This window comes from Aeromonas sp. QDB11, from assembly GCF_027705265.1.
Taxonomy (GTDB): domain Bacteria; phylum Pseudomonadota; class Gammaproteobacteria; order Enterobacterales; family Aeromonadaceae; genus Aeromonas; species Aeromonas allosaccharophila.
In genome coordinates this window covers 1-56,656 of the sequence record NZ_JAPDBM010000008.1, presented here as the reverse complement: position 1 = coordinate 56,656, position 56,656 = coordinate 1, and the positions used below count along the sequence as shown (strand labels likewise).

The 56,656-nt window shown below is 61.2% G+C and carries 51 protein-coding genes, 1 tRNA gene, 1 pseudogene and 1 riboswitch (1 of these 54 cut by a window edge); of the genes and pseudogenes, 27 read left to right on the top strand and 26 right to left on the bottom strand.

The features are described 5' to 3' along the window. The 3 genes in view from OKC40_RS04255 to OKC40_RS04245 are tightly spaced (at most 10 nt apart) and all read left to right on the top strand, a layout consistent with a single transcriptional unit that may run on beyond the window. Positions 1–277, top strand: the 3' end of a protein-coding gene (locus tag OKC40_RS04255) for a uroporphyrinogen-III synthase (RefSeq protein ID WP_182938411.1). 458 nt of this gene lie to the left of the window's left edge; only the last 277 of its 735 coding nucleotides appear in the window; its start codon lies off the left edge, out of view; the stop codon is at positions 275–277. Continuing rightward, on the top strand, positions 274–1,323 hold the full coding sequence (locus tag OKC40_RS04250; protein WP_111806393.1) for a uroporphyrinogen-III C-methyltransferase: 1,050 nt from the start codon (positions 274–276) through the stop codon (positions 1,321–1,323). Before OKC40_RS04255 ends, OKC40_RS04250 begins: the two co-directional genes overlap by 4 nt. Positions 1,324–1,333: 10 nt before the next feature. Next, positions 1,334–2,497, top strand: a complete 1,164-nt coding sequence (locus tag OKC40_RS04245) for a heme biosynthesis HemY N-terminal domain-containing protein (protein ID WP_182938412.1) — start codon at positions 1,334–1,336, stop codon at positions 2,495–2,497. 70 nt (positions 2,498–2,567) lie between these two features. On the opposite strand, the gene OKC40_RS04240 is transcribed toward OKC40_RS04245, so the two are convergent. Beyond that, complete coding sequence (locus OKC40_RS04240; protein WP_182938413.1) at positions 2,568–2,819, bottom strand: YkgJ family cysteine cluster protein; 252 nt, start codon at positions 2,817–2,819, stop codon at positions 2,568–2,570. Between the two features lie 346 nt (positions 2,820–3,165). Further along, positions 3,166–4,176, bottom strand: a complete 1,011-nt coding sequence (glpX, locus tag OKC40_RS04235; RefSeq protein ID WP_042061575.1) for a class II fructose-bisphosphatase — start codon at positions 4,174–4,176, stop codon at positions 3,166–3,168. A gap of 218 nt (positions 4,177–4,394) precedes the next feature. Between glpX and OKC40_RS04230 the strand changes: the two genes are divergently transcribed. The 8 genes from OKC40_RS04230 to OKC40_RS04195 all read left to right on the top strand — a co-directional run bounded on the left by OKC40_RS04230 (position 4,395) and on the right by OKC40_RS04195 (position 14,792). After that, entirely contained in the window at positions 4,395–5,450 is a 1,056-nt protein-coding gene (locus OKC40_RS04230) for a porin (RefSeq protein WP_234662667.1), read from the top strand. Between the two features lie 121 nt (positions 5,451–5,571). Next, the gene (locus OKC40_RS04225) at positions 5,572–6,495 is read left to right on the top strand and encodes an ABC transporter substrate-binding protein (RefSeq protein WP_270794226.1); all 924 of its coding nucleotides are present in this window, start codon (positions 5,572–5,574) and stop codon (positions 6,493–6,495) included. 33 nt (positions 6,496–6,528) lie between these two features. Further along, positions 6,529–7,407, top strand: coding sequence for a DMT family transporter (locus OKC40_RS04220; RefSeq protein ID WP_333563260.1), 879 nt, complete (start codon positions 6,529–6,531; stop codon positions 7,405–7,407). A 435-nt stretch (positions 7,408–7,842) separates the two neighbouring features. Continuing rightward, positions 7,843–9,309, top strand: coding sequence for a glutamate/gamma-aminobutyrate family transporter YjeM (yjeM, locus tag OKC40_RS04215; RefSeq protein WP_270794223.1), 1,467 nt, complete (start codon positions 7,843–7,845; stop codon positions 9,307–9,309). Positions 9,310–9,580: 271 nt separating this feature from the next. Beyond that, positions 9,581–10,492: a D-alanyl-D-alanine endopeptidase gene (pbpG, locus tag OKC40_RS04210; RefSeq protein WP_042061586.1), complete on the top strand. Its 912-nt coding sequence runs from the start codon at positions 9,581–9,583 to the stop codon at positions 10,490–10,492. A 225-nt stretch (positions 10,493–10,717) separates the two neighbouring features. Then, on the top strand, positions 10,718–11,755 hold the full coding sequence (locus tag OKC40_RS04205) for an acyltransferase (RefSeq protein WP_270794221.1): 1,038 nt from the start codon (positions 10,718–10,720) through the stop codon (positions 11,753–11,755). 307 nt (positions 11,756–12,062) lie between these two features. After that, positions 12,063–14,105: a TonB-dependent receptor gene (locus tag OKC40_RS04200; RefSeq protein WP_270794219.1), complete on the top strand. Its 2,043-nt coding sequence runs from the start codon at positions 12,063–12,065 to the stop codon at positions 14,103–14,105. Positions 14,106–14,126: 21 nt separating this feature from the next. Further along, a complete protein-coding gene (locus OKC40_RS04195) occupies positions 14,127–14,792 on the top strand; it encodes a PepSY-associated TM helix domain-containing protein (RefSeq protein ID WP_333563262.1) in 666 nt (221 codons plus the stop codon). A gap of 237 nt (positions 14,793–15,029) precedes the next feature. Here OKC40_RS04195 and OKC40_RS04190 read toward each other — a convergent pair. After that, a tRNA-Leu gene (locus OKC40_RS04190) sits at positions 15,030–15,115 on the bottom strand. A 143-nt stretch (positions 15,116–15,258) separates the two neighbouring features. On the opposite strand from OKC40_RS04190, the gene OKC40_RS04185 reads away from it, so the two are divergent. After that, on the top strand, positions 15,259–15,792 hold the full coding sequence (locus OKC40_RS04185; RefSeq protein WP_005336420.1) for an RDD family protein: 534 nt from the start codon (positions 15,259–15,261) through the stop codon (positions 15,790–15,792). Between the two features lie 74 nt (positions 15,793–15,866). Here OKC40_RS04185 and lptG read toward each other — a convergent pair whose 3' ends face one another. Both lptG and lptF read right to left on the bottom strand, forming a co-directional pair. Beyond that, positions 15,867–16,937 carry an LPS export ABC transporter permease LptG gene (gene lptG / locus OKC40_RS04180; RefSeq protein ID WP_021231808.1) on the bottom strand — a complete coding sequence of 357 codons (1,071 nt, stop codon included), beginning with the start codon at positions 16,935–16,937 and terminating at the stop codon, positions 15,867–15,869. Positions 16,938–16,962: 25 nt separating this feature from the next. Next, positions 16,963–18,075: an LPS export ABC transporter permease LptF gene (gene lptF, locus OKC40_RS04175; protein ID WP_075115806.1), complete on the bottom strand. Its 1,113-nt coding sequence runs from the start codon at positions 18,073–18,075 to the stop codon at positions 16,963–16,965. A 172-nt stretch (positions 18,076–18,247) separates the two neighbouring features. Between lptF and pepA the strand changes: the two genes are divergently transcribed. The 3 genes from pepA to OKC40_RS04160 all read left to right on the top strand — a co-directional run bounded on the left by pepA (position 18,248) and on the right by OKC40_RS04160 (position 23,315). Beyond that, positions 18,248–19,756, top strand: coding sequence for a leucyl aminopeptidase (gene pepA, locus OKC40_RS04170; protein ID WP_033138248.1), 1,509 nt, complete (start codon positions 18,248–18,250; stop codon positions 19,754–19,756). Between the two features lie 174 nt (positions 19,757–19,930). After that, positions 19,931–20,386, top strand: a complete 456-nt coding sequence (locus tag OKC40_RS04165) for a DNA polymerase III subunit chi (RefSeq protein ID WP_005336425.1) — start codon at positions 19,931–19,933, stop codon at positions 20,384–20,386. A gap of 64 nt (positions 20,387–20,450) precedes the next feature. Then, entirely contained in the window at positions 20,451–23,315 is a 2,865-nt protein-coding gene (locus OKC40_RS04160) for a valine--tRNA ligase (RefSeq protein ID WP_270794211.1), read from the top strand. A gap of 70 nt (positions 23,316–23,385) precedes the next feature. Here OKC40_RS04160 and OKC40_RS04155 read toward each other — a convergent pair whose 3' ends face one another. Next, a complete protein-coding gene (locus OKC40_RS04155) occupies positions 23,386–24,372 on the bottom strand; it encodes a sodium:calcium antiporter (protein WP_270794210.1) in 987 nt (328 codons plus the stop codon). Positions 24,373–24,459: 87 nt separating this feature from the next. After that, a riboswitch (yybP-ykoY riboswitch) is annotated at positions 24,460–24,567 on the bottom strand. Positions 24,568–24,739: 172 nt separating this feature from the next. Here OKC40_RS04155 and OKC40_RS04150 point away from each other — a divergent pair. Further along, the gene (locus OKC40_RS04150; RefSeq protein WP_042053457.1) at positions 24,740–25,327 is read left to right on the top strand and encodes a superinfection exclusion B family protein; all 588 of its coding nucleotides are present in this window, start codon (positions 24,740–24,742) and stop codon (positions 25,325–25,327) included. 97 nt (positions 25,328–25,424) lie between these two features. On the opposite strand, the gene OKC40_RS04145 is transcribed toward OKC40_RS04150, so the two are convergent. Together OKC40_RS04145 and OKC40_RS04140 are read right to left on the bottom strand one after the other, a co-directional pair. Continuing rightward, on the bottom strand, positions 25,425–26,285 hold the full coding sequence (locus OKC40_RS04145; protein WP_270794253.1) for an AraC family transcriptional regulator: 861 nt from the start codon (positions 26,283–26,285) through the stop codon (positions 25,425–25,427). A gap of 4 nt (positions 26,286–26,289) precedes the next feature. Continuing rightward, positions 26,290–26,787 (bottom strand): GNAT family N-acetyltransferase, encoded by a 498-nt coding sequence (locus OKC40_RS04140; protein WP_270794208.1) that lies wholly within the window; start codon positions 26,785–26,787, stop codon positions 26,290–26,292. A gap of 161 nt (positions 26,788–26,948) precedes the next feature. Here OKC40_RS04140 and OKC40_RS04135 point away from each other — a divergent pair, with 161 nt between their 5' ends. Then, entirely contained in the window at positions 26,949–28,397 is a 1,449-nt protein-coding gene (locus OKC40_RS04135; protein WP_270794207.1) for a catalase, read from the top strand. Between the two features lie 468 nt (positions 28,398–28,865). On the opposite strand, the gene OKC40_RS04130 is transcribed toward OKC40_RS04135, so the two are convergent. Beyond that, the gene (locus tag OKC40_RS04130; RefSeq protein WP_270794206.1) at positions 28,866–29,183 is read right to left on the bottom strand and encodes a DUF1496 domain-containing protein; all 318 of its coding nucleotides are present in this window, start codon (positions 29,181–29,183) and stop codon (positions 28,866–28,868) included. 223 nt (positions 29,184–29,406) lie between these two features. Here OKC40_RS04130 and OKC40_RS04125 point away from each other — a divergent pair, with 223 nt between their 5' ends. Continuing rightward, positions 29,407–30,639, top strand: coding sequence for a hypothetical protein (locus OKC40_RS04125; RefSeq protein WP_270794204.1), 1,233 nt, complete (start codon positions 29,407–29,409; stop codon positions 30,637–30,639). A 109-nt stretch (positions 30,640–30,748) separates the two neighbouring features. Beyond that, positions 30,749–31,525 (top strand): substrate-binding periplasmic protein, encoded by a 777-nt coding sequence (locus tag OKC40_RS04120; RefSeq protein ID WP_120416105.1) that lies wholly within the window; start codon positions 30,749–30,751, stop codon positions 31,523–31,525. Between the two features lie 12 nt (positions 31,526–31,537). Here the strand turns inward: OKC40_RS04120 and OKC40_RS04115 are convergent, their stop codons facing one another. Continuing rightward, on the bottom strand, positions 31,538–32,386 hold the full coding sequence (locus OKC40_RS04115) for a helix-turn-helix transcriptional regulator (protein ID WP_270794201.1): 849 nt from the start codon (positions 32,384–32,386) through the stop codon (positions 31,538–31,540). 146 nt (positions 32,387–32,532) lie between these two features. On the opposite strand from OKC40_RS04115, the gene tyrS reads away from it, so the two are divergent. The 3 genes from tyrS to OKC40_RS04100 all read left to right on the top strand — a co-directional run bounded on the left by tyrS (position 32,533) and on the right by OKC40_RS04100 (position 35,643). Further along, positions 32,533–33,798, top strand: coding sequence for a tyrosine--tRNA ligase (gene tyrS, locus OKC40_RS04110; protein WP_270794200.1), 1,266 nt, complete (start codon positions 32,533–32,535; stop codon positions 33,796–33,798). Between the two features lie 187 nt (positions 33,799–33,985). Beyond that, positions 33,986–34,897: a lipase family alpha/beta hydrolase gene (locus tag OKC40_RS04105; RefSeq protein ID WP_270794199.1), complete on the top strand. Its 912-nt coding sequence runs from the start codon at positions 33,986–33,988 to the stop codon at positions 34,895–34,897. Next, on the top strand, positions 34,894–35,643 hold the full coding sequence (locus tag OKC40_RS04100) for a lipase secretion chaperone (RefSeq protein ID WP_270794197.1): 750 nt from the start codon (positions 34,894–34,896) through the stop codon (positions 35,641–35,643). The genes OKC40_RS04105 and OKC40_RS04100 overlap by 4 nt, the downstream gene beginning before the upstream one ends. A gap of 36 nt (positions 35,644–35,679) precedes the next feature. On the opposite strand, the gene OKC40_RS04095 is transcribed toward OKC40_RS04100, so the two are convergent. From OKC40_RS04095 to sgrR, 4 genes are all read right to left on the bottom strand, one after another. Beyond that, the gene (locus OKC40_RS04095) at positions 35,680–36,381 is read right to left on the bottom strand and encodes a hypothetical protein (protein WP_270794252.1); all 702 of its coding nucleotides are present in this window, start codon (positions 36,379–36,381) and stop codon (positions 35,680–35,682) included. Between the two features lie 44 nt (positions 36,382–36,425). Then, positions 36,426–36,821, bottom strand: a complete 396-nt coding sequence (locus tag OKC40_RS04090; protein ID WP_040095454.1) for an acyl-CoA thioesterase — start codon at positions 36,819–36,821, stop codon at positions 36,426–36,428. A gap of 264 nt (positions 36,822–37,085) precedes the next feature. Beyond that, positions 37,086–39,263: a catalase/peroxidase HPI gene (katG, locus tag OKC40_RS04085; protein ID WP_270794196.1), complete on the bottom strand. Its 2,178-nt coding sequence runs from the start codon at positions 39,261–39,263 to the stop codon at positions 37,086–37,088. 145 nt (positions 39,264–39,408) lie between these two features. Continuing rightward, positions 39,409–41,112: an HTH-type transcriptional regulator SgrR gene (sgrR, locus tag OKC40_RS04080; RefSeq protein WP_270794195.1), complete on the bottom strand. Its 1,704-nt coding sequence runs from the start codon at positions 41,110–41,112 to the stop codon at positions 39,409–39,411. A gap of 100 nt (positions 41,113–41,212) precedes the next feature. On the opposite strand from sgrR, the gene OKC40_RS04075 reads away from it, so the two are divergent. From OKC40_RS04075 to OKC40_RS04065, 3 genes are all read left to right on the top strand, one after another. Next, a complete protein-coding gene (locus tag OKC40_RS04075) occupies positions 41,213–41,389 on the top strand; it encodes a hypothetical protein (RefSeq protein ID WP_270794193.1) in 177 nt (58 codons plus the stop codon). Between the two features lie 166 nt (positions 41,390–41,555). Continuing rightward, positions 41,556–42,824 carry an O-acetylhomoserine aminocarboxypropyltransferase/cysteine synthase family protein gene (locus OKC40_RS04070; protein WP_270794192.1) on the top strand — a complete coding sequence of 423 codons (1,269 nt, stop codon included), beginning with the start codon at positions 41,556–41,558 and terminating at the stop codon, positions 42,822–42,824. Positions 42,825–42,931: 107 nt separating this feature from the next. Then, positions 42,932–43,558, top strand: a complete 627-nt coding sequence (locus OKC40_RS04065) for a glutathione S-transferase family protein (RefSeq protein WP_270794190.1) — start codon at positions 42,932–42,934, stop codon at positions 43,556–43,558. A gap of 66 nt (positions 43,559–43,624) precedes the next feature. On the opposite strand, the gene OKC40_RS04060 is transcribed toward OKC40_RS04065, so the two are convergent. Continuing rightward, positions 43,625–44,524 (bottom strand): DMT family transporter, encoded by a 900-nt coding sequence (locus OKC40_RS04060; RefSeq protein ID WP_270794189.1) that lies wholly within the window; start codon positions 44,522–44,524, stop codon positions 43,625–43,627. Between the two features lie 72 nt (positions 44,525–44,596). Continuing rightward, positions 44,597–45,037 carry a DUF2214 family protein gene (locus OKC40_RS04055; RefSeq protein ID WP_270794187.1) on the bottom strand — a complete coding sequence of 147 codons (441 nt, stop codon included), beginning with the start codon at positions 45,035–45,037 and terminating at the stop codon, positions 44,597–44,599. An 83-nt stretch (positions 45,038–45,120) separates the two neighbouring features. Between OKC40_RS04055 and OKC40_RS04050 the strand changes: the two genes are divergently transcribed. Further along, positions 45,121–46,749 carry a sensor domain-containing diguanylate cyclase gene (locus OKC40_RS04050; RefSeq protein ID WP_270794185.1) on the top strand — a complete coding sequence of 543 codons (1,629 nt, stop codon included), beginning with the start codon at positions 45,121–45,123 and terminating at the stop codon, positions 46,747–46,749. 89 nt (positions 46,750–46,838) lie between these two features. Here the strand turns inward: OKC40_RS04050 and OKC40_RS04045 are convergent, their stop codons facing one another. Genes OKC40_RS04045 through OKC40_RS04020 form a run of 6 tightly spaced genes read right to left on the bottom strand, consistent with a single transcriptional unit; the run spans position 46,839 to position 52,104 of the window. Further along, complete coding sequence (locus OKC40_RS04045; protein ID WP_270794183.1) at positions 46,839–47,492, bottom strand: HAD family hydrolase; 654 nt, start codon at positions 47,490–47,492, stop codon at positions 46,839–46,841. Between the two features lie 39 nt (positions 47,493–47,531). Beyond that, on the bottom strand, positions 47,532–48,539 hold the full coding sequence (locus OKC40_RS04040; RefSeq protein WP_270794181.1) for an ABC transporter ATP-binding protein: 1,008 nt from the start codon (positions 48,537–48,539) through the stop codon (positions 47,532–47,534). A gap of 6 nt (positions 48,540–48,545) precedes the next feature. After that, complete coding sequence (locus OKC40_RS04035) at positions 48,546–49,322, bottom strand: ABC transporter permease (protein ID WP_042648076.1); 777 nt, start codon at positions 49,320–49,322, stop codon at positions 48,546–48,548. Further along, positions 49,315–50,214, bottom strand: a complete 900-nt coding sequence (locus OKC40_RS04030) for an ABC transporter permease (protein ID WP_270794177.1) — start codon at positions 50,212–50,214, stop codon at positions 49,315–49,317. The genes OKC40_RS04035 and OKC40_RS04030 overlap by 8 nt, the downstream gene beginning before the upstream one ends. Continuing rightward, a complete protein-coding gene (locus tag OKC40_RS04025; protein ID WP_270794176.1) occupies positions 50,214–51,047 on the bottom strand; it encodes an alkaline phosphatase family protein in 834 nt (277 codons plus the stop codon). Before OKC40_RS04025 ends, OKC40_RS04030 begins: the two co-directional genes overlap by 1 nt. Positions 51,048–51,057: 10 nt before the next feature. Next, a complete protein-coding gene (locus OKC40_RS04020) occupies positions 51,058–52,104 on the bottom strand; it encodes an ABC transporter substrate-binding protein (RefSeq protein ID WP_208738057.1) in 1,047 nt (348 codons plus the stop codon). A 212-nt stretch (positions 52,105–52,316) separates the two neighbouring features. Here OKC40_RS04020 and OKC40_RS04015 point away from each other — a divergent pair, with 212 nt between their 5' ends. After that, the gene (locus tag OKC40_RS04015) at positions 52,317–53,129 is read left to right on the top strand and encodes a UTRA domain-containing protein (protein ID WP_270794171.1); all 813 of its coding nucleotides are present in this window, start codon (positions 52,317–52,319) and stop codon (positions 53,127–53,129) included. 40 nt (positions 53,130–53,169) lie between these two features. Here OKC40_RS04015 and OKC40_RS04010 read toward each other — a convergent pair whose 3' ends face one another. The 4 genes and pseudogenes from OKC40_RS04010 to OKC40_RS03995 form a co-directional block, all read right to left on the bottom strand. Continuing rightward, entirely contained in the window at positions 53,170–53,934 is a 765-nt protein-coding gene (locus OKC40_RS04010) for a helix-turn-helix domain-containing protein (protein WP_005336490.1), read from the bottom strand. A 254-nt stretch (positions 53,935–54,188) separates the two neighbouring features. After that, positions 54,189–54,353 carry a hypothetical protein gene (locus OKC40_RS04005; RefSeq protein ID WP_270794170.1) on the bottom strand — a complete coding sequence of 55 codons (165 nt, stop codon included), beginning with the start codon at positions 54,351–54,353 and terminating at the stop codon, positions 54,189–54,191. 83 nt (positions 54,354–54,436) lie between these two features. Continuing rightward, on the bottom strand, positions 54,437–55,807 hold the full coding sequence (gene dcuC / locus OKC40_RS04000; protein WP_267528862.1) for a C4-dicarboxylate transporter DcuC: 1,371 nt from the start codon (positions 55,805–55,807) through the stop codon (positions 54,437–54,439). Between the two features lie 741 nt (positions 55,808–56,548). Then, positions 56,549–56,656: pseudogene (locus OKC40_RS03995) on the bottom strand (IS1595 family transposase); the annotation flags it as partial.

Below are 56,656 nucleotides of genomic sequence, written 5' to 3'. Positions count from 1 at the left end.
GCGCCACTACCCTGAGCTAGACGGGAACACATTGACCCACCACTGGCAGGCCGCGGGGCTGGACAGCCTGCTCATTACCAGTGGTGAACTGTTGCAACGGCTGCTGGAGCTGGTTCCCAACCACCAGCGGCCCTGGCTTTTTGACCGCCTGCTGGTGGTCCCCAGCCCGCGCGTGGCCGAGATGGCCAGCGCAGCGGGCTTTATCCATATCACGATTGCCCAAGGTGCATCCAACCAGGCCCTGACGGCCGCACTGGAACTGAGGAAGATGGAATGACAGAACAACAAGAATCCCAGGTCAAACCCCAGCCGACCGCTGTGGTCAATGGCAGCAAGAACCGCTCCGGTGCCGTACTGGGAGGGGTCGCCATCCTGCTGGCCCTTGGCCTGACCGGCGGTCTCTATCTGCACGGTCACAAGAATGCCGTTGCCCAGCAGGCCGAACTGGCCCAGCTCAAGCAGCAGCTGGCGAGCGCCCTGAGCAAGATCGACCAGACCAGCAGCAAGGATGCCGAGCAGCTGGCCGCACTGGATCAAACCCAGCAGCGGCTGCAAGGGGAGATGCAGGGGCTGCAGAATCGGGTACTGGATCTCAACGACAAGCGCCCCAACGACTGGATGCTGGCCGAATCCGAGTATCTGGTACGGATGGCGGGCCGCAAGCTGTGGCTGGAGCATGACCTCGTCTCCGCCATCACCTTGCTCGGCAACGCCGACGAGCGCATCGCCGCCCTCAACGACCCCAGCCTGATGCCGATCCGCAAGGCGCTGGCCGAAGATATCGCCAAGCTCAAAGGGATGCCGCGCATCGACCGCGAGGGGCTGACCCTCAAGCTGGCCGCGCTGTCCGACCAAATTGAGCTGCTGCCCCTCTCCACCGTCAGCATGCCGGAAGCCAAGGCCGAGCCGGATCAGGCGGTCAGCACCAATCCCGACGAATGGGAGAGCAACCTGAAGAAGAACTGGGTCAAGTTCACCGAGAACTTCGTCACCATCCGTCGCCGCGATGGCGCGGTCGAGGCGCTGCTCTCGCCGCAGCAGGAGATCTTCCTGCGTGAAAACCTCAAGACCAAGTTGTTGCAGGCCCAGCTCTCCGTCTATCGCGAGCAGCAGGCGCTCTACGAAGACAGCCTGGACAAGGCCCAGCGCTGGCTGACCCAATATTTTGACACCGACAACAGCGCCACCCGCTACATGCAGGGCGAGATCGACAAGCTCAAAGGTGAGCAGATCCAGATCGACTATCCGGCCCAGTTCAAGACCCAGGCGATGCTGGAGCAGGTGTTGACCGAACGCCTGCAACGCATTCTGGCCAGCAGCTGAGGAGGGCACCATGATCCGTATAATCATTCTGGTTGCCGTGATGGTCGCAGGGCTGATCTTTGGCCCGCAAGCCTCAGGCAACAAGGGCTATGTGCTGATTGCCCTTGGCAATTACACCATCGAATCGTCCGTCACCAGCGCGGTGATCCTGGCCGTGCTGTTCTACGGCGCTCTGCTGATCGTCGAGTGGCTGCTGGGCCGGGTATTCGGCCTGCGCCGCAAGACCCTCGGCTGGTATGGCTCGCGCCGCCGCCGCAAGGCCAATCAACAGACCGTTGCCGCCACCCTGGCGATGGCCGAAGGGCAATACAGTCAGGCTGAAAAGCTGCTGATCAAGGGGGCCAGCAACAGCGACACCCCGCTGCTCAACTACCTGAGTGCCGCCAAGGCCGCGCAGGCACGTGGTGACGACGCCCGCCGGGATCAATACCTGCAAAAAGCGCAGGAGGAGAACCCCAAGGCCGAGCTGGCGCTCACCCTGACCCAGACCCAACTGCAGATCGAGCAGGGTCAGTACGACACCGCACTGGCGATGCTGGAGTCGGTCTACGCCCTCAACCCGCGCCACCCCATGGTGCTGGATCAGCTGCGTCAGGTGCATCTGGCCCGTCAGGACTGGAGCGCCCTGTGCGACCTGATCCCGGCACTGCACAAGGTGGGCAAGCTGACCCCGAAACAGGAAGAAGATCTGCTGCAACAGGCCTGGTGTGGCCGCCTGCAACAGGCTGCCGGCAGTCTCGAAACCATCAAGGCGGTATGGCAGGATCTGCCGCGCAAGCTGCGCCTTGAGCCGGAACTGCTGGCCTGCTACGGGGATCTGCTGCGCCAGCTCGGTGCCGACAACGAGGCCGCCACCCTGTGGCAGGAGGCGCTGCGCAAACAGCCGATGCCGCAGCTGCTGGCTCGCCTGCCCAAGCTGAAACTCGACAGCTACCAGCCGCTGCTGGCACTGCTGCAAAAACAGCAGGGGCAACCGGAGGTAGACACCGCACTGGCCCAGCTCTATCTGCTGGCCGGTCAGCTGGACGATGCCCAGAAGCTGCTGGAGCAGGAAGTGGAGCGGGCGCCGAGCGCCGCCGCCTACCACGCCCTTGGCCAGCTGATGGACAAGCGCCGCCTCACCAACAAGGCCAACGAGTACTATCGTCAGGCTCTGGCGCTGGCGGGGATCTGATCCCCGGCAAACAGAAACGCGAGAGGCCGCATGATGCGGCCTCTTTTTTTATCTCTTCGCCCTGCCCTCGTCAGGTGGTGAGCCGCTCCAGCTCGCCGATCAGCCAGATGGCCTCGGCGCGGTGGCTACCGCACACATCCATCATGGGGCGAAAACCGCCACACACTGCCGGCCGTTCCGGTTGACCGAAGATCTTGCAGCCAAGGGCGCTATCGAGCTGGATACAGGGGATGCCAGCCGGTTTGCCATCTGGCATACCGGGAATGGCACTGCTGATACTGGGGGCGATGCAACAGGCAGCGCAGCCGCTACGACACTCCATACACTCCACTCCTTTGGGACGGTCTGAGCCACCATAGCCGAAGCGGCGGCACAAACGTAGCTGGCGTACAACAAAAAGCCCGACCGCACGGGCGATCGGGCTTCAGGCAACACAGCCGGTTCAGCGAGCCATCATCACAGGATGATATCGCGTACCACGCTGTCTTTGCGTTCCAGATAATGGATCGACTTGATACGGCGGCACTAGTACGGGACTTGCCGCCGACCAGTATTCACCACATCACAGAATAATGTCGCGCACTACGCTGTCTTTGCGTTCCAGGTAATGGATCGACTTGATGCGGCGGCACTAGTACGGGACTTGCCGCCGACCAGTATTCACCACATCACAGAATAATGTCGCGCACTACGCTGTCTTTGCGTTCCAGGTAATGGATCGACTTGATACGGCGAATGGTGCGCGACTTGCCACGGATCAACAGGGTCTCGGTGGTCGCCATCACGCCATCACTGGTGATACCGTCCAGCAGATCACCCTTGGTGATGCCGGTGGCGGAGAAGATGACGTTGTCATTCTTCGCCATGTCTTCCAGCTTGAGCACCTTGTTCACATCGATACCCAGCGCTTCGCAGCGGGCAATTTCCTGCTCGCCCAGTGCACGCACTTCCGGGCTGTCGCCCTTGACGCGGTGACGCGGCACCAGACGGGCCTGCATGTCGCCATCCAGCGCGCGGATCACCGCCGCGGAGATCACCCCTTCCGGTGCGCCACCGATGCCATACAGCATGTCGACTTCGCTGTCCGGCAGACAGGTGAGGATGGAGGCAGCAACGTCACCATCAGGAATGGCGAACACCCGCACGCCCAGACCCTGCATCTCCTTGATCGCCTTGTCATGACGCGGCTTGGCCAGCGTAATGACGGTCAGACGGGAGAGCGGCTTGCCCAGCGCCTTGGCCACGGACTTGAGGTTCAGCTCGAGAGCCTGATTCAGGTCGATGGCGCCTTTGGCCTTGGGCCCGACGATCAGCTTTTCCATGTACATGTCAGGTGCCTTCAGGAAGGAACCCTTGTCGCCCACCGCCAGCACAGCCAGCGCGTTGGCCTGACCCATGGCGGTCATGCGGGTACCCTCGATGGGATCGACCGCGATATCCACCGCGTCGCCGTGTCCGGTACCGACCTTCTCACCGATATAGAGCATCGGCGCTTCATCAATTTCACCTTCGCCGATAACAATCTCACCATCGATCTCGATCTGGTTGAGAATGTGGCGCATGGCCGCTACGGCCGCACCATCAGCGATATTCTTGTCACCACGTCCGAGCCACTTGTAGCCAGCCAGTGCAGCCGCTTCCGTCACTCGGGAAAACTCGATTGCCAGTTCACGTCTCATCGCATATCCAACCTATGGAGCTCGAAAACGGGCGGCATTCTACCACAAGGGCAAACCTTTGCGCACAAAAGTAGCCGTTGCGAGCAAGAATGTAGCCAATTCATCCAATTGCAACCCAATTGCCATCGACTCTTCACCCAACTGTCACCCCGCTGTCATCCCCGCTGCCTAGCATGGCCCCGTCTTCAAAACAAAAGCTTGCAACACAAGGGATTAAGATGAAAAAGCTGACTGTAGTGGCACTGGCTCTGACCGCAGCCTTCCAGGCTCAAGCCGTTGAAGTGTATAAAAATGACACCTCCATGCTGGATCTCTATGGCCGTATCTACGCTGGCCACTTCTTCGGTGACAAGAAGGAACTGGATGCCAGCGGCAAACCGAAAAGCGAGTACAGCGACAAACAGGGTGCCAACCAGTTTGTCCGCTTCGGCGCCAAGGCCGAGACCCAGATCCAGAGCGGTCTGAAAGCATTGGCCCAGTACGAAGTGCAGATGTACATCAACGACAGCGAGAAGACCATCACCGAAAACTCCGACAACCTGCGTACCCGTCTGGCCTTTGCCGGTGTGGGCGCTGACTGGGGCACCGTGACCTTCGGTCGCCAGAAAGGGGCCCCGGGCTTCCTGGCCGACTGGACTGATGTCTCCCTCTCCGACGGCTACGGCAACGAAGCACTGGGCGCCAAGACTGACACCTTCGCCACCAACCGTGCCGGTTCCGTACTGAAATACTCCGGCCTGTTCAATGGCTTCCAGCTCGACACCAGCTACAAGTTCGACGGTGGTGACACCGAAGAGACCACCAGCAAGGATAGCGACGCGGCCTACGGTGCTGCCGTGGCCTACACCTTCCCGTTCAACCTGTCACTGGGTACCGCCTACAACGTCGGCCTGCGCGACAAGAGCGGTGAAGAAGATGCCAAGCTGTGGCTGATCTCCGCCAAATTCGACAACAAGGCCGCCTACGCCGCCCTGAGCTATGCCGATGGCAGCGACTTCCTGGCGACCGGTACCGATCACACCGGTTGGGAAGCCGCGCTGGGCTACAACTTCGAGAACGGCTTCGGTCTGATGGCCCTGTGGAACAAGCAGGAGCAGGACAAGGCTGGTATCAAGAAAGACAACGTGGACTACTACACCCTGGGTGCCCAGTACAAGTTCAACAAGAACCTGCGGGTGATTGGCGAGTACCGCATCAACAACCTGGACAGCAAGGAGAGCGGCAAGCTCAACGTCAAGGATGACTTCCAGCTGGCTGCCCGCTACGACTTCTAATCGAAGTTTTGCGGATACCCAAAGCGCGATGGCTTGCCATCGCGCTTTTTGCTGGGCGTCGCTCACGACCGGAGAAAGTGGCCTAGGCTCATCAGACAAGGGTCTGCACGGGAGGTGAAAAATGAGGGGTCAACTGCTTGTCACACTGCTGTTGTTGCTGTCCCTGCCGGCTCACGCCCTCTCTATCGCCATGGTGCTGTGGCGAGGCGAAACCGCGGCCGAAGCGGGCTTTCGGGCAGAGCTGACCAGACTTGGCTATCAGGCCACCATCACCACCTATAACGCCGATCAGGATCGCACGGCGCTGGCGACCATGCTGCGCCAGCAGATGCTGCCGAAACTGGCAGAGTACGACTACATCTACACCTTTGGCACCACCGCCACCACCATGACCAAGAGTCTGCTGGCCAACCGCAAGCCACTGATCTTCAACGTGGTCTCCGATCCGGTCGGGGCAGACATCCTCTCGGAAGAAAAGGCCCAGAACAGCATGGTGGCCGGGGTCAGCAACATGGTGCCGATGGCGCTGCAACTGGCCAACGCCAGCGAGCATCTGGCCACCAGCAAACGGCTGCTACTGCCCTTCAACCCGCGGGAGCAGAACACCCTGCTGGTGGCCGATATGTTGCTCAACGAGGCGAAACGCTATCAGTGGCAGATGGTCACCTGGCGAATGGCCCCTGACCCACGGCGGCTGGATAACGAACTTAAGCGGCTGCAACAGGATGCCAAAAACGACATCGTCTTTCTGGCCGCAGACAGCTATCTGCTCTCCATCGCCCCCCGTTTGCTGAATGCACTGAACGAAGCCGCCATCCCTACCATCTGCAGTGCCGAACTGTTCGTCGAGCACGGCTGTAGCGTTGGCACCATCAGCAGCTACGAGGCGCTGGGCAAGATGGCCGCCGGGATCATCCATCGCCACCAGCAGGGAACACAGCTGCAGGATATACCGCTGCAGACCGACCCTCATCCCAAGCTGGTGCTGGGACAACTGGGCAACGCCACCACGCAGGAGGCGAGCCCCGAAAAGCCGAAGCCTTGATACAGATCTCGGCCAATCAGGCTCCGGGCGGGTATGCTGTTGGCTCCCATCGCCCGAGAGCCCGCCCCCATGAGCACCACCGTCTTTTTTGCCGTTCTGCTGGCCGCCCTGCTTCACGCCAGCTGGAATGCGCTGGTCAAAATAGGCGAAGAGCGGCTGGTGGGCGTGTCGCTGGTGGCGATCTTCTCCGGGCTTATCGCCACCGTGGCACTGCTGCCCATGGGGCTTCCCTCCGCAGCCGAGCTGCCCTGGCTCGGCCTCTCGATCCTGCTCCATACCGGTTACTGCCTGTTTCTCAGTCATGCCTACAATCAGGGCGATTTTGGCCAGATCTATCCGCTGGCCCGTGGCAGTGCCCCGCTGCTTGCCATGGTGTTAAGTGCCATGCTGCTGGGGGACTACCCCGGCTACGGCGGCATCATCGGCGCCTGCGTGCTGATCATGGGGGTCTTGCTGATGGCCTGGCGAGGCGGGCAACAGCGCCTTGGCAGCAAAGCGGTTCGGGCGGCACTGATCACTGCCATGTTCACGGCGACCTATACCCTCTCGGATGGGGCCGGCGCGCGCGCAGGGGGTGAACCGGTACGCTACACACTCTGGCTCTTTGCCTGTACCGGTCTGGCGATGCTGCTGGTGCTGATCGTCCACCAGAAACGCAACGCGTGGCGCCAGATCCGCCGCCATGCGCTGTCAGGCATGGCAGGAGGCGCCATGTCACTGCTCGCCTACGGGATTGTCATCTGGGCCATGACCCAAGCCCCCATTGGTGTGGTCGCGGCGCTGCGTGAAAGCAGTGTGCTGTTTGCCATGCTGCTCTCGGTCTGGTTGCTGAAAGAGCCGCTCGGGCGCGTGCGACTGACAGCAGCGGCCATCATCACTGGCGGCGTGCTGCTGACCCGTCTGGGAGGATGAAACCTGTCGCCATTGGCGCGGGTCTATCTGGCAGGATGGTTTAATTCACTCCGCTAATTATTCCGTACCCGAATAATGGAAATAAGTGTCGGCCCGGGCGTAAATGTTTACATCCGCAACGTATCAATTAACTGGCAGCTCTGTTTATTTTATCAGCGGCTTCATTCGGGGAGCTTACCTGCTGAACAGCATTAATGATAAAATCGTTCACAGTTAATTTTCGGCAACGCAGACCAATACCGCTCGTGGCTAAGGCCATGCAGCTCCGCCCATACATTCATTGACCGCCTGACGGGTAAGCCAGCCCGGTCAGCGCTGACCCGATCGTGCCAGCCACAACAGGATGACATGGCGCGATAGCGTTATTAATTGGCCCGGTTTCGTCTGTTTAATTTTTGATTACTTTAAATCCAGCACCATCAGGGAGTTTTAAATATGTCAGCAAAAAAGCTGAAGTTGGGTGCCTTTATATTGATGATATTAACATCGGTATTTGGCGTCACTAATATCGGGATCGGCTTCTATCGAATGGGATATGCCGCCATTCCGATGTTCGTGATCGGCGGTCTGTTCTTCTTCATTCCGTTCATCCTCATGATGATCGAGTTTGGCACCGGCTTTCGCAAGGAGGCGGGCGGCATCTTTACCTGGATGCGCCACTCGGTCTCGACCCGGTTCGCCTTTATCGGTCTGACCATGTGGTTCGCCTCCTACGTCATCTGGATGTTTGGCAAGGCGCTCTCCATGTGGGTGCCGCTCTCCTTCATGCTGTTTGGCCGCGACATCACCGTCATCCCGGTCACGCTGGGCACCGGCATCGACTTTGGCCCCTTTATTCTGGGGGTGGTCGCCATCGCGCTGGTTGCCACCGTCACCAAGCTCATCACCTTTGGTAGCGCCCGTTTCGCCAAGGTGGCGGCCATCGGCGGTCTCTCCGTGGTGGCGCTCAACGTGTTGCTGCTGGTCGGTGGCGTCTTCACCTTCGCGGTGAGCGGCATGACCCTGCAGGAGCCCCTCACCCAGGCATCACTGGCAGCCTCTCCCAATGCCGCGTTCAACGACATCATTCCCTTTCTCGGCTTCATGGTATTCGCCATCTTCGCCTACGGCGGGGTCGAGGCGATGGCCGGGGTGGCTGACGAGCTGGAAGATCCCGAGCGCGACCTCAAGCGTGGCATCTTCCTCTCCGGCGCCTTCATCGTGCTCTGCTACATCATCGGTTTTCTGGCGGTCGGCTCCATCATGCGCTGGAGCGACTTCCCGGCCGAGGGGATCACCTCACTCTCCGCCCTCTTCATCATCATGCTGGAGCTGGGGCGCCATCTCGGTGGCGAGTGGTTGGGGCAGGTGTTCATGCGCTTTGCCGGGCTGGGCATGTTCCTGAGCTACCTCGGCGCCTTTATTGCCCTCTCCTACGCGCCGCTGCGCCAGTTCATCACCGGCACCCCGAGCTACTTCTGGCCGGAGCGCTTCCAGCGCGAGAACGAGAATGGCGTGCGGATTGAAGCGCTCAAGGTGCAAGCCTGGGTGGTCTGTCTGTTCATTGCCGCCAAGTCCATCTTTACCCTGATCAACCCGGAAGGGGCCGCCGCCCTCTACGAGCTGATCATCACCATGACCAACGTCGGCATGACCCTGCCCTACATGTTCCTCATCTACGCCTGGTATCGCTATCGCAACAACCCGGCGCTGGGCAAAGATCTGATCTTCTTCAAGAGCGCGGGTTCCGTGCTGCTGGCCACCATCATCAGCCTGATCCTGGTCGCCTTCGGCAACGTCTTTACCGTGGTGGCCCCCTTTATCTCCGGCGATATCTCCACCGGCGTCTGGACCATCATTGGTCCGCTGCTGTTCGTGGTGATCGCCATGCGCTTCAGGATCAAGCAGGAAGATGCCCACTAAACGGTGAGCAATGACTCATGCCAATCGGGACCACTCTGGTCCCGATTTTTCCTACTCCGCGATGCCCATGCCCCGGCAAACCCCCGCCATGATGTCCTGCCGGCAGCCCCCATAAATAGACTCCAGAGAGGCCATTTTCACTCGAGTTTCGCTGCCAGAGCCTCTTTAACGCCGCAAATTATCAATATCAAGGTGAGAATGATTGTGAAGCGCCAGTTCACGACATATAACTTAGCCAGATATCCCTGTATTTCGTCCGGTAGAGCTGATCATGATGATGCGTTCCCTCCTTCCCCTGTTGCTTGGCGCAGTCATGCTGCCGGCCACTATGGACAGTGCCCATGCCAACCCCTTTTCCGCCAGCAGCAAGAGCAGCAGCGGCTTTCTCGAGCGGCGGGATGTGCCCAACCTCAGCTCGGCCGCCTTCGTGGTGGCCAACCACAGAACCGGCGAGGTGATCTCCGAGCGCAACGGCAACCGGGTGATGCCCATCGCCTCGCTCACCAAGCTGATGACGGCGCTGGTGGTGCTGGATGCCAACCTGCGGCTCAACGAAATGCTCACCGTGACCAATGCCGACATCGACCGCATCAAGGGGACCGGCTCGCGCCTGGCCATCGGCTCCAAACTCAGCCGCGCCGAGATGCTCCATATCGCCCTGATGTCCTCTGAAAACCGCGCCGCCTCGGCGCTGGCTCGCCACTATCCCGGTGGCCAGCGCGCCTTCGTCGAGGCGATGAATGCCAAGGCCCGCATGCTGGGGATGTGGAATACCCGCTATGCCGACAGCACCGGGCTCAACCCGCGCAATGTCTCCACCGCGCAGGATCTCGCCAAGCTCGCTGCCGCTGCCGCCTCCTATCCGTTGATCCGCCAGTACTCCACCGACCAGCAGAGCTATGTGCGCACCAACAAGCGCCAGCTGCACTACCTCAACTCCAACCGGCTGATCCGCGAGGGGCAGTGGGAGTTCACCCTCTCCAAGACCGGCTATATCCGCGAAGCGGGCCGCTGTCTGGTGCTGGGCACCAAGGTTAATCACGAACCGGTGATCATGGTGCTGCTCAATGCTGAAACTACCAACGATCGGGTCGCCGATGCCAAGCGGATCAAAACCTGGCTGGAGAGCTCGGGCAGAACCACCCTGGCCGCCAACCAGAGCAGCATGATGACCCACCAGTAAGCCCGAATCCGCCCTGTCGAAGCGAGGCGCCCGCCTCGCTTTTTTTATTTGCGTGGCTGTGACAAAAAAACGGGAGCCAGCTCCCGTTACAGGTAACACCTCCCGCCATCCCGTTACAAAACGTAACCACTCAACAACGTGACTCACACGAATAAAATCAATTGGTTGCAAGTTGACGGTGCGGGTTTTAGCGTGCCGTCACAACCCCTGTAACGACGAGCTACCATGCGTATTTCCAGTATCGAGTGCGGGCGGGTGCTGGCCATTCTGGCCGTGATGACCATTCACGTCTCCCCCTTTGCCAACCCGTTCAACCCCGCCCTGTGGGGAGGCGAATCCTGGCTCTGGCTGAGCAGCACCATCAACCAGCTATGCCGCTTTGCCGTACCGCTGTTTTTCCTCTGTGCCGGTTACTTTCTGCAGCCGAGGCTGACTCGCGAGGCGCCGTTGACCGTGGCCTGGCGCTACTGCAGCCCCTTGTTGCAGCTCTGGCTGGTATGGAGTCTGGTCTACCTGCTGGTGCCGTTCAATCCGCTGGATGCCGTGCAGCAGGGCTATCTGGCCTCCCTGCGCGGGCAGTGGCAATTCCAGCTCGCCGACCCCCTCAACAGCTGGCTGGTGGGCGGCATGATCCACCTCTGGTTCCTGCCAGCCCTGATCATGGCGGTGACTCTGCTGGCGCTCTGTTACCGGCTTGGCAGGCCAGTGCTTGCCCTCTGGCTGGGTCTTGGCCTCTACCTGCTGGCGCTGCTGGGGGGCTCCTATGCCAAACCGCTGCTGGGCGCCGAGTGGCCACTGCTCACCCGTAACGGCCCCTTCTTCTCCCTGCTGTTTGTCGCGCTGGGGGCCCTGCTGCGCCAGCGTCAGTGGCAGCCGGATGCCCGCACCGGCTGGCAACTGCTGCTGGGGGGGGTGGCGCTCTATGGATGTGAAGCTTGGGCGCTGCTGCACTTCGCCGCAGTGCCGCTTACCCGCCACGACTTCCTGCTCGGTTCCCTTCCCTGGGCTCTCGGTCTGTTTGGCCTGCTGCTGGCCAACCCCGAGTGGGGCAAAGGCAGCTGGCTGGAACGCCAGGCACCCAAAGTGCTCGGGATCTACTGCCTGCACATGATGCTGGTGGTCTGGCTCTTCATGTTCGGCCCGCAGGGTGCATCCATCCTGTGGGAGATTGCCAAGGTGCCGCTGCTGCTGGGAGCGTCTCTGCTGGCCTATCGCCTGCTGGCGGCCCTGCCCCTTACTCGCCGACTGCTGCGCACCCACTGAGTCCGAGATCCGGCCCGTCCTATCGGGCCGGATAGCTCTTCACGTTTCGTCTCTTTCTCTTCCGCTTCGCCCTTTTGCTCTCACTTCGTTTTCTCTGTTTGCTGTTTGCTGTTTGCTGCAGAGAATCTGCGTTTCAGCCTCGCTCTCCCAACCGCAACAAACCACCGCCACAGATACCACCATTTTCACCTTGCCAGATAAATGAAAATCAATATCATTGGCATCCCGCTTCGGTGGGTCAGGCTAATTATAATTAAATCAATATGTTCGAGCCGTCAGGTCGACATCCAAAGAGTCAATATTGAATATGCAGCACCCTCACTTTCGCAGAACGCTGGTCTCGCTGGCACTGCTGGGCACCGGCTTCACTGCCCAGGCCGCCGATGAAACCATGACTGTGGTTGGCAAACGCTCCCAACATCAGGAAGTCGCCACCGCTACCCGTACCAATACGCCAGCCAAGCTGGTTCCCCAGACCATCGACAGCGTCAAGGTCAGCGAGCTGACCGCCTTCGGCCAACCGACGCTGAGTGAAGCCCTGAGCGGCATTCCAGGGGTCAACGCCAGCGGTGACACCCGCTTCGACGGGGTCAATATCCGCGGCTTCAGCGCCAGCAACGACTTCTATCTCGACGGATTCCGCGACGACATGCAGTACACCCGGGATCTCGGCAACATCGAGCGGGTGGAAGTGCTCAAGGGCCCGGCAGCCGTGCTCTACGGCCGCGGCAGCACGGGGGGCATCGTCAACCGGGTCAGCAAGAAGCCACAGAAAGGACAGGAGTCCAGCGTCACCGCCCGGGTCGGCAGCTTTGACAGCCAGCGGCTGACCGCCGACCTCAATGGCGAGGCGAGTGAGCAGGTGCAACTGCGCCTCAACATGGCGCAAGAGGACAAAGATAGCTTCCGCAACGGCGTGAAGAGCAAGCGCACCCTGCTGGCCCCCTCCGCCAACTGGGAGATCAGCGACAACCTCAACTGGCTGGTGCAGTACGAGCGCAACGAACATGACCGCACCCCGGATCGCGGCATTCCCGGGGTCAATGGTCGTCCAGCCGATGTGCCGCGGGAGTATGTCTACAGCGACACCAGCCGCGATTTCATCGATGACGTGGCGCAATCCACCCGCTCCCGCCTCTCCTGGGATATCAACGATCAGTGGCAGCTGCGCCAGCAGCTCGGTTACTCCACCCTCGACAGCCAGTTTGACAACACCTATGTCACCAGCGTCAAAGGGGATCAGGTGACCCGCTCCCGCTGGCAGCAGGATCTGAAAGCGAAGAACCTGATTAGCAACACCGAGGCAGAAGGTCTGTTCCAGACCGGCCCGGTGGAACATCGCCTGCTGGTCGGCTTCGAGCAGAACTGGCAGGAGCGCACACCCAAGCTCTACCAGAACGCCACCGCCATCCCGTCTGGCAACCTCTACGACCCGGGCTCGCTGCCCACCTACAATGGCGCCATGAAGCTCTCCAGCGACGCCAAACACAAGGTGCGCGGCAATGGCCTCTATCTGCAGGATCAGCTCAGCCTGGGTGACTGGCATCTGGTGGGCGGGCTGCGCCGTGACGACTTCACCGTCACCAGTCGCCGCTACGACCTCAACAAGGAGGAGAGCGTCTCGGTCAACAGCCTGAGCCCGCGCCTCGGTCTGGTGTGGAATCCCCTCGAGGATCACGCCTTCTACACCTCCTACAGCAAGACCTTCACCCCGGTGGGCGGCGAGCTGATCGGCATCACCCCGGGCGACAAGAATAACGGGCTGGAACCCCAGCACACCCGCCTCTACGAAGGAGGTGTGAAGAGTGACTGGCTGAATGGCAAGCTGGCGACCACCCTCTCCCTCTATCGACTGGAGATGTACAACAAGCGCACCAAGGATCCGCTGGATCCCACCAAGGTGATCCTCACCGGCCTGCAGCGCACCGAGGGTGTCGAGCTGAGCGCCCGCGCCGAGCTGACCGACGAGCTCTACCTGCGTGGCGGCTTCGCCATTCAGGATGCGGAACAGGTCAAGGCGGATGCGGATCTGCAGGGCAAGCGCCCGATGAACGTCTCCCGCCAGAATGGCCAGTTCTATCTCGGCTACCAGAGTGGTGAGCAGGGCTGGTTCGGTGAAACCGGCGTAACGGCGGTGGGCGATCGCTTCGCCGACAACGCCAACACCACCACACTGCCCGGTTACGCCCGCTTCGATGCGCGCGCCGGTTATCGCTGGCAGCAGTGGGAAGCCCAGTTGAGCGCCGAGAACCTGACCGATCACGAGTACTTCGTCAGCGCCACCAGTGCCACCCAGATCATGCCGGGCACACCCCGTCAGCTGAGTCTGACTGGCACCTACCGCTTCTGATCCCAGTGACAACCACCCCGACTGGCCAGCCCTTGCTGGCCAGTTTTTTATGAAGCAACCACGATGAAACGCAGAAGAGTTCCCCTTCACAACAACAAATGGGTACGCCGCCTCCATGCCTGGGCCGGTTTTTTTACCCTCGCCCTGATGCTGATGTACGGCATCACCGGCCTCTGGCTGCAACACCGCGCCGTGTTGCCCATCCCCGGCCCCCACACCGACAAATCGAGTGAAGAGATAGTGCTGGAGGCGCCGCTCGCCAGCCCGGATCAGCTGACAAGCCTGCTGCAACAGCGTTATCCCGAGACCTTTGCCGACGGGCGAACCATGATCACCCCGGCCCAGACCCTGCCCACCCCGAACGGCCCGCTCATCCTGCCCGCCAAGTGGGAGATGCGCGGCGTCACCCTCAGCCAGAGCGTGGCCGCCAGCTATGTTGAGGGTACCCTGCTGGTACGTACCGACCTGCAGCAAGCCAACTTTGCCGCCAGCCTCAACCGGCTGCACCGCAGCATGGGCACCGGCCTCGGCTGGCAGCTGTTTGGCGATATCGCCGCCCTGGCCCTGCTGCTGCTCGCCCTCACCAGCCTGTTTATGTGGACCAAGCTGCACGGCACACCCAGAGCCATCATAGCGCTGACGCTCACAGGCACCCTCGGTACCCTGCTGTTTGCCCTGCTGGGATAACGCAGCAACTATGATCTGATGCAGCAAGGTTTGGAAAGAAAACCGCAATAGAAACAAGCCGCTGGCGGTGATGCCGGCGGCCACATCAAGAAAAGGAAATAACGGAGAGCGGGAAAAGAGAAGGGATACCAATAGGTAACGGGAAGTACTGTCTGCTCAACAGTAACGCCCCAAAAGCGCAGAAACACCAAAAAACAAAAGGCCATCATTGCTGATGGCCTTTTGTCATGAATTTGATGGTGCCCGGGGTCGGACTCGAACCGACACGGTTATTCACCGGCGGATTTTGAATCCGCTGCGTCTACCGATTTCGCCACCCGGGCAACTGCGAGGGATTATACGAATGGCGCGATGCCATGCAAGGTGTTTTTCGATTGAACACTCCCGTTTGTTCATTTATTCAACGCCTTGCCGATGCGGGGCCAGTTACATAGAATGCCGCCATCATCTTAATGGAATAAAAACGATGGCCAAGCCTAAAAAAGTCCAACAAAAATCCCCCTCTCCCGCCACTCAGCCATACCCGTCAGCGGGTCTGCTGCGTCGCCTCGGCGCCCTCATCTATGATGCGCTGGTGGTGACTTCGCTGCTGATCATCGCCGGCTTTATCGGCATGGGTGTCGCCAAGCTGTTGCTGGTCACCGGCATGGCCAGCGTACCGGCGGGTGAAGATACCGTCTGGTTGCTGACCCGCCACCACCTGAGCCTGATCTACACCCTGTGGCTCGCCTTCGTCATCTGTGGTTTCTACACCTGGTTCTGGACCCGTGCTGGCCAGACCGTCGGCATGCGCGCCTGGCGGCTGCGCATTCAGAACGAGGATGGCAGCCACATCCGCGTTACCCAGGCGTTGATCCGTCTCGCCACCGCCGCCTTTGGTCTGGGCAACCTGATGTGCCTGTTCAACCGCCAGCGTCCGCGGGCGTTTCAGGATATCTGGGCCGAGTGCGAAGTGATTGTGCTGAGCAAACAGGAAAATCTGGAATTGCTGAACAAGTAATACCGGTTTAATGCAGCAACGAAAGAGGGCACCAACCGGTGCCCTCTTTGCATTCCTTCATAGCCTAATGCGGATTACTGCTTGCGGCTAAGGATATAGAAGGAGATGCCACCAAACAGCAGGCTGGGCGCGATAGCCGCCAGAATCGGCGGTACCGCATAGACCAGACTGATGGGGCCAAACACCCGATCACTCACATAGACGGCAAAGCCGGTCATGATCCCCATCAGCATCCGTGCCCCCATGCTCACCGAGCGTAGCGGGCCGAAGATGAAGGAGGAGGCCAGCAGGATCATCGCCACCACCGAGAGCGGTGACAGCAGTTTGCGCCACATCTCCAGCTTGTAGCGACCGGCATCCTGCTTGTTGGCATCGAGATAGCCGATGTAATCGAGCAGACCGGAGACCGAGAGGTTCTCGGGGTCGATACTCACCACCCCCAGCTGTTTGGGCGTCAACTCCGAGCTCCACTCCATCTTGTCATGCTGCTCGCTGCGGATCTGCGCGGGATCGTCGAAGCGGGTAACCTGGGTCTGCTTGAGCAGCCAGTGGTGGCGCTCGAACACACCCTCCTGCGCCTGCACCACGTCGATCAGCTTGCGCTCGGGGGTGAAGCGATAGAGGGTGATGCCGGTGAGGGCGCCATCGTTACGCACCCCGTTGATATTGACGAAGTTGTTGCCATCGCGAGCCCACACCCCGTAGGCGGAAACCGTCAGACGACCTTCGGAGAGCGCGCCCGCCTTGATGTCATCTGCCATCCGCTTGGCGATGGGGGCCACATATTCCCCCATCAACCCCACCATGATCATCAGCGGGATCGCCGTCTTGAGCGCCGCCATCACGATACTGATCTTGGAGCGACCAGCCGCCTGCATCACCACCAGCTCGGAGCTGGTCGCCAGCTGACCCAGACCAATCAGGCCACCCAGCAGCGCGGCCAGCGGGAAGAAGAGCACCGCCTCCTTGGGCATGGAGAGCAGCACATAGTAGAGGGCGTTGATCATGTCGTAGTTGCCATCACCGACTGACTTGAGCTGCTCTACATACTTGATGAGCGCCGCCAGACCAACGAGCGTGATTTCACACAGCAGGATCGACATAAAGATGACCCGACCGATATACCTATCGAGAATGCCAAACATCAGCAGAAGTTCCTATGTTGCAGCATCATGCTGATTTTCTGTTGAAATAGCGCCCTTTCACCCCGTTCCACCAGCTGGTGCCCTGCAGATTGAGGGGCAGGCCGATAAACAGCAGGTAACCGAGCGGCACCAGGAACATCCCCGGCCAGTAGGGTAGCCGACCGCTGTCGATGGCCGAACGGGCGGCGCTGAGCAGCAGGAAGTAGGAGAGATAGAGCATGATGGCCGGCAGCAGCTTGGCGTAGCGCCCCTGACGGGGATTGACCCGCGCCAGCGGTACCACCAGCAGGGTCAGCACCGGAATGGAGAGGGGCAGCGAGATACGCCACTGCAATTCCGCCATCATGGCGTTGTCCTGGGTACCGAACAGTTCCATGGTCGGCTTGGCCGCTGCCTTGCGGTTGGAACGCTCCATCTCTTGCTGGCGGATCACCAGACCATATTCGCGAAAATCGGAGATCTGGAACTGCTTGCCGGAGAAGTTCCCCTCGTAGCGGGAGCCATCCATCAGGGTCAGCCACTGCAGGCCGTTCTCATCGACCGTCACCACCCCTTCGCTCGCCACCACCACCGAGGGAGGATTATTCCCCTCCGCCCGCTGCAACACGAAGATCTTTTGCAGTTTTGAGCCGTTGTCGTTCAAATCCTGGATATAGGCAACCAGGCGCCCTTTATCGAGCTCCATAAAGCGGCCCGCCTGCAGGAAGGAGATACCCGGATCCGACTTGAACTCGTCGATCACCTGATACTCGCGCTCCTTGGCCTGCGGGGCGATCCAGCCGGTGTTGAACGCCGCGACCACCGCCGTCAGCAAGGCCAGCAACATGGCGCTGCGCATCACGAAACGGTGGCTGAAGCCGACCGCATGCATCACCGTCATCTCGCTTTCGGCGTAGAGGCGACCATGGGCAAATAAAATGGCTAAAAAGAGACTGATAGGCAGCATCAACAACGCCATATTGGGCAAGTTGAGCAGCAGCAGGGTGGAGACCAGACGTGTCGGCACCTCGCCATCGGCGGCGTCACCGATGATCTTGATAAATTGTTGGCTGACAAAGATAAGCAGCAATACGAATAACACTGCCAGCTGGGTTTTCAGGGTTTCCCTGAACAAATATCGGAAAACGATCACAGTCATTCCCAAGTAAACTTGTGTTTTTAGTCGAATGCCTGAAAAATAGGGCCGTATATTGGATTTTTACCAGTTTGAACTGCGGAGCCTGTGGCTGTTCGCTCCGCCTCTGATACCCCAACAAGCACCGCATTATTCAATAAAAGGTGCCTTTTGTCTTTAGGATGTAGGAGATTCCATGGAGTTCAGTGTAAAGAGTGGCAGTCCAGAGAAGCAACGTAGCGCCTGCGTCGTAGTCGGCGTATTTGAGCCTCGTCGCCTCTCTCCGGTTGCCGAACAACTGGACAAGATCAGCGATGGCTATATCAGTTCGCTGCTGCGCCGTGGCGACCTGGAAGGGAAACCAGGCCAGATGCTGCTGCTGCATCAAGTACCGGGCGTGCTCAGCGAGCGCGTACTGCTGGTCGGATGCGGCAAGGAGCGGGAACTCGACGAACGCCAGTACAAGCAGATCATCAACAAGACCATCACCACCCTGAACGAAACCGGCTCCATGGAAGCGGTCTGCTTCCTGACCGAGCTGCACGTCAAGGGTCGGGATACCTATTGGAAGGTGCGCCAGGCGGTAGAAACCACCAAGGCGGGCCTCTACAGCTTTGATCAGTTCAAGACCAACAAGGCCGAACCACGTCGCCCGCTGCGCAAGCTGGTGTTCAACGTGCCGACGCGTCGGGAACTGACCATTGGTGAAAAAGCCATCGCTCACGGTCTGGCCGTGGCCAAGGGTGTGCGGGTCTGCCGCGACGTGGCGAACATGCCGCCCAACGTCTGCAACCCGGCCTATCTCGCCTCCCAGGCCCGTCGTCTGGCCGACGCCTTCGACAACATCACCACCAAGGTGGTGGGCGAGCAGGAGATGGCCGAACTCGGCATGAACTCCTATCTGGCCGTGGCTCGCGGCTCCGACAACGAAGCCATGATGGCCATCATCGAATACAAGGGTCATCCGGATGCCAAGCCCATCGTGCTGGTCGGCAAGGGTCTGACCTTTGACTCCGGCGGCATCTCCATCAAGCCGGCCGACGGCATGGACGAGATGAAGTACGACATGGGCGGCGCTGCCTCCGTGCTCGGTACCATGCATGCGCTGGCCCAGCTGCAACTGCCGATCAACGTCATCGGCGTGCTGGCAGGCTGCGAGAATATGCCGGGTGGCAACGCCTATCGCCCGGGTGACATCCTCACCTCCATGTCCGGCCAGACCATCGAAGTGCTCAACACCGATGCGGAAGGTCGTCTGGTGCTGTGTGATGCACTGACCTATGTGGACCGCTTCGATCCGGAAACCGTGATCGACGTGGCGACCCTGACCGGTGCCTGCGTCATCGCGCTGGGCCACCACACCTCGGGTCTGCTGGCCAACCACAACCCGCTGGCCCACGAGCTGCTCAACGCCTCCGAGCAGGCGGGTGATCGCGCTTGGCGTCTGCCGCTGTTTGACGAGTATCAGGAGCAGATCGACAGCCCGTTCGCCGACATGGCCAACATCGGCGGTCGTCCGGCCGGCACCATCACCGCGGCGGCCTTCCTGTCACGCTTCACCAAGAAGTACAACTGGGCACACCTGGATATCGCCGGGACTGCCTGGAAGAGTGGCAAGGACAAAGGCTCTACCGGTCGTCCGGTACCCCTGCTGACCCAGTTCCTGCTGAACCGGGCTGGCGTGGATATCGAAGAGAAAGAGTAACTCTCCGGCCCCTGCCGATGGCTGCATCGGAAGGGTTGGCGTTACCCTGAACCACAAGGAAGAGGCCCGCCTCTTCCTTGTTTCATTCTTGAATCAGTGAGCTGCGGACGGGAAACGCCCCGTCAGCCTCATGAGGCGGTCAATAGTCCGTCACCGCAAAACGGGATCAACCTGATGAGCCAAGTGACCTTTTACCTGATGAGCGAACAGGATGACGCGCAGGCTTCTGCGGTCGAGCGACTGGCCTGCACTCTTGCGGCCGAGTCGTGGGGCGCGGGCCATATCTACCTGTTTTGCGACGATGAGGCGCAGGCCCTGCGCCTCGACGAGCTGTTGTGGCAACTGCCGCCGGAGCGCTTCGTGCCGCACCAGCTGCAAGGGGAGAGCGGCATGGCCCCGGTGGAGATCGGCTATCAGCCGCCGAAACGGCGCTACGCCCGCCTCATCAATCTGGCCACTGCGACACCTTTGTTTGCAGGACACTTCGCTCAAGTGGTAGATTTTGTCCCCACTGATGAAACACAAAAGCAGCAAGCCCGCGAGCGCTACAAGCACTATCGCCAGGCAGGCCATACCCTCGAAATGAGGGATCAGCCCGTCCTTGCCGCACCGGATCCGGCGCAGCCCTGACTGCAACCAATTGATCCATAAAGAATCAACACCAGACTCCATCCATCCAGATTACGGCGAGACCATGGAAAAGACTTTTAATCACAACGCCATCGAACAGGCGCTCTATCAGCACTGGGAAGCCCAGGGTTACTTCAAGCCCCACGGCGACACCAGCAAAGACTCCTTCTGCATCATGATCCCGCCGCCGAACGTCACCGGCAGCCTGCACATGGGTCACGCCTTCCAGCAAACCCTGATGGATACCCTGATCCGCTACAACCGCATGCAGGGCAAAAACACCCTGTGGCAGGCAGGTACCGACCACGCCGGTATCGCCACCCAGATGGTGGTTGAGCGCAAGATCGCAGCAGAAGAGGGCAAGACTCGCCACGATTACGGCCGTGATGCCTTCATCGACAAGATTTGGCAGTGGAAGGAGGAGTCCGGTGGCACCATCACCCGCCAGATGCGCCGTCTGGGCGACTCCGTGGATTGGGAGCGCGAGCGCTTCACCATGGATGAGGGTCTCTCCGCCGCCGTGCAGGAAGTGTTCGTCCGTCTCTACGAAGATGGCCTGATGTACCGCGGCAAGCGTCTGGTGAACTGGGATCCGAAACTCAACACTGCCATTTCTGATCTGGAAGTGGAAAACCGCGAGATCAAGGGCCACATGTGGCACCTGCGCTATCCGCTGGCCAACGGCGCCAAGACCGCCGAAGGCAAGGATTACCTGATCGTCGCCACCACCCGTCCGGAGACCATGCTGGGCGATACCGCCGTGGCCGTGAACCCGGAAGACCCGCGCTACAAGGCGCTGATCGGCCAGCACATCCTGCTGCCGCTGGTGAACCGTCTGATCCCCATCGTCGCCGATGAACACGCCGACATGGAGAAGGGCACCGGTTGCGTGAAGATCACCCCGGCTCACGACTTCAACGATAACGAAGTGGGCAAGCGCCATAGCCTGCCGATGATCAACATCTTCACCCTGGACGCCCACGTGCGTGCCGAGGCCGAAGTGGTCGATACCAACGGCAACCCCTGCACCGCCTACGACGCCGCCCTGCCGGCCGAGTTCGCCGGTCTGGAGCGCTTCGCTGCCCGCAAGGCGATTCTGGCCAAGCTGGAAGAGCTGGGTCTGCTGGACGAGATCAAGGATCACGTGCTGCAACAGCCTTACGGCGATCGCGGTGGCGTGCCCATCGAGCCGATGCTGACCGACCAGTGGTACGTGCGCGTCGCCCCGATGGCCAAGACCGCCATCGAAGCGGTGGAAGATGGTCGCATCCAGTTCGTACCGAAACAGTACGAAAACATGTACTTCTCCTGGATGCGCGACATTCAGGACTGGTGCGTCTCCCGTCAGCTGTGGTGGGGTCACCGCATCCCGGCATGGTATGACGACGCCGGCAATGTCTACGTGGGCCGTGACGAGGCGGAAGTGCGTGCCAAGCACAGCATCCCGTCCGTGACCACCCTGCGTCAGGACGAAGACGTGCTCGACACCTGGTTCAGCTCCGCCCTGTGGACCTTCTCCACCCTGGGCTGGCCGAACAACACCGAGGCACTCAAGACCTTCCACCCGACCGACGTGCTGATGAGCGGCTTCGACATCATCTTCTTCTGGATTGCCCGGATGATCATGATGACCATGCACTTCATCAAGGACGAAAACGGCCAGCCGCAAGTCCCGTTCAAGACCGTCTACATCACTGGCCTGATCCGTGACGAAGAAGGCCAGAAGATGTCCAAGTCCAAGGGCAACGTGCTGGATCCCCTCGACATGATCGACGGCATCTCGCTGGAAGATCTGCTGGAGAAGCGCACCGGCAACATGATGCAGCCGCAGATGGCCGAGAAGATCGGCAAGCGTACCGCCAAGCAGTTCCCGGAAGGGATCGAGGCACACGGTACCGACGCCCTGCGCTTCACGCTGGCAGCGCTGGCCTCTACCGGTCGTGACATCAACTGGGACATGAAGCGCCTGGACGGCTACAACAACTTCTGCAACAAGTTGTGGAACGCCTCCCGCTATGTGCTGATGAACACCGAAGATCAGGATTGTGGCTTCTCTTCGCAAGGCAATGGCGGCGAGATGCAGTTCAGTCTGGCGGATCGCTGGATCCAGTCCCAGCTGCAAGTGGCCATTCGTGACTTCCGCACCGCGCTCGATACCTATCGCTTCGATATCGCGGCGGGCGTGCTGTACGAATTTATCTGGAACCAGTTCTGTGACTGGTATCTGGAGCTGACCAAGCCGGTACTGGGCAAGGGTTCCGAGGCCGAGCAGCGCGCTGCCCGTCACACGCTCGTCAGCGTCCTCGAGACCCTGCTGCGCCTGGCACACCCGATCATCCCGTTCATCACCGAGACCATCTGGAAATCGGTCGCCCCGCTGGCTGGCGTACACGCCGACACCATCATGATTCAGACCTTCCCGGAGTTCGACGCCGCCAAGGTGGACGAAGCCGCGATGGCGGATCAGGAGTGGGTGAAGGAGTTTATCGTCGGCATCCGCAACATCCGCGCCGAGATGAACGTGGCCCCGAGCGTGGCCCTGAACGTGCTGCTCAAGTGCGATGCCAAGGATGCCCAGCGCGCTGCTGACAACGAGGCCTTCCTCAAGTCGCTGGCCCGTCTGGAATCCATCCGCGTACTGGCAGACGGTGAAGTGGCTCCCCTGTCAGTGAAGAAGCTGATCGGCGCTACCGAGCTGATGATCCCGATGGCCGGTCTCATCGACAAGGACGCCGAGCTGGCCCGTCTGGCCAAAGAGGTTGCCCGTCTGGTGGGTGAGTGCGGTCGTATCGAAGGCAAACTCGGTAACGAAGCCTTCGTTGCCAAGGCGCCGGAAGCGGTCATCGCCAAAGAGCGCGAGAAGCTGGAAGATTACCGTCTCCAGCTGACCAAGCTGGAAGCCCAGCAGGCCGAGATCGCCGCGCTGTAAGCGCCGCGACCAACCGCGACAGCAAAGCCCCCTGACCCAAGGGGGCTTTTTCATATCCGCGCAGCCCGTTTCAGCTCACCAGCAGCCAGCCGCAGAAACCGAGATAGAGCAGGCTGACCAGCGCCAGCCGTCCGGCAGTCATCGCCCCCTTTCGGAACCCCCACCAGAGCAAACCGACCGCCAGCAGCGTCACCAGCGAGGAGGCCATCATGGCGCCATCCAGCAGCCATGGGGTAAACAGCAAACAGAACGCCTTGGGAATAGAGCCCTGGATCATCATGGCCCCGGAGATATTGGCAAGCGCCAGCCGGTTCTTGCCCTGCCGCACCCAGATCAGCACGTTCATCAGCTCCGGCATCTCGGTCGCCACCGGACTCAACAGCAGGGCCGCCAGCACCGGCGAGAGGCCAAACAGTTCGCCCACGCTCTCCAGCTGATGGACAAACAGCTGGGCCGCCAGCGCTACCACCACCAGCGCCACCAGCGTCTGCAACAGCACCTTGCCAAGAGGCGGGATCCCGGTATTTGGGGCCAGCTTGAGGGGCTCCGGCAATTCGACCTCGTGACTGTCACTCTGTTTCAGCTCGCGCCTTACATAGACGAGGTAGACCAGCAGGAAGAGCGGGGCCAGCCAGCTCTTGCCGGTAAAGGCGACCAGACCCAGCACGGTCGCCACCAGAAAGATCCCGATAAACCAGAGCTGATCCCGGCCAATCTCCCGTTGCACCTCACCATCGATGGCGCGCTCGGTACGCCCCATGCAAAGCAGCAGGGTAACACCGACCGCTGCATAGCCTATGGTAGCCAGCACCAGCGGCCCGCCAAGGGCGGCACCGATGCCGATCTCTTGCTGGGCGGTCGTGTTGCCCATCAGCAGGGCGGTGAGGGTAACGATGCATTCGGGCAGGGCCGTACCCAATGCTGCCAGCAGGGAACCGGTGGCGCTTTGGGAGAGTTTGAAGTGGTGGCCGGTCCACTCGATGCCGTTGACGAAGTATTCGCAGGCAAGGTAGATCGTGACCGCAGAGACGAGAAATAACAGCAGGGTAATCAACATAATAGATACCGCCAGGCGAGCAGAATAACCGATGGACCCGATATGGCTCGCCCGGCTGGCGTGCATATCGAGGCCAAAGGTCTTGCAGAGCGATAGTGCCTATCGCCGCCCATGCCATGGATACGAGGATCCAAGAGTGTTGACATGGGCCCGGCCCGGAATGCGGGCGGGTTGCTACTCCCCAATGACTGAGGGGACGTTTTAGCAACTCGACCGCCGCCTCACAAGGCAAATTAATGACAACTCATTCAATAAGTTGTAAGGGAATGTAACCTCGCCAGCCTCCCCTCCCCACCGCCATTGCGCTGTTGGCACACCGATTGCTGTAGGTAGTTCACTATCCACAACAGTTTGGGAAGGATGAACAATGAAACGGTGGATCCAACATTTCTATCAACTGAACCGCCTCAATTGGCTGATGGTCTGGTTGTTGCTCTGCTGCAGCATCATTCTGCTGTTTCCGGCCGGGCTGATGAAAGGGGCCGTCAGCCAGTGGGCTGCGGATCATGCTGCCTGGCTGGGAGTCGGCATGCTGATCGCCATCTCCTACTTCTGCAGTCAGGGCTTCCTGATTGCCTGGGAGTGGGCGTGCGAAGAGTGGCAGGCGCGCCGTCAGCAGGACCAGCTGGCCCAGATGATCGGCTTCCTCGACTTCAACGAGAAGGCGGTACTGCGCGAGTTCGTGCTGCAGCGTAAAAGCGTCATAAACTTGCCGATCACCGAGCCCGCCGTCAAAAACCTGATGGATGCCGGCGTCCTCACTTACGCCTACGGCAAACCGACGCGCGAGAAAGAGGACGAGAACCAGATCCGCGCCCTGATGATCGCCCTGCCCGCCCGACCGCTGCTCACCTACAAGGTGCTGGGACTGTCGCGCGGCAAGATGAGCGACGAGCAGGTGGAGCAGATCATGAATGCCAGACCCAAGTTCGCCCAGAAGGGGTTCCAGCGCTAACCGCCGCCCCATCCGCCAGATGCACAAGAGCCGGACACTGTCCGGCTCTCTCGTTTCTGCGCGACATGATGTACCGCTCAGCTTCCCCTTCTGCGCCCTACCCCTTGAGACTGGAGCAAAAGCTGACATCGTCCTGCACCGGATCATCGCTCATGCTGTGATAAAGCTCGAAGCAGGGACCATTGCCAAACTCCAGCCCGGCAGCAACGATGTCGCCGATATGCTCCTGCCAACGAGGGCCATACTGACTGCGGTCGGTAATAAGATAACGGGACTGGGCGTAACGACCGGCGGGAATAATCTGGATCTCGACCGCACCCATCCCCACCGTCCCCGCAGGCACCGTCACCCCGATGTCAGTGCGACACTGGGCTGGCGGAGTCACCTCGGGGTTATCGTGATAGATGAAGATCCACTCCCCACCTTCCAGACCGCGGGAGCTGGCCCACTGATGCAGCTGGCTGCAGACGGGGTCATACCCCTCGCCATAGGGGCCGGTGACACGCATATAGGCCAGAGTGCGGGCGTCCATCTCGGTGGTTTTCATGGTATTGCTCCTTGCTGATGAGTGACCCTCAGCATAAGGATTAGGCTGCACAAGTGCGTGTCCATCCTTGCTCATCAAGTGTCCATTCTTGCTCTTGTCGCGGCGAAACTCTCCCGGCGTGCAACCATAGTAACGGCGAAATACCTTGGCAAACGCCTGGGAGCTGGCGAGCCCCGCCCCCAACGCAATGGCCGTGACACTGGCATCTGTATAGCAGAGCTGCCAAGCAGCCCGCTGGATGCGCAGACGACGACACATCTCCCCGGGCGTCTCCCCCGCCACAGCCGTAAACACCCGGTGAAAATGGTAGAAAGACAAGCAGGCACTGCTTGCCAGCGTTTCGATGGAGAGATCGGGATTCTGCTCCAGCGCCCGGATCACCGGGCGCAATCTGGCCTGATAATCGACCATGCTGTTAGCGACTGGCGCCCCCCGCGACTCTGGCCATATAGAGCGCATCCACATAACGCCCCTGGCGGAAGGCATAGTCACGGGCTCGCCCCTCCTCGGTAAAACCGAACTTGCGATAAAGCGCCTGTGCGGCCTCATTGTCGGTATAGACGGTCAGCTCAATCCGGTGCAGGTTGAGCCAGTTATCGGCCAGATCCAGCGCCGCGGCCATCAGGGTAGAGCCAACCCCCTTGCCAGCCCAGTCATCCCTCACCCCCATGCCGATACCGGCCACATGCTTGCGTCTGGGATTGGGCTCAACCAGCAGCGAGAGCTGGCCTACCAGCAGCCCCTCTACTTCGGCCACCAATGCCACCACACCGCTCTGTTCCAGCCGCTGTTGCCACAGCCCCAAGGTCGGAAAAGGCAGTTGCAAGGTGCCCGCCTGGGCATTAGGCATGGCGTAAAGATCCTGCAAGGCGGCGGCATCGGCGGGTTCGGCATGACGGATAGTAATCTGCATATGAGGCTCCTTCTCGAAACCTCCATCATGCAATATCCGGCGCGGTTACACATCCCCCACCTGCACCCATTTGTCTTGCCTATCAAAGGGCGAGGCAAGGCCCATTGGCCGAGCACGGCGCAGATCCGTAGGCTGACCCCATATCAACAAGGAGAGAAGCCATGACTGACAAGACCCTGCACAGCGCCAACGGCGCCCCCGTCGTCGACAACAACAACAGCCTCACCGCCGGCCCGCGCGGCCCCATCCTGATGCAAGATATCTGGTTGATGGAGAAACTCGCCCACTTCGACCGCGAGCGCATTCCCGAGCGGGTGGTTCACGCTAAGGGCTCGGGCGCCTACGGCACCTTTACCGTGACCCACGACATCAGCCAGTTCAGCAAGGCCGATCTGTTCAGCGCCATCGGCAAGCAGACGCCTGTATTCCTGCGCTTCTCCACCGTGGCCGGTGAGAAGGGCGCCGCCGATGCCGAACGCGATGTGCGCGGCTTCGCCCTCAAGTTCTATACCGAACAGGGCAACTGGGATCTGGTGGGCAACAACACCCCGGTCTTTTTCATCCGCGATCCGCTGAAATTCCCTGACTTCATCCACACCCAGAAGCGGGATCCGCGCACCAACCTGCGCAGCGCCACCGCCGCCTGGGACTTCTGGTCACGCCATCCGGAATCCCTGCATCAGGTCACCATACTGTTCAGCGATCGCGGCATCCCCAAGAGCCTGCGGGAGATGAACGGCTACGGCAGCCACACCTTCAGCTTTATCAACGATGCCAATGAGCGCTTCTGGGTCAAGTTCCACTTCAAGACCGAGCAGGGCCACAGCTTCTACACCGATGAAGAGGCCGCCACCGCCGTCGGGCAGGATCGGGAGACCAGTCAGGCGGACCTGTTCAACGCCATCGAGCGGGGCAACTTCCCGCGCTGGAAGGTCTATGTGCAGGTGATGCCGGAGGCCGAAGCCCAGACTTACAACATCCACCCGTTCGACCTCACCAAGGTGTGGCCGCACAGCGACTACCCGCTAATCCCGGTGGGCGTGCTGGAGCTCAACCAGAACCCGGACAACTACTTCACCCATGTGGAGCAGGCCGCCTTTACCCCGGCCAACGTGGTGCCCGGGATCGGCTTCTCGCCGGATCGCATGTTGCAAGGGCGACTCTTCTCCTACGGCGACACCCAGCGCTATCGCCTCGGCGTCAACCACGGCCTGCTGCCGGTCAACGCCCCACGCTGCCCGTTCCATCACGGCGCCCATCGTGACGGTGCCATGCGGGCAGACAGCAATGGCGGCGCCAGCCCCAACTATCAGCCAAACCGTTTCGGTACCCAGCAGCCGAGCGAGCAACACGAACCAGCGCTGAGTCTGGAAGGGGCTGCCCTGCACTACGACTTCCGTGACTACGACAGCGACTACTACAGCCAGCCGGGCAACCTGTTCCGGATCATGGACGAGGGGCAGCGTTCACGGCTCGCCGCCAACCTGGCCCGCTCCCTCATCAATGTGGAGGATGACGCCATCGTCGCGGCCCAGCTCAAGCACTTCGAGCAAGCCGACCCCGATTACGCCAAACGGGTCGAACTGGCACTGGCCGCCTTGCAGCGCTAAGTCGCAAGCAGGCAACATCTGCAAACGCAAAACGGGGGCCTGATGGCCCCCGTTGTCATGATGCTAAGAGTAATAAACGCAAAAACGGAGCCCGAGGCTCCGTTTTTCAATGCAGTATCAATCTCTTACGGAACGTGCTTCACGTTCTTCCCGCTCCCTTGCCAACAAGGGTTTGAACCACCCGTTACAGCAACCAGGCTGTACATTGGAAGAGTACCGCCGAGCTGGTGATAAATACAAAACGGAGCCCGAGGCTCCGTCTTTTCAATACAGTATCAATCTCTTACGGAACGTGCTTCACGCTCTTCCCGCTCCCTTGCCAACAAGCGTTTGTACCACCAGCTACTGCGACGACGTTGTGCATTGGAAGAGCGACGAGCCATTTCTTAGGTTCCAGCCAAGAGAAGAAAGGAGCTGCATTATGCGACAGGGATCACGTCCATGTCTTTAGCTGGATCAAGAAAAGCCTCACTGACCCACGGAAATCGTCTTCTGATCTTTTGCACCCCGGGTGGCAGGCAACACCACCGCAGGAGAGCGCCATGCCAGCGGGCCATTGCTCTCGAGATCGTTGAGCGGGCCGCACTCCAGCCAGATATCACCCTGCAGAATGCGGGCCCCTTCGGAATATTTCTGATCCGCAAACCAGCAGACCCGCTCGGGCAGCGAACCCAGCGGCAGCACCAGCTCGGGACTGGCAGACTCGCCCACCACTGTGGTTTTGGACGCAGCCAGGGCGGGGGCAAGCCAGAGGGAGGCCTGCAGGCAGAGCAGTAAATTTCTCATGGGATGGATCCTGTTTCGATGCGGGGCACTCTCGAAGAATCGACCAGCGCCGGGGTTTACTTGACTGACAATCATACGGCCTGCTGGCATTGTGGAACCAATATGGTAGCCTGCCAGCGCCTGCGGGCAGTCTCTCGCTGCCACCCGCAAACTTCCGGTGAATTTGTCACGTCCTGACAAAATATAACCTTACTTATCAAATCGTTATTTGGATATTATCCCAATGCGTATCATGCCGTTGCTTCAGGCGGCCTGCCTGAGCCTGATGTTGTCCGCCTGCGTTGCCCCATTGCTGATGATGAGCCCCACCAGCCAGCTGATGTGGGCCCTGCTCAAGCCGCTGGTCGGCTTTGACCCGAATGAGGTCAATCTGTTCGAACAACCCCTGATCAAGGATCGGATGACCGCCATCCTTGGCCCCAACTACGACAGCACCATGCAGTTGCTCAAGACTGCCGACAAGTTACAGCAGGAGGGGCCGCTTTTCTATGTGGTCTCCGAGTATGCGCCGGTGCCGGATATCGCCAAGCAGGCGGGGATGGTGTGGAACTCGCAAACCAACCAGATGTCTGTATTGCTGCAAAAAGGGGATGGCACCACCCTGACCTTCGGCGAAAATCTGGCGGGCACGGCACCGACATGGCCAACCGCCATGCAGGGCTGGCAGACCCCCACCAGCCAGCTCACCTCGGCGGCCAATGCCCTGACAGGGGCGGCGACCAGTCAGAGTGGCGCCTCCCCCTTCTCCCTTGGCAGCGCGCTGGGCACAGTGACCAGCGGCGTCACCGGCTCGCTGACCAACAGCGCCAGCCAGGCCATCAGCGGCGCAGCCGCCAACGTCACAGGACAGGCAACTCAAGCGGTGAGCCAAAGCACGACCGCACTTACCCGCACTGCAACCACCGCAGTCACTGCCCCCGCCAAACAGGCGGTGAGCAGCACCACCGCCACCGTGACGCAAGAGGCCACCAAGGCCGTTACCGCTCCTGCCAAACAGGCTGTCAGCAGCGCCACTGCGACCGCGGCGCAAGAAGCTACCAAGGCCGTTGCCGCTCCCGCCAAACAGGCCGTCAGCAGCACTGCCGCCACCGTGACGCAAGAAGCGACCAAGGCCGTAGCCGCTCCAGCCAAGCAAGTCGTCAGTAGCGCCGCTGCGACCGCGACCCAAGAAGCCACCAAGGCCGTAGCCGCTCCAGCCAAGCAAGTCGTCAGCAGCGACGCTGCGACCGCGACGCAAGAAGCCACCAAAGCCGTTGCCGCGCCTGCCAAACAGGCCGTCAGTAGTGCCGCAGCGACCGCGACGCAAGAAGCCACCAAGGCTGTTGCCGTTCCTGCCAAACAGGCCGTCAGTGCCGTATCCCATACGGCCGGAGAGAGCGTCGCCGATGCCGCCAGAGCGGCGGAAGCCAAGGCTCGCGCCAAGGCAGAGGCGGAGATGGAAGCCCTGCTCAAATAAACCGACAGGCCACCGCAAGGTGGCCTGTTTTTTATCCCGCTACCGGATCATGACGTTATGGAAAAGGCCACATAGACTGTTAGGTAACTACCCGCACAAGGAGTGCATCATGCGTCGTCTGCTCCCTGCTCTCGCTTCTCTCGCCCTGTTTATCGCGCTCCCTGCTCCGGCACTTATCTACTATTCGGAGCAGAACATGCCACTCAATGGCCAGGATAAAAATGGTCAGCCTGTGGGGTTGGCGGTCGAGTTGCTGCGCCTGATGTGGCGCGAAATGGGGGAGCCGGAGCAACCCATCCACTTTCTGCCCTGGGCCCGCGGCTGGTATCTGCTGACCCAGCAGCAAGAGGCCGTGCTCTTTACCACGGCGCACACCAAGGAGCGGGATCCCCACTTCCTCTGGGTCTGCCCCATCAGCCACTCCAGGGTCGCGCTGGTCGGCCGCAAGCAGGATGCCCCCAAAGTGGCCAGCAAAGCGGATCTCGCCAAACTGCAGATCGGCGTGATGCAGGCGGATGTAGGGGAGCAGTTGCTGCTCAACCGCGGGATCAGCCCGGGCAATATGATGTCGGTGGAGCGCATGGAGCAGGTGGTGCGCCAGCTCATCATGGCACGCACCGATCTGGTGGCGGGCAACGAGGTGATGTTGCGCCATCAGGCCAAGGAGCTGGGTTTCCCCAGCGAGGATTTTGTCACCGTCGCGATTCTTGAAGAGCAGGACAACTGCTTCGCCTTCAACCTGAGGGCAGACAAACAACAGGTTACCCGCCTGCAACAGGCGCTGGACAAGGTCAGACAGGGGGATGAATACAAGCAGCTGGTGAAGCGCTACCAGTTGCTCAGTATCCTGCCCGAAACCAATCCCCCCATCCCGCGCCTCGAGTAACCCCAGCCCGCCCTATGGTGGGCTCGTTGTATCTCCCATCGATGAAACGGGGGATGCCTCCATCGGCGCCGTAATGAGGTGGTTCAGAAAGAGATTGAACAGCTCGGCCCGCGAGCCGAGCCGCAGCTTGCCATAGAGATGCTTGCGGTGATTCTTCACCGTACCGCTGCCAATCCCGAGTTCTGCAGCAATCGCCTCCGTATCCAGCCCCTGCAGCAACAACTCCGCCACCTGCCGCTCGCGCCGGGTGAGCCGATCCCCCCCCACACTCGCCATCGCCTGCTCCACCGCACTCCGGAGGCTGGCGCTGTCTGGCAGCGCAGTGCTCTGGGCCAACAGCGGCTGGCTCTGCCGCCACTGCTGACGACAGAGCGAATGTACCAGCGGGAACAGCTGCTCCAGCCTTACCAGCTCGTCACGGCTGAGGGTACTGCGCTTGTCGAGTCGCCCGAGAAACAGCATCAGCGTCAGTCCGTCCCGCACCGGCAGGATCAGCCCCACCTCCTCCTGCCAGCCGGTGGCCTGATAGAAGTGGTGGCGATATTCGGGATCGAGCCGCCCTTGGGAGACCTGCGCCAGCGTCCAGACGCCGGCAGGCAAGCCCTGCTCCAGCGCCTGCATAAAGGGATCCTGACTGAAGTGGCTGGTGAGGTAGCGATCAAAGAGCAGAGCCCGCTGATGATTGAGGTTGTCGTAGAGGTAGACGGGGCGCTGCCCCACCCCGAGCAGCAGGGCGCAATCAAATGCCACCTGTTGCTGGATCAGCCGCACCAGCGCCGCCGGAAAGGCGCTGCTGTGCAGGGCATCGACCACCCCGGTCATGCTGCGGGTCAAGGCATCTGTGGTGAATGGCTGGGTCATGGTGGCACGTTTCCGGTGACGGGGAGCGATTCCCCGCTATGGCTGAATGTTAGCACGAGAGTGGCAAAACTGTCCCTAAGGGGACATATCCGCCACCGGCCAGAACGGCGAGGATGACGGCTTTTCCCCCTGCTGTTGGAGCTCCCATGATCAACCCCCACCTGCTCGATGAGCTGACCGAGCGCGGCCTTGTGGCCCAGAATTCCGACCCGGCGGCCCTGGCCGATCATCTTGCCACCCCGCGCACCGTCTATTGCGGGTTCGATCCCACCGCTGGCAGCCTGCATATCGGTCATCTGGTGCCACTGTTGATGCTGCGCCGCTTCCAGCTGGCGGGCCACACCCCGGTGGCACTGGTGGGCGGGGCGACCGGTCTTATCGGCGATCCCAGCTTCAAGGCGACCGAGCGCAGCCTCAACAGTGCCGACACGGTACAGGGTTGGGTCGCCAGCCTGTCAGCCCAAATCAGGGCGCTGCTGCCCGCCGATGAGGGCCTGTCGGCCCCGCAACTGGTCAACAATGGCGACTGGATGGGTCAGATGTCCGCCCTCGACTTTCTGCGGGATATCGGCAAGCACTTCTCGGTCAATGCCATGCTGGCGCGGGAATCGGTGCGCCAGCGGCTGGCCCGTCCGGATCAGGGCATCTCGTTCACCGAGTTCTCCTACGCTCTGCTGCAATCCTACGATTTTGCAGTGCTGCACCAGCGGCTCGGCTGCACCCTGCAGATTGGCGGCAACGACCAGTGGGGCAATATCACCAGCGGCATGGATCTGACCCGTCGCCTCCATCAGGCGCAGGTACACGGCATGACCCTGCCCCTTATCACCAAGGCAGACGGCACCAAGTTCGGCAAGACCGAGGGGGGCGCGGTCTGGCTCGATCCGGCGCTCACCTCCCCTTACGCCTTCTACCAGTTCTGGCTCGGCACCGCGGATGAGGATGTCTACCGCTTCCTGCGCTACTACAGCTTTATGTCGCTAAGCGAGATTGATGCACTGGAGGCGGAGGATGCCGAGCGGCAGGGGCGCAAGCAGGCCCAGCTGGTGCTGGCCGACGAGCTGACCGAGCTGGTGCACGGCAAGGCGGCGCTGGCGGCGGTGCAGCGCATCAGCGAGTTGCTGTTTAGCGGCGACGTGACCCGCCTCGGCGAGAGCGATCTGGCCCAGCTGGCGCAGGACGGCATGCCGAGCAGTACCGTCAGTGGCGAGACTGATCTGGTCAGCCTGCTGGTCAGCTGCGGTCTGGCGAACTCCAGACGCATCGCCCGTGAACTGCTGGCGGCGGGAGCCATCAGCCTCAATGGCGCCATCAGGCAGGATGAGCAGCTGAGTGCCAATGATCGACTGTTTGGTCGCTACCTGTTGCTGCGCCGGGGCAAGAAGCAGTATCACTTGGTGGAGTGGCAATAAGCCGCTGGGCGGGGAGCTCAGCCTCCCCGCCCGCGCCCAGGCTAGGTCAGGCCAGCAACAATCTCTTTTGAATCCTGAGTTGCGATCCCCCTCACAACCTCTCCCGTCAGCAGCCACCATACTGGCACCGGCGAACATGGAGTACGCCACACAATCTGTTCCTCACGAATCAACAAGGATGCTGATGATGAAGAGATGGCTTCTGGTGCTGCTCTGCACCCTGCCCATGCTGGCACACGCCAGCGGATATACCCAGACCCGCTACCCCATAGTGCTGGTGCACGGCCTGTTCGGCTTCGACAAGCTGCTCGGGGTCGATTACTTCTACGGCATTCCACAAGCCCTGAGCCGGGATGGTGCCAACGTCTACGTGGCGCAGGTGTCGGCCACCGCCAGTTCGGAACAACGGGGGGAGCAACTGCTCGCCCAGGTCGAGCTGCTGCTGGCGGCCACCGGCGCCGAGAAGGTCAACCTGATCGGCCACTCCCACGGCGGCCCCACCATCCGCTATGTCGCCTCGGTCGCCCCCGATCTGGTCGCCTCCGCCACCAGCGTCGGCGGGGTCAACTACGGCTCCGAGATTGCCGATCTGGTGCGGGCCAATGCCGCCCCCGGCTCTGCCGCCGAGAAACTGGCTGCTGCCGCTGCCCACGCCCTCTCCGGCATGATTTCACTGCTCTCGGGCGGGAGCCCGCTGCCGCAAGATCCGATCGCCGCACTCGATGCCCTCACCAGCAAGGGTGCCAGCCAGTTCAACCAGCGCTATCCGGAAGGGCTGCCCAGCCAGTATTGCGGCGAGGGGCCGCTGCAGGCCAGCAACGGCGTCTACTACTTCTCCTGGAGCGGGCGCGGCAACCTGACCAATCTGCTGGATCCGGTGGATCCTGCGCTGGCGCTGACCGGCGCCTTCTTCAAGGAGCCCAATGACGGGCTGGTCGGGGTCTGCAGCAGCCACCTCGGCAAGGTGATCGGCACCGGCTACCGGATGAACCACCTGGACGAAGTGAACCAGTCGTTCGGCATCCACCATCTGTTCGAGACCGATCCGGTCACCCTCTATCGCCAGCACGCCAACCGCCTCAAGGAGTTGGGCCTATGAAGATAGCCACCCTGCTCGCCGTGCCCTGCGCCATCACCCTGCTGCTTGGCGGGGTGATGCTCTGGACCGCTGCACCGACGGCAGGCCCATCATCCGCTCAAGCCAACCAACATGCCCAAAGCCACCCGCACGATCCCGAGCAGGAGGCCGCCGATGAGCTGCAAGCGCGCTATCGCACCTTTGTCTCCGCCCAGAGCAGCCTGACGGTGCCCACCGAGATCTCCCTCACCAGCCTGCAGATCCTGTTTGACGAGCGGGAGCAGCTGCGCCAGCAGAGCTTTACCCCAGCCGAGCAGGCCCAGCTGTTTGGCGAGGATCGACTGATGGAGCAGCTGACCCTGCGCCGCAGGGCACTGGCAGAGGCGAGAGAGAGCGAGAAATTGCAGTTGGCCAGCGAGCTGGATCTCTGGCTGGCGGAACAGCCGGGCTGGTTTCGCGAGGCGGAGGCCAACAGTCGCCTGCTTGAGGAGTTGCAAGGGCTGGCGCAGATGGACCCGGCCAAACGGGATGCCCTGCTGCTGGAGACGGGAGGGCCGGAAGCGGTGGATCGGATGCGCCAGCTGGAGCAGAACCGGCAGGGATTCGACGAGCAGCTCAGCGGCTTTCTGGCCGAGCTCAGGCAACTGCCGAACGAGGCCCGGGCCGCACAGCATCAAGAGCTGCTGGCCCGCTGGTTCGAACCCGGACAGTGGCGCCGGGTCGAGGCGCTCACCCGGCTCAAACTGGGGGAGCCACCAGCCGAATGAGAAGGGGGCTCGCGATGGGCCCCCTTGCTGCTACGCTTATTGCGGCTTGTTGGCACCCGGCAGCGACGGCCAGGTGAGGCGGGTTACCTGAGTGCCCTGCACCTCGCACTTGAGGCTCAGCTCCTGCCACCCCTTATCCTGACGCAGGGAGACCTCCCCTTCTATCCCCTGCTCGCCAATCTTCAGCTTATCCTGCTCGAAGATCACCTTGTCGCCGTGGGCAAGCGCCATCAGTTTGCCGTTGCAGAGCCAGTGAGCGAGATCCGCCCCCTTCAGCTTGACGCCGCCCTTGGCCGCCTTCTGCTCGGCCGCGCTCACCACAAACAGCTTGCTCAGCTCGGCGGCCCGCTTGGTGAGCCACTCCTGACGCTGCTGCATGCTCATTTTGCTGACGAACTCGGCGGGCTGGCCCTTCTCGTCCAGCCATTGGGTCAGCTTGCCGCTGTCGTCAAAGGCGAACTGGGCGGCGGGCTCTTTGACCCCGAACAGCTTGCCGCCCTTGAAGTAGTAGCGGCTCTCCCCTTCCAGCTTGCCCAGCTCGTTCATGATGGGCACGGCGATGATGACGGGGGCGCCATCGATCCAGGCCTTGATATCGACGCCGTCATGGCTGAATTGACGGGTATCGAGGGCGCTCTCGGCCCCCTTCTCCATCAGGGTAAACTGCTCGGCGAGAGAAGCGGCCAGAGAAGGGAGGGAGCAGAATCCCAGGGTCAGCGCGATCGCTGTGTTGCGCATTGAGTTGTACATAGCACTCCTGTGATGGGCCATCCGGCCCGTGGTTAACTCTCTGTCAGCCAGGCCCGCAGCCCTTCCCGGTGAGCATCGCTCAGGGGCAGGGATTGGCGGGCCCGGTAGTCAAAATGGATCAGGGTCGTTTCGGCGGTGACGGCCAGTTCGCCGCCCTGCCAGGCCTCCTGCCAGACCGTAAAGGAGCTGGTGCCGATGCGGCGCACACCGGTCTTGATGGTGACCGGCTGGCCGTAAAACAGCTCCCGTTTGAACTGCACTGTGTAGCCCGCGATGATCAGATGCCAGTTATGCACATCCAGCTCGGGGGAGAAGATCCGGAACAGGGGATCCCGCGCCGATTCGAACCAGACCGCCGGCACCGTATTGTTGATATGGCCGAGGGCATCCGTCTCTTGAAAGCGGGGTTGGATCTGCATTTCCAGCATGGGTGACTCCTTGTCTCTTTGTTTCTGTCCTTGTGCTGTTCATTGCACATAAGCGGCCAATGGGTGGCCGCCGGGCATCATCAGCGGATCAGCATGTTACATGATACTGCTGGCCCAAGCACGGGGATGCCAGCGGCCCTGCGCGACCGGCCAGCGGGTGTCGCAGCGCGGCGGGTTGTGGTGTTATGCAAAAAAGCGGGCAGTAAAAAGCCCCGCACACCTTGGGTGTACGGGGCTGATGCAGCTAGCTAAACGGCTCGGGGACTAGCCCAACAGATCGAAGCGATCCGCATTCATCACCTTGTTCCAGGCGGTGATGAAGTCACAGACAAACTTCTCCCTGTTGTCATCCTGGGCATAGACCTCGGCATAGGCACGCAGCACCGAGTTGGAGCCGAACACCAGATCCACTCGGGTGGCCGTCCACTTCAGCGTGCCGCTGCGGCGATCGCGGATCTCGTAGAGATTGTTCGATTTCGGCAGCCACTGGTAACCCATGTCGGTCAGGTTGACGAAGAAGTCGTTGCTGAGCACCCCGACCCGATCGGTAGAGACTCCGTGCCCGGTACCGCCGTGGTTGGTGCCGAGCACCCGCATCCCGCCGACCAGCGCCGTCATCTCGCAGGCGGTGAGCCCCATCAGCTGGGCGCGATCCAGCAGCAGCTCCTCCGCCGTCACCACATAGTCCTGCTTGAGCCAGTTACGGAAGCCATCGGCCAACGGTTCCAGCACCTCGAACGAGGCCACATCGGTCTGGGCCTGAGTGGCATCGCCCCGGCCCGGCGCAAACGGCACACTCACCGTCACCCCGGCGGCCTGCGCAGCCTGCTCGATGGCGAGGTTGCCCCCCAGCACGATGAGATCCGCGACACTGACGCCACACTCGGCTGCCAGCTTGTCATAGACCGCCAGCACCTTCGCCAGCCGCGCCGGTTCGTTGCCCGGCCAATCCTTCTGTGGCGCCAGCCGGATGCGGGCGCCGTTGGCACCGCCCCGCTTGTCGGAGCCACGGAAGGTACGGGCGCTATCCCAGGCGGTAGTGACCCGCTCGCTGATGGAGAGGCCGCTGGCGGCAATCCTGGCCTTCACTGCCGCCACATCATAATCGGCACGTCCGGCAGGCACCGGATCCTGCCAGATCAGATCTTCGGTCGGCACATAGGGGCCAACATAGCGGCTCTTAGGCCCCATGTCTCTGTGGGTCAGCTTGAACCAGGCGCGGGCGAAGGCGTCGGAGAAGGCCGCCGGATCATCGCGGAAGCGCTCGGCAATCTTGCGATAGGCGGGGTCAAATTTGAGCGCCATATCGGCATCCGTCATCATGGGTTTGCAGCGGATCGACGGGTCCTCCACATCCACCGGCATATCCTCTTCGGCGATATTGATCGGTTGCCACTGATGGGCCCCCGCCGGTGATTTTTGCAACCACCAGTCGTACTTGAACAGCAGCTCGAAGTAGCCGTTGTCCCATTGGGTCGGGTGGGTGGTCCAGGCCCCTTCGATGCCGCTAGTCACTGTGTTGCGGCCGATGCCGCGGCTGTGGTGATTGATCCAGCCGAGCCCCTGCTCCTCGAGGCTGGCCCCTTCCGGCTCGGGGCCGAGCTGTTTGGCATCGCCGTTGCCGTGGGCCTTGCCGACGGTGTGGCCACCGGCGGTCAGCGCCACCGTCTCTTCGTCATCCATCGCCATGCGGGCGAAGGTGACCCGCATATCCTGCGCGGTTTTCAGCGGATCGGGCTGACCATCCACCCCTTCCGGGTTGACGTAGATAAGCCCCATCATCACCGCCGCCAGCGGGTTTTCCAGATCCCGCTCGCCGGAGTAGCGGCCACCCGGCTTGCCGCTGGGCGCCAGCCACTCCTGCTCCGAGCCCCAGTAGATATCCTTCTCCGGGTGCCAGATATCCTCGCGGCCAAAGGCGAAACCGAAGGTCTTGAGTCCCATGGACTCATAGGCCACGGTGCCCGCCAGAATGATCAGATCGGCCCAGCTGATCTTGTTGCCGTACTTCTTCTTGATGGGCCATAGCAGGCGACGGGCCTTGTCGAGGTTGGCGTTGTCCGGCCAGGAGTTGAGGGGGGCGAAACGCTGGTTGCCACTGCCACCACCCCCCCGGCCATCGGCGATGCGATAAGTCCCGGCCGAGTGCCAGGCCATACGGATCATCAGGCCACCGTAGTGACCCCAGTCGGCGGGCCACCAATCCTGACTGTCGGTCATCAGGGTGGTCACATCCTGCTTGAGGGCCACCATATCGAGCCCCTTCAAGGCTTCCCGATAATTGAAACCGGCCCCCAGCGGATTGGTCTTGGTATCGTGTTGGTGAAGAATGTCGAGGTTGAGGCTCTTCGGCCACCACGCCATTCTGGACGTCTCGACGGAGGTGGTTCCCCCGTGCATGACCGGGCATTTTCCTGCGGAACTGTCTGAATTGTTGCTCATCGTTTTCCTCATTTGCTCTGCTGTCCATAACCTGAAACAGCATGGCACAGAGGCGTGACACAAACTGTGCAACGGCAGCCGCTTTACGGATCTTTCACGCAAGCGGCCACGGAGCGCCCGTCAGCAGTGGCAGGAATGGGACGAACTATGGCGCCTCTGCGGGCTGATGGGTCGGCTCGGGCCGCAGCCAGGCGCTGCGAAAATCGAACCAGCCGAGCGCCGTCATCCGCACCCCGTGCACCCCGACACGGCTCTCCAGCTCCAGCCAGTGGTGAAACAGCGGCACAAACCAGCTCTGCTGCTGCACCGTTGCCAGCAGGGCGCGGGGGCCCGGCTCGGCACCGCTGGCCCGCCACTGCATCAGCCCTTGCCACAGCTCGTGCTGGCTGCCCCACACCTTGCGCAGCAGCGGGGTACCCTGCAACCAGACGTAGGGGGCAAAGGGACCGGCATGTTCGAGGTTGAGGGTGCCGAGCCAGAGATCCACGTCTTCATCCTCGCCACTCACCCAGCGGCCGTAATCCAGGGTGCGCACCTCGAGCCGGATCCCCTGTTCTGCCAGCAGGCTGCTCATGGCGTTGGCGCACTCGTTGAACTCCAGATGCTGGTTGAAGCAGGCGAGCACCAGTCTCCCCGGCAACTGCGCCGGTGTGGGCAACGGCGCGGGCAGCGCTTCGCGCCAGTGGGGCAGCAGGCCGAGGGCGCTGGTCCAGCCCCGCTGCAACTCGGGGGCGACCCGCCCCATCAGGGCCACCGGATTAAGCAGCTGACCGAGCCACTGCCGCAGGGCGGGATCCTGCAAGGATCCGGAGCGATCGTCCTGCAGCAGGAAGTAGCAGCCCGACTCCAGCTCCGACTCGCCGCGCATGGTGCCGAGCTCCGGGCGGTCGCGCCCAAGTTTCAGGTGGGTCTCCAGTCGCTCCGCCAGCTCTGGCAGCATCCAGATATCGATCTCGTCGAGCAGGGCCCGCAAACCGAAATAGTCATCGAACGCCGCAAGGCAAAGATGCAGCGGATCGTTGGCGGCGACCCGGTAGGGGCCGGTGCCCACCGGTTGCAGGGCAAAGCCCGCCTCCCCCTTGAGCTCTCGCGGCAAGATGGTGGCCACCGGCTCCGCCAGCAGGTGGGGCAGCCAGGGATCCGGACTGTCGAGATAGAGATCCAGGGTGCGCGGCCAGGGGCTCTCCAGCCGGTCCAGATGGGCAAACAGCGGGCGATCCCGCAGGGCCAGCAGACTTTCCATCACATCCTCCACCACCAGCTCGCGGCCGTGGTGAAAACGCACCGCCGGACGCAGGTAGAAGCGCCAGTGGCAGGGGCCCAGACACTCCCAGTGGTGGGCGAGATCCCCTTCGATTTCCCCATTTTCCTCATTTCGCCGGGTCAGGCCGTTGAAGATCTGGCGGCTCAGGTGAATTTCGGAGCGGCGCATCGGGCCGGTGGGCAGCAACTGCGGCAGCGGCCGGTAGTAGGGCACCCGCAGGATCTGGCGCCCCTCGCGGGTGGCCTGACCGAGCTGTTCGAGCAACAGCGGGGTGAGCAGATCGAGACGATCCTCGGCCAGCCGCACCGCCTGTGCCAGCTGGCCCTGACTGAGCAGATCCCGCAAGCGGCGCCGGGTCAAACTCTCCTGACTGTCGAGCAGAGTGAGCCGGGAGCGCCGTCCCCTGCCCGCTTCCGCCGTCCAGTTGAGCCAACCCTGATCCTGCATCCGCCGCAGCAGCAGACGTGCATTACGCGGGGTGCAGCAGAGCAGATCCGCCACCTCGGCAAGGCTGATCTCCCGCTCATCGCTGCCAAGCAGCTGGGCGAGTCGTTGAAATTGCTGGTAGAGGCGACCGGTCGGCATAAAAGAGGAAATCCTGTTGCTGTAAGTCATCAGTTTTTACTTCCGCATTTTAGCTCAATACTGCTGGCGAACGTGAGAACCACCGCACAGGAGCACCATCATGAGCCACGCCAACCCCCTCAAACCGAACCGGATCCAGCAGACTTTGCGCCGTTACTTCAAGCGGATCCTGCCGCGCCCGCTGGCGCTCATCAAGGATCCCATGCAGCAGCTCAACCGCCTGATGCAGTGGGATATGAACCAGATAGATGACAAGGAGTATCGCCGCCGCCTCTGAGTACGGCAGGCCTGCCCGCCACTCGGGACACGCATCCCCTGCGGGCGACATTGCTTTGCCGGATCTTGCTGTTTACATCGGCCACGGGCCTGATAGATTGGACGTCTATCCATCTATAAATGCCCAGCTATAACTGCGACAAGCAACATCCAACAAGGAGTGTGTGATGAAAGATGCGACCCTGGCCCTGCACCACGGCTTTTCCAGCGACCCCACCACCAAGGCGGTCGCCGTACCCATCTACCAGACGGTGGCCTACGAATTCGAGAGCGCCCAGCACGGGGCGGATCTGTTCAATCTGGCGGTGCCGGGCAACATCTACACCCGCATCATGAACCCCACCAACGATGTGCTGGAGCAGCGGATGGCCGCGCTGGAAGGGGGGATCGCCGCGCTGGTGGTCTCGGCAGGTTCCGCAGCCATCACCTACGCCATTCAGGCGCTGACCGCCGCCGGTGACAACATCGTCTCCACACCCCAGCTCTATGGCGGCACCTACACCCTGTTCGCCCACATGCTGCCGAGTTTCGGGGTCGAGGTGCGCTTCGCTAGGGATGACAGCGCCGAGGCCATCGCCGCCCTTATCGACGACAAGACCAAGGCTGTCTACTGCGAGAGCATCGGCAACCCGGCAGGCAATATCGTCGATCTGGCCGCACTGGCCAAGGCAGCCCACGCCCGCGGCGTGCCGCTCATCGTCGACAACACGGTCGCCACCCCGGTGCTGTGCAAGCCCATCGAACACGGTGCCGATATCGTGGTGCACAGCCTGACCAAATATGTCGGCGGCCACGGCAACTCGCTGGGCGGCGTGGTGGTCGACTCGGGCAAGTTCCCCTGGGCGGATCATGCCGAGCGCTTCCCGCAACTGACCAAACCCGAGCCCTCCTACCACGGAGTGGTCTATACCGAGGCCTTTGGCCCGGCCACCTTTATCGGGCGGGTACGCACCGTGCCGCTGCGCAATACCGGCGCAGCGCTGGCGCCGATGAACGCCTTCCTGCTGCTGCAGGGGCTGGAGACCCTGAGTCTGCGCATGGAGCGCCACGTTGACAACGCCCTGCGGGTCGCCCACCACCTCAAGCATCACCCGAAAGTAGCCTGGGTCAGCTACGCCGGTCTGCCGGGTCACCCGCACTATCTGCTGGCGGAGAAGTACATGTCCGGTCGCCCCTCGGCCATTCTCTCGTTCGGTCTGAAGGATGGCTATGAAGCGGGCGTGCGCTTCTACGATGCGCTGAAGATCTTCAAGCGGCTGGTCAACATCGGCGATGCCAAGTCGCTGGCCTGCCACCCGGCTTCTACCACCCATCGCCAGTTGAGCGAGGCCGAGCAGGCCAAGGCAGGAGTCAAACCGGAGATGATCCGGCTGTCGGTGGGGATCGAGGCGATCGAGGACATACTGGCGGATCTGGATCAGGCGCTGGAGGCCTGAGTCAATCAGCGGAGGAGCGGGCATCAAGCCCGCTCTTTTTTAGCCCGCGGTGAACCGCCCCCCTCGCCCATCCGTACACCCCATCCTGCCACCGAATCGAGGTCGTTATGATAGTCCTGCACCACCTGAACAAATCCCGCTCCCAACGCATCATCTGGCTGCTCGAAGAGCTGGGCCAACCCTATGAGATCAAGGCGTATCAGCGCGATGCCACCACCTTTCTGGCACCGCCCGAGCTCAAGGCCATTCACCCCCTCGGCAAGTCACCGGTCATCGAGTTCGACGGCCGGGTGCTGGCGGAATCGGGCGCCATCACCGAGTACCTGATTGCCCGCCACGCCCCGGAACGGCTGGCACCGGCCACCGACAGCCCGGAGTATCCCGAATATCTGCAGTGGCTTCACTTTGCCGAGAGCTCGGGCATTCTGCCGCTGCTGCTCGACATGTTCGTGCGCAAGGATGGCAGCCCGATGCGCTTCCTGCCGGACTACGCCAAGGCGGAGTGTGCCAAGGTGCTGGGCTACCTCAATGAGGTACTGGCGAATCGCCACTATCTGGTGGGGGATCGCCTCTCCGGCGCCGACATCATGAACTCCTTCCTGGTGGATCTGCTGGCGCAAAGCGGCCAGCTGGCCCACTTCCCGCATCTGCAAGCCTACCGGGAACGTCTCAATACCCATCCGGCCCGTCAGAAGGCGGTAGAGCTGGAGCGCGAGCTGGATCAGCGCCCCTGATCCGAGTCGCCATCATGCAAAACGCCCCGACAGTCGGGGCGTTTTTGTTATGCAGCGGGCTGCGGTTTACTTGGTCGCGGGCACCTTGTCCCGGCGCGACTTCCACCACCAGCGCAGCCGGATTTGAGAGATAAGCATCCCCGCCAGCATCAGGGCACAACCGGCAATGGCGCGCTCATCCAGCGTCTCCCCCAACAGCAACACGCCACCCACGGCGGCAAAGACGGTCTCCAGACTGAGAATGATGGCGGCATGGGCCGGATGGGCACCGCGCTGCCCCAGCACCTGCAGGGTATAACCAACCCCCACCGAAACCAGACCGGCGTAGAGCAGCGCCTGCCAACCGGCAACCGCCCCGGCCACCGTCGGCGTCTCGATAATGAAGGCGGTAACGAGGCTGAGCAGACCGCACACCACAAACTGCACGCAAGCCAGCTTGATGGGGGCCACCCGGTTGGAGTAGTGATCCACCAGCAGCAGGTGAATGGCCCAGAACAGGGCACCGACCACCTGCAACAGATCGCCAAAGCCGATGGTGAACTCGTCGGTGACGCTCAACACATAGAGACCGGCCAGCGCGATGATGGCGCCGATCCAGGTATTGAGGCCACTCTTGTGACGCAGCAGCAGCCCCAGCACGGGCACCAGAATGATGTAGAGCCCGGTGATGAAACCGGCCTTGGCGGCGGTGGTATAGAGCAGTCCCACCTGCTGCAGGGAGGCGGCGCAGAACAGCACCAGCCCGGCCAATACGCCACCGGTCAGCAGTTGGCGATGGTCACCCGCGACGGCAACAGGTTGTCGGGATTTGAGCCACCAGAGCAGCGGCAGCAGGGAGAGGGCACCGAGCAGAAAGCGCAGGCCATTGAAGGTATAGGGCCCCATGTGATCCATCCCGAGGCGCTGGGCGACAAAGCCCATACCCCAGATGGTGGCAGCCATCAGCAACATCAGATTGGAGCGCATGGCGATTCTTCCTTAAATCGGCGCGTGACGGGTTATTCGATCCAAGATACCCGTCTCTCTACCCTCTTGTCTTTAGAGCGACAGCTGTTTTGTCAGCACGGCCAGCAGGGCAACCAGTATCAGATTGCCTCGCAGGATCCAGACCACCCGGAAGTGCTGCTGAATGGAGATCATCGGCGCCTTGCCCAGACGCAAGGCGCGACGCCAGCGATAGAAGAGGCGACTGGGGTAATCGAGGGAGCCGACAATCAACAGAAACAGCCCCATTTTGATGCCGTGGGCAAGATGGGCAAAGAGCTGCGCCACCGAGCTGGCATGCTCGAGAGCCAGCAGACAACCGGTCGCAAAAATGGAGAAGAGCGCCAGCGCCGCCACCCCATCCGCCAGCAGCAGACGGCGCACCCGCAGCATGTTCAGGCCGCGCCGAAAGATCAGATACTCGACACAGAGGGCCAGGATCAGCACCGCTATGCTGCCGTAATGGGCCATTGAGAGCAGAGTGTGGTTCAGCATCGGAAAAATCTCATTTTCTGCCTTTAGACGAGCCGCACCGCATCATATATGCTGGTGTCACCCGAGCTGAAAAGGATCTGTTCATGTCCCCCGCCAAGCCCAAGAACACTTGGTCTTTAATCACCCGCATGCGGCTGGGCCTCCTCTTGCTCTTTATCCCCGTATTGCTGCTCGGCAGCATCTACTACCTGCATATGGAGCGCACACTGCGCCACGAGCAGCAACAGAACCTGATTGCTCGCAACACCCAGTATTTCCATACCCTGATCGAACCCTATCTGGCGACCCTCAAACGCCAGTTTACGCTCATTTATCAGCAGGTAAATTATCAGGATTTCAGCGGCCCGGAGATCCGCAACGGCGAGCGCTACCTGCAACAATGGCAGGCCTATCACAAGGTGATGGAGCTCGATTACGTCTACGTGGGCACCGAGCATCGCAAGATGCTGATCCACCCCTCCTGGCAGGCCGACGAGAAGTTCGATCCCAGAACCCGCCCCTGGTATCTGCTGGCATCCAGCCATCCCGGACAGATTGTCTTTACCGACCCCTACTACGACTACACGCTTGGCACCCTCACCATGGCCATTGCCAGGGAGATCCTCAATCCGGAAGGCAAGCGGGTTGGCGTACTCTCGCTGGATACCCAGCTCACCCCCCTCGCCAGCTGGCTAAACAGTCGGCATGATCAGAGTCACCATCTGGGCAATGGCTATCAAATCCTGCTCAACCATGACGGGCTGGTGCTGGCTCATCCGGATCGCGAACGGGTATTCAAACCCCTCGCCCACCCCGACTGGCTGGCCCGGATGCAACAGCCGCAGGGCTTTTTCCTCGATGATGCCAGCGGCCTGATGGTCTCCTACTACCGCATCCCCGAGCAGCGCTGGATCCTGCTCAGCGTCGAGCCGACTGCCAGCATGCAGCAGGTGATCGACAGTGTCTCCATCAACGTGCAGCTGATGATTGCCGTCGCCTGCATTCTCTATCTGCTGCTGGCCCTGCTCTGGTCCCGCTACTTCCGCCGGATGCTGGGGGAGATCACCCTGCTGATCCGCGCCAGCCGCTCCGGCGGCATCGCCTACAACGGTCGCCGCATGCTGGAGCTGGCCAAGGTCTATGAAGAGATGGATGCCGCCAGCCATGACTTTGCCCAGATCCGCCTGCAAGCCAATCAGGACAAGCTCACCGGCCTCTACAACCGCCGCTTCTTCGACGAGTGCCTGCAAAAGCAGCTCAACAGTGGCGCGCCGTTCGGGTTGGTGATGTTCGACCTGGATGATTTCAAGCGAGTTAACGATACCTACGGCCATCAGGCGGGAGATGTGGTGCTCAAGCGGGTGAGCAAACTGGGTATGAAACTCTTTGACCAGTGGGGCTGGTTCTGCCGCTACGGCGGCGAGGAGCTGGTGCTGATCTTCCGGCTGGAAACGCCAATGAGCGAGATAGCCTCCCTGCTGGAAGCGTTCCGGCTCGCAGTCGAAAAGCTTGAGTGGCGCGAACCCGGTCTCACCGTCACTATCAGCGGCGGGGCAGCCTTTAGCCACTCGGGCCTCTCGGCCAAAGAGCTGGTGGAGCTGGCCGACAAGGGGGTTTATCAGGCCAAGCGGGAGGGGAAAAACCGCATCTGCTTCCCCCAGTGTCGTGTCAGTGACCTGATGGACGAAGATCCCCCTCCTCACCTCGATCAGACTCGACGGCGTGCCCATTAAGTGGAAGGGTGATCGCCAGTCGCGCACGAAAAAAAAAGAGAGAGGCGATCGTCTCTCTCTTTTTTTATCTCGTTTTAACCCACGATAACTCAGCGCTGCCACTCCCACACCGGCCAGCCCAGCTCCTCGGCCTGCTGGCGCAGCGCGGGGGCCGGATTGACCGCATGGGGATGGCTCACCGCCCGCAACATGGGCAGGTCGTTGTGGGAGTCGCTGTAGCCGAAACTCCCCTGCCAGAGGTTATCCCTTCCGGCAAACAGCTGGTTGATGCGGGCCACCTTGCCTTCGCGAAAGCTGAGGGTGCCGCGGGTCTGACCGGTCAGCATCCCCTCCTCCTCATCGAGCAGGATGGCGACGCAGTGATCCATCCCCAGCATCTGCGCCATAGGTGCCACCAGATGTTCGCCGGAGGCGGAGATGAGCACCAGCTCGTCGCCCTGCTCCCGATGCCATTCGATACGCGCCAGCCCCTCGGGGTAGAGGCGCTCGCGCAGCACCTGCTCGGCAAAGTGGTGGCACTGCTGGCTGAGCCACTGGCGCGACTTGCCCGCCAGCGGCTGCAGGGTGAAGGCCATGTACTGGTGCATATCCATCTTGCCCTGATGGTAGAGGGACATCATCCCCTGCTCCTCGGCCACCATGCCCGCCGGGGCCAGCTCCTCGGCCACCATGTACTCCAGCCAGAGGCTGGCGGAATCCCCCGCGATCAGGGTCTCGTCCAGATCAAACAGTGCCAGTGCCATGAGGGCTCCTTGCGGTAACAACGAAAATGAAATGAGGCGTCATGCTACCTCACAGAGTTGATCCCGGGCCACCGCCAGGGTCACGGCACTGCCGGTGGCCAGCAGATCGCCAGCCGAACGGTTGAGGCAATCCACCGTCAACAGCCCCGCCTCGCACTCCACCTGATAGCGGATGACGTTGCCGAGCAGCTGTTGCTGACGAACGATGCCGGGCAGGCTGGGTTCGCTGCTGCTCGCCCCGGCGGGCAGCAGGGTAATGGACTCCGGCCGCAGCGCCAGCTTGCCCTGAAAACGGGGGCCGAATAGCGACTTGCCCTGCTCGGCGCCAAGCAGGTTGTAGTTGCCGATAAAGCTCGCCACGAACTCGCTGGCGGGGCGGGTATAGATCTGCTCCGGCGTGCCGCTCTGGACGATGGATCCCTTGTTCATCAGGAAGATCCGATCCGACAGGGTGAGCGCCTCCTCCTGATCGTGGGTCACGAAGATGGTGGTGAGTTCGAGGCGCTGCTGGATCTCGCGGATCTGCTGGCGCAGGCTGCGGCGGATGCGGGCATCCAGCGCCGAGAGCGGCTCGTCCAGCAGCAGGATCCGTGGCCGCACCACCAGCGCCCGGGCCAGCGCCACTCGCTGGCGCTGGCCGCCGGAGAGCTCGGCCGGATAGCGGCGCTCGAAGCCGGTCAGCTCCACCAGTTCCAGCGCCTCCTGCACGCTGGCGGCCAGCTCCCGCCCCGGCTGGGGCTTCATCTTGAGGCCGAAGGCGACATTGTCCCACACCGTCATGTTGGGGAACAGCGCATAGCTCTGGAACACCATGCCGATGCCCCGCTTCTGGGGCACCTGCCAGGTGATATCTTCACCGGCCACCCGCACCTGACCGCCATCCACCGGAGTGAGCCCGGCCAGCGCCCGCAGCAGGGTCGATTTGCCGCAGCCAGAGGGGCCTAGCAGGGTCACCAGCTCCCCCTTGCGAATGCCGAATTCGATCCCCTCGAACACCGGCGTATCGCCGTAGGATTTGTGCAACTGATTGACTTCTAAATGAAACATCTTGGATCACCGATGAAATCTGTTGGCCGCCCAGGTGAGCAGCAGGGTCAGCAGGAAGTAGCTCATCACCAGCGCACTGGTGAAGTGGCCAGAAGTGGCGCGCATGTTGTAGAGGTAGACCTGCAGGGTCTCGTAACGGGTGCCCACCAGCATGTTGGCAAACACGAACTCGCCGAGCAGGAAGGAGAGGGAGAGAAACAGCGCCGCCAGCAATCCCTTGCGCAGGCAGGGGATCACCACCAGCAGAAAGGCGCGCCGACTGCTCGCCCCCAGCAGGTGGGCGGCATCCATCAGATCTTTCAGCGGCACCCCTTGCAGGCTGTTGGCCAGCGCCCGGTACATGAAGGGGAGCACCACGGTGAACCAGGTACCGATCAGGATCCACGGCGTGCCGATGATGGGCAGAACGCCGTCGGCATAGATCTGCAGCAGCCCGACGGAGGAGACCACTGGTGGCACCGCGAAGGGGAGCAGGATCAGCAGGTTCATCCAGGGATCCAGCTTGGGGAAGTAGTAGGCCACCACCAGCACGGTCGGCACCAGCACCAGGGTCCCCAGCAGCAGGGTCGCGAAGCAGACCAGGAGGCTGCGGCCAAACGCCGCCAGAAAGCGCGGGTCGCCCCACAGCTTGAGATACCAGTCGAGGGTGAAGCCGTCCGGCAGCAAGGTCGCCCCCCAGCGGGTGGAGATGGAGTAGAGAAACGTGGCCAGCAGCGGCAGCAGCAGGGTGGCGACCAGCCCACCCAGCACCCACTTGGGCCAGCGCGGCGTCAAATCATGCATGGGATTGCCCCTTGTTCACATAGCTCTTTTTCAGCAGCCACTGGTTGGCGGCCGTCACCACCCCCAGCAGCACCATCAGGATCACCGCCAGCGCCGCCGCCATATTGGGCTCGAGGAAGATGTCGCCGGAGACCAGACTGGCCACCCGGATGGTCACCAGATTGAAGTTGCCGGTGGTGAGGGCGTAGGCAGAGGCATAGGCCCCCACCGCGTTGGCAAACAGAATGATCAGGGTGCCGAGCAGCGCAGGCGTCAGCACCGGCAGTGCCACGTGCCACACATACTGCCCCTTGCTCGCCCCCAGCAGCGCGGCAGCCTGCGGCCACTCATCCTGCAGCGCATCGAACGCCGGGTAGAGCAGCAGCAGGGCGAGCGGGATCTGGAAGTAGGTGTAGATGAGAATAAGGCCCGACCCCGAGTAGAGGTTGAAGCCGTCGATCAATCCCCAGGATTTCAGCAGCAGGGTCACCGCGCCATTGATGCCGAGAATGATGATGAAGGCGAATGCCAGCGGCACACCGCTGAAGTTGCCGGTCATGGTGACAAAGGCCAGCAGCACCCGCTTGACCCGCTCGCCGCTGTGGCGCAGCGCGGCTGCCCCGAGGGTGCCGATGGCAAGCCCCGCCAGACTGGCGATACCGGCAATGCGCAACGAGTTGCCGAACGATTGCAGGTAGAAGGGGGAGCTCAAAATCTCCCGGTAGTAGTCGATGCCCCAGCCATCCGGGGTCTGAAAGCTGCCCACCAGCACCCACACCATGGGGGCGAGCTGGAACAGGATCATCAAGAGAATAAACGGCAGCAGCACCAGCGCGGGCAGCCAGTGGCGGCGCACCTTGCGCTTGGTGGCCACGGGTCGATCCGCGAGGATCTCGGTGGTGGCAGGCATCATCAGTGCACCTCGCGCATAAAGGCGGCCTTAAGCAGCGGTGGCGCTGCCGGCTTGTCGTGGGGAATGCCCAGCAGATCGGCCATCAGGGCGCAGAGCTGGGTCTGGGCGATCACTACCCCATCCGGCCAGCGCTCGATAAAGGCATCGCCAAACAGCCAGAGTGGCACGGTGCGCTCTTCAGGCAGGGTGCCGCCGTGGCTCAGGTCGTTGTTCATGCCGTGATCCGAGGTGATCACCACCTGATATCCCTCCGCCAGCCACTGGGGCAGCAGATCGGCCAGCAGGCTGTCCATGCGGCGCGCCTGATTGCGGTACTGGCGGGAATCGAGGCCAAACTTGTGGCCCGCATCGTCCACCCCCATCGGGTGGATCAGCAGAAAATCGGGGTCATATTGGGTTCTGAGCCATTCCCCATCCATCAGCAGATGGCTGTCGGGATAGTGGTCATCCCAGTAGAAGCAGCCGTGCTGGATGGGCAGTTGCTCATCGTGGGTAAAGCGATCGCGGGCCGCCAGCCAGGGGCTCTTGTTGTAAAGCTCGCTCACCCAGTAGTAGGCCGCCGCTGCGGTGCGTTTACCCGCGGCGCGGGCCAGATGGAAGATGGAGTCATGCAGACTGAGACGACTCACCCCGTTGTGGGTGATGCCGCTCGCTACCGGCGGAACGCCGGTCAGGATGCACTCGTAGAGAGGCCGGGAGAGGGATGGCAGGGCGCAGCTGAGGGTCGTATAGAAGCCGCGCTCCGCCTCCACCATGCCTGCGAGGTAGCCCATCCCATGGGCTACCCCGGCAGAGAGGCCATCCACAAGTACCACTATCACCTTGTGTTGCACTGGCCGCTCCTTACTGCATGTAGATCATGACGTTCTCTTGCCACTGACGCGGCAGGGCCTTGGAGCTCTGCTCCCAGGCGGCGTGATCCTGGACCGGCTTGGCCTTGGCATACTGCTCGGCCGGCAGCAGCTTGGCCTTCACGTCATCCGGCAGCGCAACGTTGCTGCGGATCGGGCGGGCATAGCCACGCGCCAGGTTGATCTGACCGGCATCGGAGAGGATGTATTCCCGCGCCAGCTTGGCGGCGTTGGGGTTCTTGGCCCACTTGTTGATGATGGTGGTGTAACCGGCGATGACGGAGCCGTCGCTCGGGATCACCACTTCAAACTTCTTGGGGTCGATCTGGTCGCGGTAGTTGAGGGCGTTGAAGTCCCACAGCACACCGACTTCCACCTCGCCCTTCTCGATGTTGGCGATGGTCGGGTCATTCAGCGACAGGCGCCCCTGCTGGGCCAGCTTGCCGAACAACTCCAGGGCGGGCTTGAGATTCTTCTCGCTGCCACCGGTGGCATAGGCCGCCGCCAGCACGCCGTTGTTGGCTTGCGAGGCAACACCTACATCACCCAGCGTCACCTTGTAGTCACCGCCCAGCAGGGATTGCCAGCTGGTGGGGGCAGCCTTGACCAGATCCTTGTTGATCAGGAAGGCGATAGTGCCGGTATAGGCCAGCATCCAGTGACCATCCGCATCCTTGGCCCAGTTGGGAATGTCAGCCCAGGTGGAGGGCTTGTAGGGTTGGGTGACCCCCTGCTTGACCGCAACCGGGCCGAAGGCGCCGCCTACGTCGCCGATGTCGGCGGTGGCGTTGGCCTTCTCGGCGGCGAACTTGGCGATCTCCTGCGCCGAGCTCATGTCGGTATCCTGATGCTTGATGCCGTAGATGTTGCCCAGCTGCTGCCAGGTATCCTTCCAGTTGGCCCAGCTGTCTGGCATGCCGATACTGCTGAGCTGCCCTTCGCCGCGAGCGGCCTTCTCAAGATCTGCGATATTTTCGGCAGCAAACAGCGGTTGGCTGATGGCTACCAGAGCCAGTGCACTTGCGATCACGCTTTTCATCATCCCATCCCTCTGGACTAGGTCAGTTAAGGTTCGAGAGGGATGCTAGAGGGGAAATATGACGGTCACGGGGCGCTTTGATGGCAGTTTGATGACAATTTCCCTGTCATGTCGCTGTCATCCGCAGCGGTTACAACTCTGAACCCAAGTGAAGCTGGACTACTCCAGCAAGGGCTGAACCAACAAGGGCTAGGCCAGCCCGCGCAGCCAGAATGAGCGACAGGGATATCAGCGTGATTGAACCGAGATTGAGCGAACGGGTAGCGGCTGAGGGCCGCGCCTCCAAGTGTGAACAGATTTGCCAGACCCTGCGCCGCTATATCGGCAGCGGCCAGCTGGCGGCGGGGCAGCAGCTGCCCGCCGAGCGGGCCCTGAGCGAGCGATTCGCCACCACCCGCATCACCATCAAGGAGGCGCTCTCCAGCCTCGAAGCGGATGGCCTTATCTATCGGGCCGAGCGACGCGGCTGGTTCGTGGCCCCGCCCCGCCTCACCTACGATCCCGCCATCCACACCCACTTTCACCAGTGGATCGGCGAGCAACAGCGCACCGCCGAAACCCGGGTGCTGGCCCACGGCAGTGCGCTTGCCAGCAGCGAACTGTGCCGCTGGATGGGGCTGGATCCTTTTACCCCGCTCTATGAAATTCGCCGCCAGCGGCTGATCGATGGGCGACCTGTGCTGCACGTCAGCCATCACCTGCTGGCGAGCCGCTTTCCCGATATCGCCAGTGCGCCGCTGGCCAGCTCCCTCACCGAGCTCTATCAGCAGCGCTATGGCATAGGCCAGGGTGGCGCCAGCCTCGAGATCACCCCCTCGGCGGCGCGGGGCGCTATAGCCCGCTCCCTCAATCTGGCGGAGGGGAGCGCCGTGCTGCGGCTGGTGCGGGTCAACTACGATGAGCGGGGCGGTCTGGTCGATTGCGATATCGAGCACTGGCGACCGGATGCGATCCGCATTTGTCTGGATACGCGGGCGTTACGGCCGGTTTTCGACAAACCGCAGCAAACCCAGCTCGCCGATTAGGCTCCAGCCAACACAGCGGATCCCGCAGGATCCGCCGGGATCAGTTGTCGATATTGGGGATCATGTCGTCGAAGCTCTGATAGCCGCAGTCGGCCAGTTGCAGCGACATGGTGTAGGTCTTGGCGTGCTCCTGCTGGCCGATGGCGGGGCGGTTGAGCTTGATCTCCTGATGCCAGTACTCCTTCATCCGGTCGATCAGCGCCATCGCCTCCCCCTCGTTGAGGTGCAGCTGACAGAGCGCCATATAGTTGTTCGACTTGTGCATGTTCTCCACCAGATACTCCCCCAGCACCGACATCGCCTGCCGTGCCTGCTGGCGGGCGAAGCGGCTGTGCTGCTCGAAGCTGATCCGCTCACTGATCAGGAAGTGGTAACTGTTGTCGATACCGAGCTGCAAAATGCCAAGCTTCTCCAGCTTGCGCAGATAGAGGTAGCAGGAGGCGTCGGTCAGGCCGTACTCCCGCTTGAGATCGATCAGCGTTTTGTCGCGCCAGAAGATATTGGCGAGAAAGGCGTAGAGCCCCGGCTCGTTGTGAAACGCCTCGTCCTGCTCCTGGGTAAAGACGGCGCGGCGGCTCTGGGCGTCCTGAGTGCGATCCAGCAGCTCCTCGAACGAGAGCCCCACCAGATGGCAGATCTCCAGCAGGGTATCGAACGGCAGCGAGGGCTTGTTCATCATCCGCTTCACGGTCGCGATGGAGACGCCCATCGCCTCCGCCAGGGTCTGATAGCGGATCCCCTTGTCGGTCAGGGTCTTCTTCAGGGTGTCGAGAATATTGTTGGCCAGGGTCTGGCTGTAGGTCATGCCACTCTTCCTTGTTATCGCACTTTCATTGCATGGTTATGCCGAGTCAGCTTCTGACCTGTTTTTACCTTCAAGGCTCAGATATTGACACCGAAAAAACAGCCTAGAGAAAAAATCGCCGCACATTCCCGTGAGGACAGACCAGTTGAACGATGAGGTCGCAGAATGTGACACCAGACAGTGCATATCTTTCAACCCGCAAACATTTTGCTAGTGCTGCATAGAACATCGCGCATAATCGAAACGTATCGAATTCAAGACCCTTCCTGGTTGAGAAATCGATTGTTTGCTTCCAAATTTTTATCTTTTAAACCGCAAGGTTTTTTCTCTTTCCTGGCATTGAGCGGCGCTTGCAAAAGCACCGCTCTTTTCTTTTGCCCGCATCCGGCGATAAAAGCAACACCCGCCCCCTCTCCCATCGCTCAAATCGCCATTGCCACCCGCTATCGGCCACAAAAAAAGCGCCTGCCGAGGGCAGACGCTTGCATCCTGTTTTCAGCAATCAGATATAGCGGATCGCTGTCAGCACCATCACCACCGCCATGCTCGCCATCATGGGCACGAAGGTGCGTTTCACCACATCCACCGGGCTCAGATTGGCGATACCGGCCACCGTGATGATCACCCCGGCCACCGGCGAGATGGTGCGGCCAATCCCGGCGGCAAACAGGATCGGCACCAGCAGCAGCAGCGGGTTGATGTCGAACTGGCCGGAGACCAGCGGCACGATGGGAATAAAGGCCATCACCGGGGCGTTGCCCGAGCCGGTGATAAATGCGGTCAGCAGGATAAAGAGCGAGAAGACCAGCGACAGCCCGAGCGGATTGAGATCGAACGACTTGGCCAGCTCGATCAGCTGGGTGATGGCGCCGATATTGGTGAGACCGGCGGAGAAAAACTCGGCCGCCAGCATCAGGGTCAGCACGCTGCCAAAGATCATCCCGGTGCCGGTCAGCCACGCCTCGAAGTTGGCGAACGCCTTGTTGAGGGAGCGGTAACGAAGCGCCTCGATAATGATGCAGAGCGTCATGGTGGACATCATGGCCACCGGAATGGTCATCTTGATGGCGCTGACAAACAGCTCGGAGAAGCCGAACAGAAAGACGAAGGGGATCACCGGCAGCAGAGCGTAATAACCCGGCGTGTTCTCGTGTTTCGCCTCCAGCTCGTGCAGATACTTGCCCCGCTCGGCGGCCGCATCGTGGCCATCTTTGCGGTCACAGTGGCGCTGCCACATGATGTTGACGAACGGAATGGTCACCAGCAGCGCGATCTGGAACAGCAGCTGATGGTTCACCACGAACGGCATCACCTCGATATTGATCGCCTTGGCACCGATCACCGCATTGATCTGGCCGGGGCCAAACTCCCACGCGGTGGGGATAACGATGGTCGCCACCGCCGTCTTGGCGCTGATCCCGGCGTTGCGCAGCAACGGATAGAGGGTGCCCATCAACAGCAGGGAGAGCGAGGTTGCCCCGGTGATAAAGACATAGAGAATGGAGACCAGCAGCAGGATGATCGCCAGCAGCAGATAGGGGTTCTTCAGCGCCATGATGGGGCGCGATGTGGCCTTCACCAGTGCCGCCGAGGCGCCAATCTGGTTGAGGTAGGTCGCCACCCCGGCGATCGCCACCAGAGTCAGACCGGTAGAGGCGAGGCGGGAGTTGGTCACCATGGCGAACTTCTCCCACAGATCGAAGAACCAGAAGCCCTGGCTATTCTCGGTTGGCAGGATCGGATTGATCCCCGCCCACTGGGCATACGCCAGCAGCACCAGACCCGCGGTCAGCAAGGTCGCCTGCGGATTGAACCGCTTGAGCATGGCGTAGGCAACCAGCCCCACCACCACCAGAATCAAGATTGTTGACATAAACATACCCCTGTTACTGCACGATTGCGGCCCAATCACAGCGAAGATGACTTCTGACAATTGGGATTCGGGAGGGTATCAGTGACAATCTGAAAATAGAATTGGCTGGTGTGATCACCACCGCAATAAACAATATTTCGGCAACCATCTGCTGCGACACAAATATATCGCTAGCACAATCACGGCATGCATGATGCGGGGATGGTCGCACTTATTTATTAACGACTGTGCGGCGCTTCATAAAATAGAGAATGTGCTCATCATCGCTATTTTCAGCCGGAAAACACAGATCATCTCTCCGGCTCCCGCGCACCATGCCGCCCCCGCTCCAACCTGCAATCAGGGTCGGCAGACAACAGCATGACCTCTCGGCCGACAGCACCATGACGAGCCGTTCCGGCCAGCGGACAAGGCGCGCGACGAACAGCAAAAGAGACTGAGAATGAACAAAAATACAGCAATAAAACGGAATTTCAGAACCCAACTTCAGAGCAAAAATGCAATGACCGAAAAAAAAGTAGCGTGTCCCTCCTCGTGAGGCCGCGCACAAAAAACCGGCAAACAGTTGACAATCGGCACGATTGACAAGCGATTAATTAACGAGCGGCTGGTAATCGGGCGGGGCGTAGCCGGGGCAGAAAAATAGCCAGCCAGATCAAGCGCGTCCCGCCAATATTGGGCCAAATAACCGCCAGAGAATATTTCGCCTTATTTTGGTCACTTATAAATAAAGTGACCTGATTACCCATGACCCTCAGCCAGCTTCAAGAGCCGATATGGCATCGGAGGGCTTGCCACGACTGCATGCCCCAATTCTACCAACATGCTATTGAGGTCAAAACGATGATT

Coding starts and splice junctions, on each gene's coding strand:
- OKC40_RS04250 (WP_111806393.1), top strand. CDS start 274: ATGACAGAACAACAAGAATCCCAGGTCAAACCCCAGCCGACCGCTGTG.
- OKC40_RS04245 (WP_182938412.1), top strand. CDS start 1,334: ATGATCCGTATAATCATTCTGGTTGCCGTGATGGTCGCAGGGCTGATC.
- OKC40_RS04240 (WP_182938413.1), bottom strand. CDS start 2,819: ATGGAGTGTCGTAGCGGCTGCGCTGCCTGTTGCATCGCCCCCAGTATC.
- glpX (WP_042061575.1), bottom strand. CDS start 4,176: ATGAGACGTGAACTGGCAATCGAGTTTTCCCGAGTGACGGAAGCGGCT.
- OKC40_RS04230 (WP_234662667.1), top strand. CDS start 4,395: ATGAAAAAGCTGACTGTAGTGGCACTGGCTCTGACCGCAGCCTTCCAG.
- OKC40_RS04225 (WP_270794226.1), top strand. CDS start 5,572: ATGAGGGGTCAACTGCTTGTCACACTGCTGTTGTTGCTGTCCCTGCCG.
- OKC40_RS04220 (WP_333563260.1), top strand. CDS start 6,529: ATGCTGTTGGCTCCCATCGCCCGAGAGCCCGCCCCCATGAGCACCACC.
- yjeM (WP_270794223.1), top strand. CDS start 7,843: ATGTCAGCAAAAAAGCTGAAGTTGGGTGCCTTTATATTGATGATATTA.
- pbpG (WP_042061586.1), top strand. CDS start 9,581: ATGATGATGCGTTCCCTCCTTCCCCTGTTGCTTGGCGCAGTCATGCTG.
- OKC40_RS04205 (WP_270794221.1), top strand. CDS start 10,718: ATGCGTATTTCCAGTATCGAGTGCGGGCGGGTGCTGGCCATTCTGGCC.
- OKC40_RS04200 (WP_270794219.1), top strand. CDS start 12,063: ATGCAGCACCCTCACTTTCGCAGAACGCTGGTCTCGCTGGCACTGCTG.
- OKC40_RS04185 (WP_005336420.1), top strand. CDS start 15,259: ATGGCCAAGCCTAAAAAAGTCCAACAAAAATCCCCCTCTCCCGCCACT.
- lptG (WP_021231808.1), bottom strand. CDS start 16,937: ATGTTTGGCATTCTCGATAGGTATATCGGTCGGGTCATCTTTATGTCG.
- lptF (WP_075115806.1), bottom strand. CDS start 18,075: ATGACTGTGATCGTTTTCCGATATTTGTTCAGGGAAACCCTGAAAACC.
- pepA (WP_033138248.1), top strand. CDS start 18,248: ATGGAGTTCAGTGTAAAGAGTGGCAGTCCAGAGAAGCAACGTAGCGCC.
- OKC40_RS04165 (WP_005336425.1), top strand. CDS start 19,931: ATGAGCCAAGTGACCTTTTACCTGATGAGCGAACAGGATGACGCGCAG.
- OKC40_RS04160 (WP_270794211.1), top strand. CDS start 20,451: ATGGAAAAGACTTTTAATCACAACGCCATCGAACAGGCGCTCTATCAG.
- OKC40_RS04155 (WP_270794210.1), bottom strand. CDS start 24,372: ATGTTGATTACCCTGCTGTTATTTCTCGTCTCTGCGGTCACGATCTAC.
- OKC40_RS04150 (WP_042053457.1), top strand. CDS start 24,740: ATGAAACGGTGGATCCAACATTTCTATCAACTGAACCGCCTCAATTGG.
- OKC40_RS04145 (WP_270794253.1), bottom strand. CDS start 26,285: ATGGTCGATTATCAGGCCAGATTGCGCCCGGTGATCCGGGCGCTGGAG.
- OKC40_RS04140 (WP_270794208.1), bottom strand. CDS start 26,787: ATGCAGATTACTATCCGTCATGCCGAACCCGCCGATGCCGCCGCCTTG.
- OKC40_RS04135 (WP_270794207.1), top strand. CDS start 26,949: ATGACTGACAAGACCCTGCACAGCGCCAACGGCGCCCCCGTCGTCGAC.
- OKC40_RS04130 (WP_270794206.1), bottom strand. CDS start 29,183: ATGAGAAATTTACTGCTCTGCCTGCAGGCCTCCCTCTGGCTTGCCCCC.
- OKC40_RS04125 (WP_270794204.1), top strand. CDS start 29,407: ATGCGTATCATGCCGTTGCTTCAGGCGGCCTGCCTGAGCCTGATGTTG.
- OKC40_RS04120 (WP_120416105.1), top strand. CDS start 30,749: ATGCGTCGTCTGCTCCCTGCTCTCGCTTCTCTCGCCCTGTTTATCGCG.
- OKC40_RS04115 (WP_270794201.1), bottom strand. CDS start 32,386: ATGACCCAGCCATTCACCACAGATGCCTTGACCCGCAGCATGACCGGG.
- tyrS (WP_270794200.1), top strand. CDS start 32,533: ATGATCAACCCCCACCTGCTCGATGAGCTGACCGAGCGCGGCCTTGTG.
- OKC40_RS04105 (WP_270794199.1), top strand. CDS start 33,986: ATGAAGAGATGGCTTCTGGTGCTGCTCTGCACCCTGCCCATGCTGGCA.
- OKC40_RS04100 (WP_270794197.1), top strand. CDS start 34,894: ATGAAGATAGCCACCCTGCTCGCCGTGCCCTGCGCCATCACCCTGCTG.
- OKC40_RS04095 (WP_270794252.1), bottom strand. CDS start 36,381: ATGCGCAACACAGCGATCGCGCTGACCCTGGGATTCTGCTCCCTCCCT.
- OKC40_RS04090 (WP_040095454.1), bottom strand. CDS start 36,821: ATGCTGGAAATGCAGATCCAACCCCGCTTTCAAGAGACGGATGCCCTC.
- katG (WP_270794196.1), bottom strand. CDS start 39,263: ATGAGCAACAATTCAGACAGTTCCGCAGGAAAATGCCCGGTCATGCAC.
- sgrR (WP_270794195.1), bottom strand. CDS start 41,112: ATGCCGACCGGTCGCCTCTACCAGCAATTTCAACGACTCGCCCAGCTG.
- OKC40_RS04075 (WP_270794193.1), top strand. CDS start 41,213: ATGAGCCACGCCAACCCCCTCAAACCGAACCGGATCCAGCAGACTTTG.
- OKC40_RS04070 (WP_270794192.1), top strand. CDS start 41,556: ATGAAAGATGCGACCCTGGCCCTGCACCACGGCTTTTCCAGCGACCCC.
- OKC40_RS04065 (WP_270794190.1), top strand. CDS start 42,932: ATGATAGTCCTGCACCACCTGAACAAATCCCGCTCCCAACGCATCATC.
- OKC40_RS04060 (WP_270794189.1), bottom strand. CDS start 44,524: ATGCGCTCCAATCTGATGTTGCTGATGGCTGCCACCATCTGGGGTATG.
- OKC40_RS04055 (WP_270794187.1), bottom strand. CDS start 45,037: ATGCTGAACCACACTCTGCTCTCAATGGCCCATTACGGCAGCATAGCG.
- OKC40_RS04050 (WP_270794185.1), top strand. CDS start 45,121: ATGTCCCCCGCCAAGCCCAAGAACACTTGGTCTTTAATCACCCGCATG.
- OKC40_RS04045 (WP_270794183.1), bottom strand. CDS start 47,492: ATGGCACTGGCACTGTTTGATCTGGACGAGACCCTGATCGCGGGGGAT.
- OKC40_RS04040 (WP_270794181.1), bottom strand. CDS start 48,539: ATGTTTCATTTAGAAGTCAATCAGTTGCACAAATCCTACGGCGATACG.
- OKC40_RS04035 (WP_042648076.1), bottom strand. CDS start 49,322: ATGCATGATTTGACGCCGCGCTGGCCCAAGTGGGTGCTGGGTGGGCTG.
- OKC40_RS04030 (WP_270794177.1), bottom strand. CDS start 50,214: ATGATGCCTGCCACCACCGAGATCCTCGCGGATCGACCCGTGGCCACC.
- OKC40_RS04020 (WP_208738057.1), bottom strand. CDS start 52,104: ATGAAAAGCGTGATCGCAAGTGCACTGGCTCTGGTAGCCATCAGCCAA.
- OKC40_RS04015 (WP_270794171.1), top strand. CDS start 52,317: ATGAGCGACAGGGATATCAGCGTGATTGAACCGAGATTGAGCGAACGG.
- OKC40_RS04010 (WP_005336490.1), bottom strand. CDS start 53,934: ATGACCTACAGCCAGACCCTGGCCAACAATATTCTCGACACCCTGAAG.
- OKC40_RS04005 (WP_270794170.1), bottom strand. CDS start 54,353: ATGGGAGAGGGGGCGGGTGTTGCTTTTATCGCCGGATGCGGGCAAAAG.
- dcuC (WP_267528862.1), bottom strand. CDS start 55,807: ATGTCAACAATCTTGATTCTGGTGGTGGTGGGGCTGGTTGCCTACGCC.